We start from the raw sequence: 56,519 nt of genomic DNA, 5'->3' as shown, positions 1-56,519 counted from the left end.
ACCGCAGTCGACGCTGTCGACATCGAAGGAGATGTAGACCGCGTCTGCATCCTTCCATGCGAGCTCGAGGGCGATCTCCGCAGTCTTCTCCAGCCCCATCTGTTCGATATCGGAGATCGTCAGCACATTCGTGCCGCGCTTCCTCGCTTCGGCCACGCCGTAGCGAGGCACCTGCCAGCCGCCAATGCCAAGCTGCACCAGATTGGTGGCGGAGACGTTTGGCAGGTTGGTTGCCCAATACCAGGGCGTCGTGTGCATGCGCTCGTCGAGATCCTTTTCCTGGATGTCGATGTGGCGGTCGAAATGGATGATGCCGATGCGCTTCGAGGTCACGTCGGCGATGCCGCGCACGCAAGGAAATCCGATCGAATGGTCGCCACCGAGCATGATCGGCAACGCACCCGACGAGGCGACATGGCTGACGCCCTTGGTGATCTGGTCGAAGCTCTTTTCGAGATTGGCCGGGATAGTGAAGACGTCGCCGGCATCGCACAGCGTCATCTGCTCGCGCAGGTCGACGCCGAGCTCGTAATTGTATGGCGTGTAGAGCGCCGAGATGCGGCGGATGCCTTGCGGTCCGAAACGGGTTCCCGGCCGGTAGGTGGTGCCGCTGTCGAAGGGAATGCCCATCACGGCCGCATCATATCTGCCGACGTCGCGGACGTTCTCGACATAGGGGGCCTTCAAGAAGGTGTTGATGCCGGCGAAATGCGGCAGCTCGCCGCGCGCGAATGTCGGGATCGATTTGTCGATGATCGAATCCGATCCCGGCAGGCCCATGTCCAGCGCCCATTTCTGTTCCTTGCGCCAGCCGTCCTCGGGCAGCCTTCCTTCCGCCTCGATCGACTTCCAGCCCTGCATGTCGCGGATTTCGAAGTTCGGATGGTGGAAGCACTGGCGCGGCCGGCGGTCGAATAGCCCGGCGCGGCGATGCCGGCGTTCTGGAATGTCCCTATGCATAAAAACCTCCGTTACGACGCCGTCGTCGCGATTGCGCTATCCAGTCGGGTCGTCCCGACCATCGCGGCCACTTTGGCCACGTCTCGTGGGGAAGCCCGATTTTTGCGGTCGAGCTTCAGATCGTAGGTGATGGTCGCGCCATAGGCAGACGGGAACTGCGGGTCGTGGCGCACCTTGTCGAAGACAAGCACGCGAGTGCCGAGCTTGAAGGCCTCGCCGATGTCGTGGGTGACCATGACGACCGTCATGCCGTGTTCGGCCCAGAGCTCGGTGAGCAGCTCGTGCATCTCGAATCGAATGCCGGGATCGAGCGCACCGAACGGCTCGTCGAGAAGCAGGATCTGCGGCCGGCCGAGCAAGGTCTGCGCGATCGCCAGCCGCTGTTGCATGCCGCCCGAAAGCGAGGCTGGATAGAGGTCACGCGCATTGGTGAGCCCGACGCGTTCCAGCATGGCTTCGGCCTCTTGCCTGGCGCTTCTGCGCCTGGCGCCGAAGACGCGGCCAAATGGCCCGCCGGAACGAAAGTCCTCGACCAGCAGCAGGTTCTGGAGGGCGGTCAGATGCGGAAACACTGAATAGCGCTGGAAGACGATGCCGCGCTGCGGCGTCGGCTCCGGTACGATCGGCCGATCGCCGACGACGACCACGCCGCGGCTCTGCTGTTCCTGGCCGAGCAGGATGCGCAGGAACGTCGACTTTCCGCAGCCGCTGGCGCCGACCAGCGACAGGAACTCGCCGGGCTCGGCGGTGAGATTGACCCGCTCCAGCACGCGGGCATCGCCGTAGCTCTTCTCCAGCCCATGGACGACGATGCGGCTCATTTGCCTTGCACCGGATGAGCCCAGGGGGAGATGACGTGTGAAAGCCGCACGAGCAGCCAGTCGGTGGTCACGGCAAGCAGCGTGATCCAGCCGACGTAAGGCAGGATGACGTCCATCGACAGATAGCGGCGGACGAGGAAGATGCGATAACCCAGCCCCTCGGTGGAGGCGATGGCCTCCGCTGCGATCAGGAACAGCCATGCCGGCCCGAGCGCCAGCCGCACGCAGGTGATGAGGCGCGGCATGACCTGCGGCAGTACCAGCCTGAGAACCATGGTCCAGCTGTCGCCGCCGAGCGTCTGCGCCTTGGCGACGAGCTCCGGCGGCAGCTCCATCACCCGGTTGGCGATGTCGCGCACCATGACCGGCGCGACGCCGACGGCGATCAGCGTGATCTTGGCCGTTTCGCCGAGGCCAAGCGCGATGAACAGGATCGGCAGCAGCGCCAATGGCGGGATCACGCAGACGACGGTGACAAAGGGGAGCAAGAAAGCCCTGACGCGCGGGACGAAGCCGATGGCGACGCCGAGCGAAAGTGCCACGAGCGTGGCCACACCCACGCCCGCGAACAGCCTGACCAGGCTGGCATAGGTGTCGGCCCAAAGGATCAGGTCGCCGGAACGCTTGTCCGGAACCGTCGCCAGGTCAAAAAAGGCCGACCACATCTGCGCAGGGGAGGGCAACAGCTTGTCGCTGGGGTTGATGGCCAATCTCTGCGCAGAGGCGATCAGATAGGCGGCCGCCACGGTGGCGAACGGCAGAGCGCCAAGGAGCAGGGCTCCGCCTCGCGAGATCGTCGCGTTGATAAGGCGAAGCCGCACCCTCGGCCTGCGCCGGGACGGGCGAGCGGCTCCAGCGTCCGCCTCGGACACAGCCTGCATGGTGCCGGTTCCTCTGGCCAGCATATCGTGCGCCCGCGTCAGAGCTTGACCCACCCCGACAGCATCGGAATGGAGGCTCTATCTTCTTGTTTGACCATGATCTTTCTCCGAAAACCGGTTTCCACTTTTCCAGATCATGGTTCAGAGCGCTCCGGCCGCCGCCTGTGCCATATAGGCCGGATCGAAGCGCAGCTTGACGTTCTTGGCGTCGCCCAGCGTCGAACCACCAGGGAAGCTCATGCCGATCACATCGACGTTCGGCGCGTTGGTGCCGAGGATGCCGTGGCTGAACAGAAAGTTGCGGACGAGGTCCATCGTCTTTGGCAGTTCGGCGCCGTTGGTGAATTCGACCGCCTTGGCCGACTCGAAGAACATTGCCGTCGATGCAAGCTGCGCGTCAAAGCCGGCAAGATCCGTACCCGATGCCTTGGCCATCTCCTCCTTTGCCGCCTTGCCTTCGGGTGTGCCTGAGGTCATTAGCGCCATCGCTTCGTACCATGCACCGACAAGCGCCTTGCCCAAGGCCGGATTGTCTTTCAGCGTCTCGGTGTTGACGACCATCAGGTCGATGATCTCGCCGGGGACCTGGGCCGAATCGAACACCTTGTGGGCCCCGGGCATGGCGACGATTTCCGAGACCAGCGGATTCCAGGTGACGACGGATGTGACATCGCTGGTGCCGTAAGCGGCGACCATGTCGGCATCGGACGTGTTCACGACCGTGATGTCCTTCTCGGCGAGCCCGACCGTGTCCAGCGCGCGCGCCAGCAAGTAATGCGAGACCGAGAGCTCGACGAGATTGACCTTCTGGCCGGCAATGTCCTTGAGCGCGGCCTTGTCCTTGAGGATGACGGCATCATTGCCGTTGGAGAAATCGCCGACGATCAGCGCCGTCGTATCGACGCCGCCGCCGGCCGGGATCGACAGCGCGTCCATATTTGTCATCGAGCAGCCGTCAAAGCCGCCGGCCGTGTACTGGTTGATGCTCTCGACATAATCGTTGATGCGGGTGATCTCGACACTGATGCCGTATTTGTCGGCCCATTTCTTCATGATGCCGCTGGCGGAGAGATAGCCCCACGGCATCCAGCCGACATAGATCGACCAGCATATCTTGAAGTCTTTCTTGGGCGCCGCTTCCGCGGCCGGGATGTAGGGAAGGCTGAGTGACGCGGCTAGGATGATTGTGGCCAGCTTGCGAAGCATTGCATACCCCTGTTTGCAATCCGGATTGCGTCCGGACTTTTGTTGGGGTTCACGGGGCGCGCATCCGGGAGAGGTTCGCGCCAGCAAACCCGTGCAGGGTTCTCCCGGGATTTTGGCCCGCCGTGTTCCGCCGGATGCCTCAATGCACCCCTGGCGGTTGCGTCTCTCGGACCAGCACCGTGATCGACACGGCCGGAACCCTAGACGCTCTGCACCTCGGTAACAAAGCAAGGGCTATGCCAGTTCAGAGGGGCCGTCCCGAGGCCGTTTTTACTGGATTTGAAGGCAACCGTGGCACGCCGATGATGCAAAAATCATCGCAGCGCCGACAGATTAGGCAGCATTCATGCAGGCAGCTATCCTGATATGCTGGCGGAGAGAGCGGGATTCGAACCCGCGTTACGGTTTCCCGTAAACACACTTTCCAGGCGTGCGCCTTCAACCACTCGGCCACCTCTCCGTCCTTGCATGTCGCGCCGGCCGGTTTCGCCGCGCGGGTTGGGGAGATGCATCTCCCTTGGGAATTACGAGGCGGAATTTCCACACCACGGGCGCCGCCAACCAGCGGAAACCCTTCCCCGCACCTGAGCCGTCAAAGCAACAGGCGCGGGGCTCATCTAGTCGATCCGACGGCGAATGCCAAGTCATAACGGCATTCTATTCGGCCTATTCGGCTTGTCGGGCACGGATGGTTTTGCGATGCTGCCGGCGCGGCGCTTTCCGTGCAGCGGCTGTCGAATGATGTGCACAGGCAAGGCTGCAAACTCGGCGCGCTTGACTTCGGCACTGGCTGCCTGTCGAGTGGCTGCAGGCCCTGCGGGGGCCCAGGCTTTGCGGGGGCAATGTCCGGACATGACATCGAGCAACAATCAGCCGACCGGACAACAGCCGGCAGGACGGCCGGACAGCGGGCTGTCCTATGTGCCGGCGGCATGGCTCGCCTTCGTCATGGCCTTGTCGGTCTACAGCATGAGCTCAGCATGGCGGCTGTTTGGCGATTACGGCCTGCCCGACAGCGTCTACATTCTCGTCTATGGCGGGCTGGCTGCCGGCATCGTCACCATCCTGTGGGGGCTTTACCTGCTTGGCCTCGCTTTCAACCGCTCGGCGCGATTCCCGCGCCATTTCACCATCTGGCAGGTCGCTATCATCCTGTGGCTATCGGCACGGCAGGCCTATATCCTCGCTATGCCCGATTTCGTCTTCTCGGCAAGGGGATTGGCCGTTACCGCCGCGGAGATCGCCATCGGGCTGCTCTGCATCTACCTCCTGCGCCGCGGCTCGGGCGCCGAGATGGTCTACGCCAATCCGGAAACCGAGAGCCCACCGGTGCTGGTGTGCGTGATCGCTGCTTTGCTGGGGATCGTGCTGGGCGCTGCGATCGGCGCCTGCGCCGGGTTTTTCGCCGGCTCGCTAATCGCCGACGTTACCGATATGAGCTGCTTCGAGGGGGCCTGCGGCTATTTTGCGCTGTTCATCGGCCTGGCCGGGTTGGTTGTCGGCGCAATCGCCGGCGGCCTGTTCGCCGTCTGGCGCGTCAACAGGCGAAAAAGGAAGCCGGCAACATAGGCGCACCGATCGCAGGGCTTCAATTTCGCGTGTCACGATTGCGAACAAGGCGGGCACGCACTATTTCCCCGGTTCGAAACGCACCGGAAAAGGTCTAGGGGCAAGAAAAGTCTAGGGAAATTGCCCGTAAAATCCCTGGGGAGGGTCTGGATGTTCCGCTTCATCTTTCGTCTCGCGGCAATGATATCGCTTTCGGTTGCCGTCATCATGGCGGTGCTTGACGCGACACGATCGGTGGCGGCCTCGGCGCTGGTGATGACCCCGCTCAACACGAGCTGGCTCGCCGTATCGCCGGACACACGGGCGGCCTTCGAAAGCTTCGTTCGCGACAAGATCAACCCGCTGCTATGGGACGGCGCCATCGCGTGGGTGCTCGGTCAGCCCGGCTTCGCCGTGTTCCTGTTTCTTGCCTTCATCCTCTATGCGATCGGCTACAGGCGGCAGCGGTCCGTTGGACGGTTCGCACCGACCTTGTGATTATTGTTGATGGCCTTCCCGACCTATCGTTATTGCGGCCTGAAGGGCGCGGCGTTGCGTGCGCCATCCCGGCTGCCGTCTCCGCCTGAGGCCCTTGGCGACAGGAATTAGCTGTGGCGCCGGTGCGCGGCGCCATGCTTTTCCAAAAGGTCAAAATTCCGCGTGAATTTTGTTTCGGGCCGTGCCAGATTGGCTTGGAGCGGGAGGGGAATACACTCCTGCCTGACGTCGTATGCCTGCCGGTGAACCGGGCAAGCACGCGGCGCACAACGGAAAAATAACCGACAGGGTGTGGATCACATGAAACGTATCGTTCTCGGCCTCCTGGCCGCAACTGCAATGGTTCTTCCGGCCTTCGCCGCGGACATTCAGCCCGCCATTCTCTATGATCTCGGCGGCAAGTTCGACAAATCCTTCAATGAGGCGTCCTACAACGGCGCTGAAAAGTTCAAGACCGAAACCGGCATTGCTTATGTGGAGTTCGAAGTCAGCAACGCCACCCAGCGCGAACAGGCGCTGCGCAGGTTTGCCGAGGACGGCCGCAATCCGATCGTCATGGCGGGCTTTTCCTGGGCGGACGCGCTGGACAAGATCGCGGTGGAGTTTCCCGACACCAAATTCGCCATCATCGACATGGTCGTCGACAAGCCCAATGTCCGTTCCGTCGTCTACAAGGAGCAGGAAGGGTCCTACCTCGTCGGCGTGATGGCGGCGATGGCCTCGAAGACCAAGAAGGTTGGCTTCATCGGCGGCATGGACATTCCGCTGATCCGCAAGTTCGGCTGCGGCTATGTCGGTGGCGCCAAGTCGGCCGGCGCGACCGACGTCATCCAGAACATGACGGGCGACACGCCTGCCGCCTGGAACGACCCAGCCAAGGGCGGCGAGATCGCCAAGACGCAGATCGACCAGGGCGCCGACGTGATCTACGCGGCGGCCGGCGGCACCGGCGTCGGCGTGCTGCAGGCGGCCGCCGATTCGGGCAAGCTCGGCATCGGCGTCGATTCCAACCAGAACGGCCTGCAACCCGGCAAGGTGCTGACCTCGATGGTCAAGCGCGTCGACGTTGCCGTCTACAACACTTTCATGGATGCCAAGAACGACAAGTTCACCGGCGGCATCAACGATCTCGGCCTCAAGGAGGGCGGCGTCGACTACGCCATGGACGACAACAACAAGGCGCTTGTCGACGACGCGATGAAGGCAGCGGTGGAAAAGGCCAAGGCCGACATCATTGCGGGCACAGTGAAGGTGCACGACTATATGTCGGACAACGCCTGCCCCTATTGATCGGCAGCGATATCAAATCAAATTCGAACCGCCGGGTGAAAAACCCGGCGGTTTTGCTTTATGCCATGACGGCCGTTCAGGGCAGGAGGACGCCGTCGACCGACCACGTGCCGGCCAGATAGCCGAGCGCGAAGGCTGCCACCAGTGCAACGGCAATGACAGTTCCACGCCGGCCACCGCGGTTGTGCAGGCCGACGCCATATGGCGGGCGCTCCAGCCTGTGAATCACGGCGGGCGACTTCGCCTTGCCGTCGCCAACGTTACCGCCAACACTGGCAAGCCGCATCTGAGGCAGTTCGGCGATGCGCTGCGTGATCAGCTGCCAGCGGCTATCGATCGCGCCATCCGACGATCCGGCGCGATCGAAGACATGCATCCGTTCAGCCAGCCGCACCACCGCATCGCGGAAGACGGGGTCGATCTGCAGGTCGCGCTCGGCGCGCTCGCGTTCCCGGTCGTTCATCAGGCCGAACATGTAGTCGCCGGCCCGGGCGATGCGATCGCTTTCACTGGCCATGGCGTTGCTCCTCCTCCTCGCGCATGCCCGCGAAAATCGGAAATCGATTTTTCGCTGGGGATCATGCGCCATATCAAACACCACAACGTCCCTTGCGCGTTCAAAAGGACGCGCGGCGCTGCAGCCTCACCAGTGCGGCGGCTTGGTCACCGGCACATCCGGTGCTGCGTGTTCCTCCAGTGCCAGGAACCGGTCGGTGAGCGCATCGAGCTTGCGCTGCATGCGCTCGATCACCTTCCACTGATCGGCGATCTGGCCGGACAGTTCCTCGATGGTCTTTTCCTGCTCGGCGGCGCGGATTTCCAGCGTCGTCATCCGGTCGGCAGGCTCGGTCATTCAAAATCCTCAGGTGTTGCGCAGCGACCTGCAAGTGTGAAGCAGTGGCTTGCGAATGTGAAGATCTCGGCCACGTTCGAAATTGACAAGCGCGCGGCGATTTGTCGAGAGTGAACGCCGCTTCGGCCGATTGGCAGGGGCGGGGCTATCATGCTAGGCGTTTTGACCAAGCGATAAAAATAAGAGTGGGACAGGCTGCATGGCGCAAGCCGCAATCGAGCTGATCGGCATCAACAAGAGTTTTGGCGCGGTGCGCGCCAACCGCGACATCAATCTGGAAATCGCGCGCGGCACCATCCACGGCATCGTTGGCGAGAACGGCGCCGGCAAGTCGACGCTGATGTCGATCCTCTACGGCTTCTACCAGGCCGACAGCGGCGAGATCCATGTCGGCGGCCAGCCGGCGTCGATCAAGACGCCCAACGACGCGATCGCGCTCGGCATCGGCATGGTGCACCAGCACTTCATGCTGGTCGACAATTTCTCGGTGCTGGAAAACGTAATCCTTGGCGCCGAAAGCGATGCACTGCTGAAGAAGAGCATCGCCAAGGCGCGTTCCGAACTGGAGCGGCTCGAGCGCGAATACGGGCTCGAAGTCGATCCCGACGCGATCATCGAGGAGTTGCCGGTCGGCCTGCAGCAGCGTGTCGAGATCCTCAAGGCACTCTACCGCGGCGCCGAAATCCTGATCCTCGACGAGCCGACCGGCGTGCTCACCCCGGCCGAGGCCGACCACCTGTTCCGCATCCTCAAGCAGCTGAAGGAACAGGGCAAGACGGTGGTGCTGATCACCCACAAGCTGCGCGAGATCATGGCGATCACCGACACCGTCTCGGTGATGCGCCAAGGCACGATGGTGGCGACGCGCGAGACAAAGAAGACCACGGTTGGCGAGTTGGCCGAGCTGATGGTCGGGCGGCGTGTGCTGCTGAGGGTCGAAAAGGGCGAGGCCGAAGCCGGTGGCATCAAGCTCGCGGTCAAGAACCTGACGGTGAAGGATTCTCGCGGCGTCACCGTGGTCGACGACGTCTCCTTCGATTTGCGCGCCGGCGAGATCGTCGGCATCGCCGGCGTCGCCGGCAACGGGCAATCCGAATTGCTTGAGGCGATTTCCGGCATCAGGCATGCCGTTTCCGGTTCAGTCATGCTCGACGGCAAGCCGATCGACCTCACCGGGGCCGCGGATCCGGGCGAATTGCGTGAAAGAGGCCTCGCCCATGTACCGGAGGACCGTCATCATGTCGGCCTGGTGCTGGCCTTCGAGGAGAACGAGAACTCAATCCTTGGCTATCACGACGACGAACGCTACCTGAAGGGGCCGTTCCTCAACATCGATGCGATCCGCGACGACGCCAAGGACAAGATCACCAAATACGACATCCGCCCGGCCGATTGCCGGCTCAGGACGGCCAATTTTTCCGGCGGCAACCAGCAGAAGATCGTGCTGGCGCGGGAAATGGAACAGGATCCGGGCGTGCTGATCGTCGGCCAGCCGACGCGCGGCGTCGACGTCGGCGCCATAGAATTCATCCACAAACGCCTCATCGCCATGCGCGACCAGGGCAAGGCAGTGCTGGTGGTGTCGGTCGAACTCGACGAGATCCGTTCGCTCTCCGATCGCATCCTGGTGATGTTCGCCGGTCGCATCGTCGGCGAGCGCGGCCCGGAGGCAACCGAAGGCGAACTCGGCCTGCTGATGGCTGGTGTCGAGCATCAGGAGGCTGCGGAATGAGCACGCCTTATGCCAAGCTGCCCGGCTGGGCTGATTACGGGCTGATCCCGGTGATCAACCTTTTCGTTGCCTTCGTCGTTGCTGGCTTCGTCGTCATGCTGGTCGGAGAGAACCCGCTGCGTGCCGCCGCCATCCTTGTGGAGGGCGCTTTCGGCCGCGGCCAAGGCATCGCCTTCACGCTCTACTACGCCACCACCTTCATCTTCAGCGGCCTGTCGGTGGCGGTTGCCGTGCATTGCGGCCTGTTCAATATCGGCGGCGAGGGCCAGGGCTATATCGCCGGGCTCGGCATCGGCGTCGTCTGCCTAGCGTTCGACAGCGTGCTGCCGTGGTGGCTCACCTTTCCGCTGGCAATCATCGCCGCTGCGGCGATGGGCGCACTGTGGGCGCTGATCCCGGCCTATCTGCAGGCCAAGCGCGGCTCGCACATCGTTATCACCACCATCATGTTCAACTTCATTGCCGCCAGCGTCATGGTCTATATGCTGGTCGACGTCCTGAAGCCGGCCGGCTCGATGGCGCCGCAGACGCGCAACTTCCTCGAGGGCGGGCAACTGCCCAAGCTGAACTGGATCATCGAGCTGTTCGGCGCCAAGATACGCTCGGCGCCGCTCAACGTTACCTTCCTGCTGGCGCTGGTCATGGCCTTTTTGGTCTGGCTGCTGATCTGGCGCACCAAGCTCGGCTACGAAATGCGCACCTACGGCCACAGCCCTAAGGCGGCGCGCTATGCCGGCATCTCGGAAACCCGCATCATCATCATCGCCATGCTGATCTCCGGCGCGCTGGCAGGCATGATGGCGCTCAATCCGGTGATGGGCGACCAGCACAATGTCGCGCTCGATTTCGTCTCCGGCGCCGGCTTCGTCGGCATCGCGGTGGCGCTGATGGGGCGCTCGCATCCGGTCGGCATCGTGCTGGCGGCGATCCTGTTCGGCATGCTCTACCAGGGCGGCGCCGAGCTCGCCTTCGAGATGCCGGCGATCAGCCGCGACATGATCGTCATCATCCAGGGCCTGGTCATCCTGTTCGCCGGCGCGCTCGAGCACATGTTCCGGCCTCACATCCAGGCGCTGTTCGCTTCGATCAGCCCGAGAACTGTCGGCATCGAAGCGGTCAAGGGGAAGGGTGCCTGAGATGGATCTCTTCAACGCCATCGCGCAGACGCTGGACTCGACGATACGCCTGTCGGTGCCTTTGCTGCTCGCCTGCCTTGCAGGCCTCTACTCGGAGCGGGCCGGCATCTTCGACATTGGCCTCGAAGGCAAGATGCTGGTCGGCGCTTTCGCGGGTGCTGCCGCAGCATCTGTCTTCCATTCCGCCTATCTCGGCCTCGGCATGGCCATTCTCATTTCGGTTGCCTTCGCGCTGATCCATGGTTTTGCCTCGATCACCCACCGCGGCAACCAGATCGTTTCCGGCGTGGCGATCAATTTCATCGCCGCCGGATCGACCATCATCCTCGGCCAGGCGTGGTTCCAACAAGGAGGTCGCACGCCGGCGCTAGCGCCGGCCGAGCGGTTCGAGGCGATCATCTGGCCCGGCGCCGATGCGGTCAGGGGCGTGCCGATCCTCGGACCGATATATTCGGAACTCATTTCCGGCCATTCGGTTTTGGTCTATCTCGCCTTCCTGATGGTGCCGTTCACCTGGTGGGTGCTATTCCGCACCCGGTTCGGCCTGCGGTTGCGCGCCGTCGGCGAGAACCCGGCAGCCGTCGACACGGCCGGCATCTCGGTCGCCTGGCTGCGCTACCGGGCGCTGATCTGCACCGGTGTGCTCACCGGCGTTGCCGGCGCCTATCTGTCGATGGTGCAGAACGGCGGCTTCGTGAAGGACATGACCGCCGGCAAGGGCTATATCGCGCTTGCGGCGCTGATCTTCGCGAAATGGAAGCCGGTCAACGCGATGTTCGCCTGCCTGCTGTTCGGCTTCCTCGATGCGCTGGCGATCCGCCTGCAAGGCACGCCGTTGCCCTTGATCGGCAGGGTGCCGGTGCAGTTCATGCAGGCGCTGCCCTATGTCCTCACCGTCATCCTGCTTGCCGGCTTCATCGGCAAGGCAATCCCGCCGCGCGCCGGCGGCGTGCCCTACGTCAAGGAACGCTGAGCATGGCCCGAAAAGTGGAAGCCGATCTTCGGACCTGGCCATGCGAAAAGGAAAATATGAGCATGATCCCGAAAAGTGGAAGCCGGTTTTCGGACAAGATCATGCGAGAGAAAAACTAAATGTCGCATGATCTGTTTGAAGCGGCGAAAGCCGCCATGGCCAAGGCCTATGCGCCCTATTCGAAATTTCCGGTCGGTGCGGCGCTGCGCACCGAGGACGGCCGCGTCTTTGCCGGCGCCAACATCGAGGTCGCCTCCTATCCGGAAGGCTGGTGCGCCGAAACCACCGCGCTTGGCCAATACATCATGGGCGGCGGCGGCAAGATCACAGAGATCGCCGTGATCGCCGAGCGCATGGCGAAATGCTCGCCCTGCGGCGGCTGCCGGCAACGGCTGGCGGAATTCTGCCGGCCGGAAACCAAGCTTTATCTCTGCGACAATGGCGGGGTGGTCGAGACCGTGACCATGGGCGAGATGCTGCCATACGGCTTCCGGGGCGACATGTTGAAATGAAGAGCTGGTTGAAATGATGGAAAAGGCTCTGGATCATCTCGTCGAAAGGCTGGACGGGCTGGCGCCTGCCACAGCGCTGGTGCTGGGTTCGGGGCTTGGTGGTCTTGTCGACCAGGTCGAGAATGCGGTGCGCATTTCCTATGCCGAACTGCCGGGCTTTCCCAGAAGCGGCGTCACCGGCCATGCCGGCGAGGTGGTGGCCGGGCTTTTTGCCGGCACGCCGGTGCTGATGCTGTCCGGCCGCGCCCATTATTACGAGCACGGCAACGCGGCGGCGATGCGGCCAGCGCTGGAGGTGCTCGCCGGCATAGGCATAACCAAGCTGATCCTCACCAATGCCGCCGGCTCGGTCGATCCAGACATGGGACCGGGATCGGTGATGCTGATCACCGACCACATTAATTTCTCCGGCTCCAATCCGTTGATCGGCGAGCCGAGCGAGCGCCGCTTCGTCGGCCTGACCGAAGCCTATGATGCCGGCCTGCGTTCGGCGATCGAGAAGGCGGCGAAGGCGACCGGCACCAAGCTGCACAAGGGTGTCTATATGTGGTTCTCCGGACCATGCTTCGAGACGCCCGCCGAAATCCGCATGGCGCGCATCATCGGTGCGAACGCCGTCGGCATGTCGACCGTGCCGGAGGTCATTCTCGCCCGTTTCCTCGGCCTGCGCGTCGCCGCCTGCTCGGTGGTCACAAACCTTGCCGCAGGGATGACCGGGGCGGAGCTTTCGCACCAGGAGACGAAGGACATGGCGCCGATCGGCGGCGCGCGATTGGCGACGATCCTTAAGCGTGTGTTCCAGGACGGGCTACCCGAGAGTAAGGTCTCGGCTTGATACTTCCCCAGGAAATCATCCGCCGCAAGCGCGACGGCCACAGGCTGTCCGCGCAGGAAATAGCAGTCTTCATCGAGGGGCTGACCGCCGGCACCGTCTCGGACGGACAGGTCGGTGCCTTCGCCATGGCGGTGTTCTTCAGCGGCATGAGCCGCGACGAGGCGGTGGCGCTGACGCTTGCCATGCGCGATTCCGGCGACGTGCTCGACTGGTCGGACCTGCCCGGACCGGTCACCGACAAGCATTCGACCGGTGGCGTCGGCGACAATGTCTCGCTGATGCTGGCGCCGATCGTTGCCGCCTGCGGCGCCTATGTGCCGATGATTTCCGGCAGGGGCCTCGGCCATACCGGCGGCACGCTCGACAAGATGGATGCGATCCCCGGCTACATCAGCCAGCCCGATATTGCGCGCTTCCGCAAGACGGTTCTCGAAACCGGTTGCGCCATCATCGGCCAGACCGCCGATCTCGCGCCCGCCGACCGTAGGCTCTACGCTATCCGCGATGTGACGGGGACCGTCGAGTCAGTGTCGCTGATCACAGCTTCGATCCTGTCGAAGAAACTGGCCGCCGGCCTGCAGTCGCTGGTGCTCGACGTCAAGGTCGGCAACGGCGCCTTTATGGAGAAGTCGCGCGATGCAGCCGCGCTGGCGAGCAGCCTGGTCGAGATTGCCAATGGCGCCGGCCTAAAGGCCTCGGCGCTGGTCACCGGTATGAACGAGCCGCTGGCATCGGCGGCGGGCAATGCGGTCGAGGTGCGCAACGCGGTCGATTTCCTCACCGGCCGCTTCCGCGATAGGCGGCTGGAGGATGTGACGCTGGCACTGGCCGCCGAAATGCTACAGTTGGCAGGCCTGGCGGCGTCCAATCAGGACGGCATGCGGCGTGCTGCCGAGACGCTGGCCGGCGGCCGCGCCGCCGCCGTCTTCGCGCGCATGGTGGCGGCACTTGGCGGTCCCGCCGATTTCGTCGAGAAGCCAGAAAAATACCTGCCGAAGGTGGCGACGGAATTCACCGTCAAGGCGCCCGGCAACGGTTTCGTCACCGGCATCGCCACCCGCGACATCGGGCTCGCCGTCGTCGCGCTTGGTGGCGGGCGCACCCGGCCGGACGACAGCATCGATCATGCGGTCGGCATCACCCAGCTGTTGCCGGTCGGCGCGGAAGTACGGGCCGGCGAGGCGCTGGCGCTGGTCCATGCCCGCACGCTATCGGACGCAGAGGCGGCAGCCGCCACTGTGATTTCGGCCTATACGATCGGTGCTTCGAAACCGGCCGCGGAAAAAACCGTCATCCGGCGGATCCTGCCGCGCGGGTAACTGGCAGACGAGCAGCAGCTTATTGCACGAGCAGCAGCGTACCGTTTTCGACCTGGTATTTTTCAAGCCGCTGCAAGAAGCTCATGCCGATCAGGTTGGTCTGCAGCGCCCTGTCGTCGAGCACGACCGCCTGGATGTTGTCGACCGTGATCTTGCCGATCTGCAGGCGATCGATGGTCACCAGCGCGGCCCTGATCGCGCCGTTGGCGGTGTTGACCTCATGGCTGAAGTCCGACTGGTTGAGCGAGATGCCGATCCTGCGCGCCGTCGAACTGTTGATGGCGACCAGGGTGGCGCCGGTGTCGATCAGGCCGTCGACCTGACGGCCGTTGAGCCTGAAGGCCGAGGTGAAATGCCCGCGCTCGTCCGCCGCGACCACGACCTTGCGGCCAAGCGGCTGCGGCATCGCCGGTTTGTCCGGGACCGCAACCAGTTTCAGGTCCGGTCGTGAATCGCCTGCCGGCTTGGTCCCGGTTGTCGATCTCAGCAGGCCGTCGAAGAGCTGCGGATTCGACTGATAGAGGATCGGGATCGATACCGATATTCCAGCAAGAATGAGAAGCGTGCGCAGCATGGGTCAGCCTTCGTGCAGGCCGATCCTGATCCCGACATGGTGTTTGCCGCTTTAACGCGCGCCGAAACCGCAGCTTTGCGTAAACGACCGGTAAACAGCACATGGCCCGGATTGGAAAGTGTTAGAGCGTCCTTTGCGCGTCCGACTGGACGCGCGGCGTTCTAATCATTTGGTGCCGTACATGCGGTCGCCGGCGTCGCCGAGGCCGGGCATGATATAACCCTTGTCATTGAGCTGGCGGTCGATGGAGGCGGTGAAGACGGGGACATCCGGGTGCGCCTTGGTGAAGCGCTCGATGCCTTCGGGCGCTGCCAAGAGACAGAGGAAGCGGATGTTGGTGGCACCGCGCCCTTTCAGCTTGTCGATGGCGGCGATCGCCGAATTGGCGGTGGCCAGCATCGGATCGACGACGATCACCAGCCGGTCGGCAAGATCGCTCGGCGCCTTGAAGAAATATTCGACCGCCTCCAGCGTTTCGTGGTCGCGATAGAGACCGATATGGGCGACGCGTGCCGCCGGCACCAGATCGAGCAGGCCTTCGAGCAAACCGTTGCCGGCGCGCAGCACCGAGGCGAAGACCAGCTTCTTGCCCTCCAGCGTCGGCGCCTCCATCGTCTCGATCGGCGTTTCGATTGTCGTCGTCGTCAGTTCGAGATTACGGGTGACCTCGTAGCCCAAAAGCAACGAAATCTCGCGCAGCAACCGCCGGAAGCCGGCCGTCGAGGTTTCCTTCTTGCGCATGATGGTCAGCTTGTGCTGGACAAGCGGATGGTCGACGACGGTGACGCCCTGCATGATGTTCTCCTGATGCATATCGCCAAAAGAGCGCGCCGCATCCCTTCGGACGCGACGTGCTTCAGGCAGCTCGAAAGACCCTATCGACAATATGCCGGCCAAGAAACCGTTTGCGGTCGCCGACCACACAGTTTTTGCGGGAGAAGGAGGTTCAGCGGGCGGCACCGTTGAGGCGGGCGAGAAGCGCGCTCCTGGTCTTCCTGTCGACGAATGCCGCCTCGATGGCAGTCCTGGTGACGGCGGCCAGCGCCTTGTCGTTCATCGAGAAATGCTCGGCGGCGATGTCGTATTCGCGCTTCAGCGACGTCCAGAAATAGGGCGGGTCGTCGGAGTTGAGCGTCACCTTGCAGCCCGCCGCTTTCAAGGCCGGAAACGGGTGATCGGCGAAGCTGTCGAAGACCTTGAGCGCGACGTTGGAGCCGGGGCAGCATTCGAGCACGACGCCCTCGTCGGCGATGCGCCGGACGAGGTCGGGGTTCTCGATGGCGCGCACGCCGTGGCCGATGCGAGAGGGGCGGATATGGTCGAGTGCTGCCTTGACGCTCTCCCAGCCCATCAGTTCGCCAGCATGGACGGTGATGCCGAGGCCGGCTTCGCGAGCGATTTCGAAGGCCCTGACATAGTCCTCCAGATCGCCGATGCGTTCGTCGCCGGCAACGCCGAACCCGGTGACCAGCGGATGCCCGCACCGGGCCGCGAAGCGTGCCGCCTGCTCGATCGACTCGACGCCGGCATTGCGCACGCCGGTGACAATCATACGGCCCTCAATGCCGGTCTTGGCCTTGGCGCGGGCCATGCCTTCGCCGAGCGCGTCCGTATAGGCCTTGGGTGACAGGCCGGCCTTGCTGGCGTGGTCTGGCGAGGTGAAGATTTCGGAATAGATGGCGCCGTCGCGGGCGAGGCTGGTCAGGTAGTGATCGGCAAGCCGCGCATAATCCTCTTCCGTGCGGAACAGGTCGGAGGAGAAGTCATAGGTGGCGAGGAAGGACGTGAAATCGTGCCAGACGAACGAGCCGTTCTGAATGTAGCGCGAGGTGTCCCTGCCGTATTTCTGCGCCTGGCGGATGACGAGTTCGGGCGCAGCTGCCCCTTCGATGTGGCAGTGCAGTTCTGCTTTCAAAGGCATGCAGTCATCCCGTCAGGTCGGTCCAGAAGCGCGGCCGAACACCGCGCCTTAAACAATAGCGTCCGCACCATCGATCGGCTATGGTCCCGCCGGTTTTATGGCGGATCAAAATAATGTCAGTTGAGAGAACCACAGCCGCTGGCGGCATGGAAACCTCCTACGGTTTCAAGCGTGTAGGGGCAGGCGACAAGCAGTCCCTGGTCAACGATGTTTTCCATAAGGTCGCAAACCGCTACGACCTGATGAACGACCTGATGTCGGCCGGGTTGCACCGGCTGTGGAAGGACGCCATGGTCGCATGGCTCAATCCGTCGAAGCAACCGGGCTGGCGCGTCGTCGACGTTGCCGGCGGTACCGGCGACATCGCCTTCCGCATCATCGAAGCCAGCCATCGCCATGCTCATGCCACGGTCCTCGACATCAACGGCTCGATGCTCGCCGTAGGCCGCGACCGGGCTGAGAAAAAAGGCCTGTCTGATAACACCGAATTCATCGAGGCCAATGCCGAGAAACTGCCCTTCGCCGAGCTGACGTTCGACGCCTACACCATCGCTTTCGGCATTCGCAACGTGCCGCGCATCGATGTAGCGCTTGCCGAAGCTTATCGCGTCCTGAAGCCAGGCGGCCGCTTCCTCTGCCTCGAATTTTCCGAGGTCGACATGCCGCTGCTCGACAAGGTCTACGAGGCGTGGTCGTTCAACGCCATCCCGAGGATCGGCAAGGTGGTCACCGGCGACGGCGAGCCGTATTCCTATCTGGTCGAATCGATCCGCAAATTTCCCAATCAGCAGAATTTCGCCGCGATGATCTCGCGTGCCGGCTTCGATCGCGTCTCTTTCCGCAACTATTCGGGCGGCATCGCCGCACTCCATTCAGGCTGGAAGCTTTGAGGCAAGCGCAGCGATGAGCACCGTCGGCGCTGGTTTCAGGCTCGCACGGGCCGGGTGGGTGCTGGTCCGCGAGGGCGTCGTCGCGGCCTTGCCGGGCGATGAGCTATCCGGCCTGCCGAAACTAGGCTGGCGCCTGGCGCGGCTGTTTACCCGTCGTCGCGCGCTTGCCTATGAACGCGGCGACCGCCTGGCCAAGGCGGTGATCCGGCTCGGCCCGTCCTACGTCAAGCTCGGCCAGTTCCTGGCGACACGGCCTGATGTCGTCGGCAACGACATGGCGCTCGATCTCGCCATGCTGCAGGACAAGATGCATACGTTTCCGAAGGCCGAAGCCGCCATGGCCATAGAGGCCTCGCTCGGGCGCAAGGTCGGCGAGCTCTACGCCAGTTTCGGCGATGCTGTCGCCGCAGCCTCTATCGCCCAGGTCCACTCCGCCGAAACCTTCAATGACGGCGCAGTCACCAGGGTGGCGGTGAAAGTCATCCGGCCGGGCGTGCGGCACCGCTTCTTCCAGGATCTTGAAAGCTATTTCCTCGCCGCTCGCCTGCAGGAGAAATATATCCCGTCGTCGCGCCGCCTGAAGCCGGTCGAGGTGACCGAGACGCTGGCGCAGACCACCAAGATCGAAATGGATCTGAGGCTCGAGGCGGCAGCGCTTTCCGAACTCGGCGAAAATACCAAGGACGATCCCGGTTTTCGCGTGCCTTCCGTCGACTGGGAGCGTACCGGCCGCGACGTGCTGACCATGGAGTGGGTCGACGGCGTCAAGCTGAGCGACATTGCCGGCCTCGCCGAGGCAGGTCACGATCTCAAGACGATCTCCGCCAATCTCGTTCAGTCGTTCCTGCGTCACACGCTGCGTGACGGTTTTTTCCACGCCGACATGCATCCGGGAAACCTGTTCGTCGAGGCTGACGGCACCATCGTCGCCGTCGATCTCGGCATTGCCGGCCGGCTCGACAGGAAGGAACGCCGGTTCCTTGCCGAAATCCTCTACGGCTTCATCGTCCGCGATTATCTGCGCGTCGCCGAAGTGCATTTCGAGGCCGGCTATGTGCCGCGCCAGCACAATGTCGCGGCCTTCGCGCAGGCGATCCGGGCGATCGGCGAGCCGATCCATGGCCAGCCGGCCGAGACCATCTCGATGGCCAAGCTGCTGACGCTGCTTTTCGAGGTGACCGAACTGTTCGACATGGCGACGCGGCCCGAACTGGTGCTGCTGCAGAAGACCATGGTGGTCGTCGAAGGCGTTGCCCGCACGCTCGACCCGGCCTTCAACATGTGGAAGACGGCCGAGCCTGTGGTCGGCGACTGGATTGCCGGCAATCTCGGCCCGCGAGGCCTGCTGGTCGATGCGCGTGACGGCGTCAAGGCGATGCTGGCGCTGGCTCGCCAGGCGCCGGACCTTGCCGCCCGCACCGAGCGGCTGTCGCGCGAGATCGACCTGATGGCCGAGCACGGGCTGCGTTTCGACGAGACAACCGCACACGCGATCGGCAAGGCAGAGGCACGCCACACCCGTTCCGGTCGGCTGGCGTTGTGGGTGATCGCGCTGACGCTGGTCTTTATCGCGTGGCGCGTCTTCTAGCGGCTTGTCCAGCATTGATTGCATTGCTATCATTGCATTCGTCGATCTGAGGCAAGTGCAATCGCATGGCCAGCATCACCATTCGCAACCTTGACGACGAGGTCAAGGAGCTGCTGCGCCAGCTGGCCGCAGAGAACGATCGCTCCATGGAAGAACAGGCCAGGGTGATGATCCGGGCCGCGGTCGAAGGTCAACTCGGGCCGGTTGGCCGTATCGAGCAGATCGAGAAGACCCTCCGCGAACTGGCAAGCTCACGCAGTCCGGTGGCGCCAATTACCGCCGCTTCGAGCAATATCTTCCCGCGAGGCAGCCTTTCCGGCAAGCGCATCCTGCTCATCATCGGCGGTGGTATCGCCGCCTACAAGGCGCTCGACCTGATCCGCCGGCTGCGCGAGCGCGGCGCTGCGGTGCGGGTGGTGATGACGGCTGCGGCGCAGGAATTCGTCACCACGCTGTCGGTCGGGGCGCTTTCGGCCGACCGCGTCTTCACCGAATTGTTCGACCGCAATGACGAGCACGATGTCGGCCACATCCGCCTGTCGCGCGAGGCTGACCTTGTGGTCGTGGCGCCCGCCACCGCCGACCTGATGGCAAAACTTGCCAATGGTCATGCCAACGATCTTGCCTCCACCGTGCTCATTGCCACCGACAAGTCGGTGCTGATGGCGCCGGCCATGAACCCAAAAATGTGGACGCATCCGGCGACGCGCCGCAACCGCGCGACGCTGCAGAAGGACGGCATCGCATTCGTTGGCCCGGCGAAGGGCGAGATGGCCGAGAGCAACGAGGCGGGCGAAGGCCGCATGACCGAGCCGCTGGAGGTCGTCGCCGCGATCGAGGCGCTGCTCGATAACAGGCCGAAGCCGCTGTCGGGGAGGAGGATCATCGTCACCTCTGGACCGACGCATGAGCCGATTGACCCGGTGCGCTACATCGCCAACCGCTCCTCCGGTAAGCAGGGCCACGCCATCGCAGCGGCGCTGGCGAAGCTCGGCGCCGATGTCCGCCTCGTCTCCGGCCCGGTTGCCATTGCCGATCCGGTCGGCGTCACCACGCTGCATGTCGAAACCGCAGCCGAAATGAAGGACGCCGTCGAACAACTCCTGCCGGCCGATGCCGGGGTATTCGTCGCGGCGGTCGCCGACTGGCGCACCGCGAAATCCGCCGGTGAAAAGATCAAGAAGCAGGCCGGCGAGAGGCCGCCGGCGCTGCAAATGGTCGAGAATCCCGACATTCTCGCCGGCGTCGGTCATCATAAGCGGCGGCCGGGCCTGGTCGTCGGCTTCGCCGCCGAGACGCAGGATCTGGTCAAGAACGCCCAGGCCAAACTTGCCGGGAAAGGCGCCGATCTCATCGTCGCCAACGACGTGTCGCACGAAAGCGGTGTCGGTCCGTCCGGAGTGATGGGCGGCGACCGCAACCGGGTGCGGATCGTGTCGAAGGCCGGCGTCGAGGAATGGCCGGAGATGAGCAAGGACGAAGTGGCTATGCGGCTCGCGACATTAATTGCGGAGCGGTTGAAGACGATCGTGGTCTAGCTGATCGCTTCCTGCGGCCGGTCAGTGGCCGCCGAAATCCGCAACGCTGCAAGGCATCCCAGGATCCCGAGCGGCACGAAGGCAAGGAACAGCCAGGCGGCGACGTTCGCTGCCGCCTCGCGGTTGAGGCCTTCGGAAAAGCCGCTGGCGTTAGCGACGATGCCGGTCAGCGCCGCACCCACCGCGTAGCCGATGCGCTGCATGGTCGGCACGGCGGCGGAAGCGATGGTCTGCTCACCATAACGCGCCGATGCCACGATGATGCGGGTGAGGAAGGGCCAGGCGACGCCGAAGCCGCCGCCCTGCAGCAAGGCGCAGAGCAGGATCAGCGGGATCGAGCCGGCCGGCACCGTAAGGGCGAAACCGGCGATACCGGTCGCGATCATCAGCGCGCCGCCGACGATGATCAGCCGTTCGCGCTCCGGCGGCGCATTGGCAACGAGGATCGATAGGATCGACCAGGCGATCGATTCGGCGGCGATGATGTAGCCGGTGGTCAGGATCGGAATGCCGTGCAGGCTGGTCAGAAGCAGCGGCCCGTAGACGGCGAAGGAGCAGGTCGCTACGGAAAACGCGGCAACCATGGTCATCCCGCTGCCAACCGGCGTGCGCCATGAGAACAGCCGTGACGGGAACAGGCGCGAGTGCGGCTTCAGTGCGTCGACGCGGACGAACAGTGCAAGGCCGATCAGGCCGAGAGCCAGCAGCAGCGACGAACGCAGCAGGGCGATGTCGACGCCGGCCATCGCGATCAGCACGACGCTGACGGCAAGGCAACCGAGCGCGGCAAAGGGGAAGGGCGGCGCCGCGCCGGTGGTTGCCTGCGGCCTGGTCGCCTCGGGCGTGTCGAGCATGATGAAGCTCGCCAGCGCCATGGCCGTACCGCCAAGCGTGAAGATGCCAAATGCCCAGCGCCACGACAGCAATTCGGTCATGACGGCGCCGAGCACCGGCCCGCTGAAGGCGGCGACGCCCCAGATCGCCGACATGACGCCGAAAAGCTGCGGCCAGATGGTACGCGGAAACAGCCGTTCGACCGAGACGAAGGCCAGCGACACCAGCGCGCCGCCGCCGAACCCTTCGATCAGCCGTCCGGCGAGGAAGAGCGGCATGGAAGGCGCTGTCGCACAGACCAGCGCACCGGCCGCGTAGAGCAAGGCAGCAACCACCATGGTGGTGCGCAGGGCGACGTAACTCACCAGCCGTCCGGCGGCGGCGCCTGCGACAATGGCACCGAGCTCGTAGATCGCCAGCGACCAGCCAACCAGTTGCAGGCCGGAGAGCTCGCCGACCATCGCCGGCATCACCGTTGCAACCATGGTCTCGTTGGTAGCGTGCAGCAGGATGCCGAGGCTGATGAAACAGAAGCGTGCCAGGTCGCCGCTCGCCCACAATGCGCGCCAATCGACCCTGTTCCTGCTGGTTGCGATCACGTCATTCTCCCGAATTTTCTGCGAGGCCGTTCAAGATGTCGGAGGCCTTTGCGCATCCGAAACGACGCGCGCCGCCCTCGTCCGGGAGAGCTTGTAGAACCTCAACTACGGTTGAGCTCAAGCGGTTTTTTGGAGGTGCCCACGAAGCCGATGCGACGCAGATCGCCGATATTCGGGCCATGCCCGACTTGCGATCAATTTGCCGTGCTGCGCAACTGGAACTGGCTGACGCCGATGGCGATGTTGACGCCGGTCTGCGTCTGCAGGCTGAGCGGCTGCAGAGTGAAGGCCTGCGAGGAGCCGCCGACCAGGAGATTGGCACCGGCGCCGACCGCCGCTGTTACCTCGGCGCTGGCGCCGACATAGTCACCGGCGAGCGCGCCGGGTGCGTAGATATTCCTGAGCGGCGTCAGCACCAGCCACTGCATCACCGTCTGCCTGGTGGTGCCGATGTCGAGACCGTATTTGTTGACGGCGCCAAAATAGGCTTCCGGCGCAAAGGTCTTGTCGGCGGGCGTGAAGGTGCAGCTCAGATCCTTGCTCGAGCCGAAGATGAAGCCGGTGCCGCCGCCGATGGCACAATCAAGCACGCCAAGCTCGATACCCCGGTCCCATGCCTCAGCCTGTCCCGCAAGCGCGGCGACGATCATGGCAGCGGCGACGGTCGTCTTCGGCATGGCGCCCCCCCAAGGTCGTGCAGCGCAGAAAGTTTATCGTATCCCGTTCTGCGCTGCACGTAGAGAGGCCAAATGCGTTTATCTGCCAATGCGGTTATTTGAGCGAGTGGATCAGATCCAGCGAGGTGACGGCGACAGCCAGGTTGACACCGGTCTGAGCCTGCACGCTGAGAGGCTGCAGCGAAAAGGCGCTGTCCAATCCACCGACGAGAAGGTTAGCGCCGCCGCCGGTCACCACGCTGGCCTCGGCGTTGACGCCGTAATAGCTGCCGGCGAGGTCGCCGGAATCGTGGTTGCGGGTGGCAGCGAGAACAGCCCATGCCAACTGACCCTGGTGCGTCTTGCCGACATCGAGGCCGAGCTTGGAAATGACCCCGGTATAGATCTCGGAGGGGCCGCCGTGATGGGGGCGATAGACACAAGACACACCCTTGTTGGAGGTGACGACATAGCCGGTGCCGCCGTCGATGGTGCAGTCGAGCACGCCGAGTTCAAGCCTGCCCGCGCTGGCGGGAGCGGCAAGCACCGTAGTGGCAAGCGCGGCGGCACAGGCAAATTTCTTGATCATGGGAGAGGTCCTTTCGCAAATTGCGTCGATCAACGGTTTGAGTGGCTCGAGCGTTCCGCCGAAAACTAGGCGCGATCAAGGCAGCCGTCAGGGTCAGGACCTCCGTGTAGCGTTATCGGATATTTTCCAAGGCATGCCGAACCGCCTCAAGCCTTGGCAGGCCCGAGGTCGGGTCGATGCTGTCTTTTGATCAGCTGGCGCTGGTGCGCGCCAGGCCATCCTTTGCCGGCTGGTAGGCCGGGTTGAGGTGGACGGCTTCGCGGTAGGATTTCGCAGCCCTGGCCTTGTCGCCGCGCCGCTCGTAGATCAGCGCCTGGTTGGCCCAGGCCTCGGCATTCTTGCCGTCGAGCTTGATCGCCATGTTGAAGTCGGCGAAGGCGTTGTCCTCGTCGTTCATGGCGAGGTAGGAGAGGCCGCGGCCATTGTAGGGTTCGGCGGCGTCAGGCGCCAGCGAGATGGCGGTGGAAAAATCCTCGATGGCGAAAGCGTGCTGGCCCTGGCTCTGATAGATCAGGCCGCGATTGTGGTAGGCGCGTGCGTCGGTCGTGTCGAGCTGGATCGCCTTCTGGAAATCGTTGAAGGCTTCCTGGGTCCGGCCTGCCTTGCGATAGAGATTGCCGCGGCCGATATAGGCGGCGTCATAGTTCGAATTGATCTGGATCGAACGGTTGTAGTCGGCAAGCGCCGCCTCCTGGTTGCCGAGGAAGCGCTGGATCAGAGCGCGGTTCGAATAGGCCTGGTAGAAATTCGGGTTGAGCTGGATGGCGGTGTTGAAGTCCTTCAGTGCTGCCTGGTACTGGCCGCCGCGGCCATAGGCCGAGCCACGCACATTGTAGGCTTCCGGATCCTGGGGATTGCGCTGGATCACCGCCGACAGCGAGGAGATGTTCTCGGTCGATCCTTGTGCCTTGTCGATGTTGTTGAATTCGCCGGTCGGGGCTGTCTGGCAGCAGGCGAGCGCCAACCCGGAAAACAGGGTTGCCGTCAGGGCGAAGCCGCGCAAGGCGGTTCTGCGCTCCACGGGAATAACGTTCATGTCTGCTCTGTCCTCACTGCCGCAGCGCCGTCAGGTCCGTTCCCTCCGAACCGAGTCGAATTCAAAACAAAAAGGTGGCGGCGATTCCGCATCGCGCCACCTCGGATATCCTTTGAAAAGGACGAAAAATTGGCGGTATCAGCGCGGCGGACGCGCTGCGCCGGCAGCACCAGCCGCAACCGGGCGCGGCGTCATCGGCAACAGGCCTTCGCGCTGGGCACGCTTGCGGGCCAGCTTGCGGGCGCGGCGAACGGCCTCGGCCTTTTCACGGGCGCGCTTCTCGGAAGGCTTCTCGTAATGTCCGCGCATCTTCATTTCGCGGAAGATGCCTTCGCGCTGCATCTTTTTCTTCAGCGCGCGAAGCGCCTGATCAACATTGTTGTCGCGGACGAGTACCTGCACGTGCAATCCTGTCTTTCGGGTTTGATATCAACAGGCAAGCGGCCATGTCACTTGCCTCCGCGGCGAATTACACCACGAATTGTGGCGGCTGATAGCAGAATCACGCCGCTCTGTCCACTACCGAATGAAACGCAGCGGCCAAACGACCGCCGGCGTTATGCTGTCGCCAGGTGGAGCCGCCCGAAATCCTCGAAGAACTCGCCGTAGTCGCAGGTTATTTCCTCGCCCGCCGCAATGTCGCGGATCGCGATTGCCCCGCCATGCCGCGAAAAATCCGTGTTCGGCCTTTCGGAGTGGTTCATGAAACGGCCGTTGTCGACTTCATAGACCATGAAGCCGGGCCGGTCTGGGCTTGGATAGGCGTACCTGTCGAGCAATTCCCTGAGGTGCGGCGGTGCGGCTTCATATTTTTCCATCGGGATCAGCCGGTCGAAATCCGGATCGAGCCGCCAGATCGAGGTGCCTTTCCGGATCGGCTCGGCGGCGAACACACCGACGCCTTCGATTGCGCTCGCGGCGATGTAGGATCTGATCAGCAGCATGTTTCGAGCCCGTCTTCGAAGAGAAAACGGAATCGCCAAATCGTGCCGAAAAGCAAGGCCGGTTTGCGACATTGTGATCGACCAAGCATGCCTGGGCGCCCGCAAAACAGCTCACGTCCGGTTGATCGAGACGCCGCCGTCGGCGAACAGCGCCGTTCCGGTGGTAAAGCTCGACGCATCCGAAGCCAGATAGAGCACAGAGCGGGCAATCTCTTGCGGCCGCGCAATGCGCTTCAGGGCATGAAGGCCTTTGACGAAGGCCAGCACTTCCGGGCCGGCATCCGGCGCGTTGGTGATGCTTGAAGGCGTGTCGGTGCCGCCAGGCAGGAGCGCGTTGACCCGCACGCCTTTGGCGCCGTATTCGGCGGCAAGCACCTGCGTCAATCCGATCAGCCCGGCCTTGCTTGCGGCATAGCTGGTCATGCCGGGCATGCCGACGGTATGGCCGATGAAGGTGCAGGTGAAGATCAGTGAACCGCCGCCGCGTTCGACCATCGCCGGCACCTGGCACTTCGCGCCGAGAAAGGCGCTTGTAAGGTTGGTGTCGAGCGTCTCCCGCCAGCCCTCCAGCGACAGCTCCGAAACCGGTCCCGTCTGGCCGACTGAGCCGACATTGTTGAAGGCGATGTCGAGCCCGCCGAACCTGCCGACGGCGAGGTCGACGAGGGCTTTCGCGTAAGCTTCGTCCCTGACGTCGCCGGCAAGGGCGACGGCCGTGCCGCCGGCGTCCTCGATTTCGGCAGCGAGCTGGTCAAGCTCTGCCTGGCGGCGGGCAGCGATGACGAGCTTGGCGCCTTCCTCGGCAAAGAGTTTTGCGGTGGCGCGACCGATACCGGAACTGGCGCCGGTGACGATGGCGGCCTTGTTGGCGAGAGCGAACATTCTTTTACATCCTTTTTCTTCGCGCCGGGCTTTGCCGGCGACCGGATGCTTGGTCGCAAATCGGGGCGGTGTGAGCCACCCGATACCTGCAAAGGCACAGGGTCGATCGGCTCATCGTTCCAGATGCGTCGCTCCGTCACGGCGCAAAACGGCAAGCGCCGTCGCAAACAGCGCAAGGGTGGCAGCTGCGTTTCGCTAGTGATACACCTCGCGCGCCGGGGCTCTTTGTGAGCGCCGGCCGCAATCCGCGAGATCTTTGGCGCGAGGCCTGGAACGTGAAGAAATATTCGGTATTCGCCATCGCCCGCGAGGCCATGCGCGGTCATAAGGGCTGGGAGGCGCAATGGTCCTCGCCTGAGCCGAAGAAGGAATACGACGTCATCATCGTCGGTGCCGGCGGCCATGGCCTGGCCACCGCATACTATCTCGCCACTGTGCACGGCATCACCAATGTCGCGGTGCTTGAAAAGAGCTGGCTCGGCGGCGGCAACACCGGCCGCAACACCACCATCATCCGCTCCAACTATCTCTATGACGAGAGCGCCGGCATCTACGATCACGCGTTGAAGCTGTGGGATGGGCTCAGCCAGGAGCTCAACTACAACGTCATGTATTCGCCGCGCGGCGTGATGATGCTGGCCCACAACGTGCACGACATCCAGGTGCTGAAGCGCCATGTCCATGCCAATAGGCTGAACGGCATCGACAATGAATGGCTGACGCCGGAAGCGGCGAAGGAATTCTGTCCGCCGCTCAACATCTCAAGGGATGCGCGCTATCCGGTGGTGGGCGCGGCCTTGCAGCGCCGCGGCGGCACCGCCCGTCACGATGCCGTTGCCTGGGGCTATGCGCGCGGCGCCTCGGCACGCGGCGTCCACATCATCCAGAATTGCGAGGTCACCGGGGTCAAGCGGGCGCCGAACGGCGCGGTCACCGGTGTCGAGACGACGCGCGGCTTCATCGGCGCCAAGAAGGTCGGCGTCGTTGCCGCCGGCCATTCCTCGGTGATCATGAACATGGCCGGCGTGCGCATGCCGCTGGAAAGCTATCCGCTGCAGGCGCTGGTGTCGGAGCCGGTCAAACCGGTGGTTCCCTGCGTGGTAATGTCGAACACGGTGCACGCCTATATCTCGCAGTCCGACAAGGGCGAGTTGGTCATCGGCGCCGGCACCGACCAGTATGTCTCCTATTCGCAGACCGGCGGCCTGCACATCCTCCAGCACACGCTCGACGCCATCTGCGAGATGTTCCCGATATTCACGCGCATGAAGATGCTGCGCAGCTGGGGCGGCATCGTCGACGTGACGCCGGACCGCTCGCCGATCCTGGCCAAGACGCCGGTGCCGGGTCTCTATGTCAATTGCGGCTGGGGCACGGGCGGCTTCAAGGCGACGCCAGGCTCAGGGCATGTCTTTGCCCACACCATCGCCAGAGACGATCCGCATCCGATCAACGCGCCCTTCACCATCGATCGCTTCCGCACCGGCCGCCTGATCGACGAAGCGGCAGCGGCGGCGGTGGCGCACTGATGATGGCCGAGATGGCTGTCGCGATGCCGCTGATGCTTGTCGAATCGTAGGAACCAACACGATGCTTCTGATCCGTTGCCCCTATTGCGAGGAAGAGCGTCCGGAACTCGAGTTCCGCAACGCCGGCGAGGCGCATATTGCGCGTTCGGCAAACATCGCGGGCGAGAGCGACGACGACTTCGAGAAGTTCTTTTTCATCCGCTCGAATCCCAAAGGCATCATCTATGAGCGCTGGCGGCACATGCATGGCTGCGCGCGGTTCTTCAACGCCGTGCGCGACACCGTCACCGACAAGTTCATCATGACCTACAAGGCCGGCGAACCGAAGCCCGCGAAGCTGCCGGGAGCCTCCAAATGATCGAAGCGTTCCGCATTCCCGGCGCCGGGCGCCTCAAGCAGGCAAAGACCGCCCGCTTCAGCTTCGACGGCCAGGCTTACGCCGGCGTCGAAGGCGACACGCTGGCCTCGGCGCTGCTCGCCAACGGCGTCCATCTGGTCGGCCGTTCGTTCAAGTACCACCGGCCGCGCGGCTTCCTCTCGGCCGGCGCGGAAGAGCCCAATGCGCTGGTCCAGATCGAACGCGACGCGGCGCGCAAGACGCCGAACGTCCGCGCCACGGTGCAGGAGCTCTATGACGGGCTTACGGCGCAGTCGCAGAATCGCTGGCCGTCGCTGTCCTTCGACGTGGGTGCCGTCAACGACATTGCCTCGCCGCTGTTTTCAGCCGGTTTCTACTACAAGACCTTCATGTGGCCGAAGTCCGCCTGGAAAAACCTTTATGAACCGAAGATCCGCGCCGCGGCCGGCCTTGGTGTAGCGCCGGACCAACCAGACCCCGACCACTATTCCGCGCGCTTTGCCCATTGCGACGTGCTGGTGCTCGGCGGCGGTGCCGCAGGTATTGCCGCTGCGCTGGCCGCGGCTGAAACCGGTGTGCGCGTCATGCTTGCCGACGAGCAGGCGGATTTCGGCGGCAGCCTGCGGTTCGAGAGCGGCGCCAGGATCGAAGGCCAGGACGGTTTTGCCTGGGCGCAGGCCGCTGTCGCCAAGCTCCGGGCCATGGACAATGTGCGCGTGCTGTCTCGCACCACGGCGTTCGGCTATTATGCGCAGAATTTCGTCGGCCTGGTCGAGCGGATAGGCGACCATTTGCAGAAACCCGGCCGCGACCTGCCGCGCGAGCGGCTGTGGCAGGTGAGGGCCAAGCGCGTGGTGCTTGCGACAGGCGCCATCGAGCGGCACATGGTGTTTGCCGACAACGACCGGCCGGGTGTCATGCTGGCGTCCGCCGCGCGCACCTATCTCAACCACTATGGCGTCGCCGTCGGAAAGAATGTCGGCGTCTATACGGCTAATGATTCGGCCTATGCGGCGGCTATCGATTTGAAGAAGGCCGGCGTCAATGTGGCGGCCATCGTCGACCTGCGCGATAACCCGACCGGGCCAGTGATCAACGAGGCGAGGGCGCTCGGCATGGAGGTCAATTTTGGCCGCGCGGTGATACGCGCCGGCGGCAAATTGCGCGTGTCATCGATGACCGTGCAGCCGAAGAACGGCGGCGGCGAGCGCACCATCCCAGTCGACGCGATCCTGATGTCGGCCGGCTGGACGCCGTCGGTGCACCTGTTCTCGCAATCGCGCGGCAAGGTCGCCTTCAACGACGAGACCAAGCGCTTTGTGCCCGGCACCTATGCGCAGGATTGCATCTCGGTCGGCGCCTGCAACGGCACCGACGGACTGATGGCGACGATCGACGAGGCCTATGCGGCGGGCACCAAGGCGGCGAAGGATGTCGGCGCCAAAGCCGCCAAGAGTACAAAGCCGAAGATCGATGCCAGCGAGAGCTGGTCGCGCGGCATGCTGGGAGCGGCGCCCGGCGCCGGGCCGGGTACGACGGTAAAAGCCTTTGTCGATTTCCAGAACGACGTAACCGCCAAGGACATCCGCCAGGCGGTGCATGAGGGCATGCACTCGATCGAGCACGTCAAGCGCTTTACCACCAACGGCATGGCGACCGACCAGGGCAAGACCTCAAACATGCACGGACTGGCCATTGCCGCCGAGACGCTGGGCAAGCCGATCCCGCAGGTCGGCCTCACCACGTTTCGGGCGCCCTACACGCCGGTGACGTTCGGCTCGATTGTCGGCCATGCGCGCGGAGAATTGTTCGACCCGACCCGCAAGACGGCGATCCAACCCTGGGCAGAGGCGCACGGCGCGGTGTTCGAGGATGTCGGCCAGTGGAAGCGCGCCTGGTATTTCCCAAAGCCGGGCGAAGACATGCACGCCGCCGTCGATCGCGAATGCGTCACCGTGCGCACAACAGCCGGCCTGTTCGACGCCTCGACGCTGGGCAAGATCGAGGTGGTAGGGCCGGATGCGGCCAAGTTCATGGAACTGCTCTACACCAATCCGTGGGAGAAGCTGGAGCCCGGCCGCTGCCGCTATGGCATCATGCTGCGCGAGGACGGTTTCATCTATGACGACGGCGTCGTCGGCAGGCTGGCGCCCGACCGTTTCCATGTGACGACGACGACCGGCGGCGCGCCGCGTGTCATGAACCACATGGAGGACTATTTCCAGACCGAGTTCCCGCATCTCAACGTCTGGCTGACCTCGATCACTGAACAGTGGGCGGTGATTGCGGTGCAGGGGCCGAAGTCACGTGAGATCATCGCGCCGTTGGTCGAAGGCATCGACATGTCGGATGAGGCGCTGCCGCATATGTCGGTGCGCGAAGGCAAGATCTGCGGCGTGCCGACAAGGCTGTTCCGCATGTCGTTCACCGGCGAGCGAGGCTTCGAGGTCAATGTGCCGGCCGATTATGGCCAGGCCGTCTGGGAAGCGCTGTGGGCCGAGGGCCAGAAGCACGGCGCCGGTGCCTACGGCACCGAGGCGATGCACGTGCTGCGTGCCGAAAAGGGCTACATCATCGTCGGCCAGGACACCGATGGCACCGTGACGCCGAACGATGCCGGGCTCGACTGGGCGGTCGGCAAGAAGAAGGCCGACTTCGTCGGCATTCGCGGCATGGCCCGGCCGGACCTGGTCGCCAAGGGCCGCAAGCAGCTTGTCGGCCTGAAAACCAAGGACCCGAAGGTGGTGCTGGAAGAGGGTGCCCAGATCGTCGGCGATCCAAAGCAGGCGATCCCGATGAAGATGATCGGTCATGTCACCTCAAGCTATTGGTCGCAAAATTGCGGCCGCTCGATCGCACTGGCGCTGGTTGCCGGCGGCCGCGACCGGATGGGCGAGACGCTTTATGTGCCGATGCCGGACAAGGTGATCGAGGTGGAGGTCACCGGCATGGTGTTCTTCGACGAGAAGGGGGAGCGCCTCAATGGCTAAGGCTGCCGCGAAGAAAACTGCTGCCGTTACGCCGTCGGCCGAACGCCGTCCGGCTCTCGCCGGTCAGGAGCTGTCGGCCACCGGCGTCAAGCTCGCAGTGCTGCCGCCAGCGGAGCGCATTTCGCTGCGTGCGCCGGAAGCATCTGTCGCGGCGCTTTCGAAAGCGCTTGGCGTCACCCTGCCGCGAAAGCCAAAGACCTCGGTGGCAAAGGCCGGGCGCACGGCCCTGTGGCTCGGACCTGACGAATGGCTTGTCCTCGACCAGGCGGCAAAGGACCCGCTCGCCGATTGCGCAAAAGTCACTGCGCTGCATTCGGCAGTCGGCATCTCGAATCGCAACGTCGCCATTGCCGTGACTGGCCCGGCGGCTGCCGCAACGATCAACGCAGGCTGCCCGCAGGACCTGTCGCTCGACGCCTTTCCGGTGGGGGCGGCGTCACGCACCATTCTGGGCAAGGTCGAGATCGTGCTGTTGCGCACCGCCGCCGACGCCTTCCGGGTCGAATGCTGGCGTTCCTTCTCCGATTATGTCTTTACTTTCCTGTCGGAGGCGGCCCGCGACGCGGCGGCTTGACCCCGAAAAGCGGAAACCGGTTTCGGTAAAAGCCGGTCGGGAACGTTCGCCGCGCAAGGCCGTTTGCCACAGCGAGCCGAGGGAGAGTGCCGATGCCGTCGAAACCCGCGCCGAAGTCAGCCAGGAAATCACCGGCTGTTCGCTCCTTCGAACATGAGCAGCGCAGAGAGGCGAGCGCAGAAGAGGAGCTCGAGGAAGGGCTCGAGGATACGTTTCCGGCCAGCGATCCAGTGTCGATCACCGGAACCTCCATTTCCGGCGCCCCCGCAAAGCCCGAGTCGGTGGCAGGAAGAAAGAAACGCGGAAAATAATCTGCCTGGCTGGTTCGGCTGAGCTCAGCCTCCTACAAGAACCGGCCCTACGAAAACGGGCACCTGCAAAAAGGGCGGTCAGGATATCCTGCCGCCCTTAATTGGTATCGTTGTGCCATTAGGGACTGATCCGTCGATTGGCTCAGAACGTGCTGGGCACGATCCACGGATTGATGCCGATGCCCAGCCTTGGACCCTTGGCCGAGCCGGTCTTGGCTGCAGTATCCGTCTTTGCGACTGAACCGGTTGCGCCGCAATCGAGCTTTACGTTGGTCCTGGTGTCTGCGCAGGCCGCAGCCGGGGCCTGCTTACTTGGATCACTGGTACCGGCAACGGCCGTGCCCGAGAGTGCCAGCACTGCGGCGAGGGTGAGGATTGTCTTCTTCATCATCATCATCTCCGGTTCAATCTTTTTCCGTACATGTACGATATAGTGTACATATACGTGGGGCAGCCGGAGAATTCAAGCCAGAAATCGTACATGTACGATAGAATTTTATTGAACGCTGGAAATTGCATCGTACCGTTGCAAGATCTAGCCCGCATCCCGGCGCTCTAAGGGGGAAGAAACCGAGGAGGAGCCGCTCAGCAGTTGACCGGCGTCTCGGTCAGCGGCGGCACGTCCTGGGTGGTCAGCCCGGCAAGCGCGAAATCGCACATCCGCCTCACGAAAGCTTGCGGGTCGCCGAATGGATAGAAGGGGAAGGTGATCAACAGCGAGATCGTGCCATGTCCGACCGCCCACAGCATGGTGGCGATGGCGCGCGGATCGCCCTTGAGCTTGCCAGCGGCCACGCAGGCCTCGACCCGTTTGATCAGCACCTTCATCGCCGGGTTGCCTTCCTCCATCTCGGCGAAGGTCTTGCCTTCGGGCGGCTTGACCTTCTCGGTCATGAACACGGTGCGATATTCGTTGGGATTGCCGAAGCCGAAGGCGGCATATTCGGTCATGACCGCCTGCAGTGCCTCGATCGGATCGTCGGCCGGATGATCCTCGATGCGCCTGGCCAAAGTCTCGAAGGCATCCTCGGCCAATGCGAACAGGATGTCCTGCTTATCGGCAAAGTAGGAATAGACCGACATCGGCGCATAGCCGACGCGCTTGGCCAGCTTGCGGATGGTAAGGCCTTCATAGCCTTCCTCCTGCACAAGTCTGTGTGCTGCATCGACCAGTTCGGAGCGCAGTTCGGCTTTCTGTTTCTCGCGGCGTTTCTGGACGCTCAGCGGCAATTGTGCCTACCTTTGTTTGTTTGTTGCCGACCCAAATCATATACGCTGTACGGAAACGAACAAGGGCGGGGTCCTGGACCGCGTCGACACGACCGCCAACGCTTCAAGTCTCCTTGCCGAGCAATTTCACCGCAAGCCCGGCAAGGAGCTTCACCGCCTCGCCATAGGTCTTTGCCCTTTCCGGATTGGAGGCGTTGCCGTCTAGGGCGCGCCTGTAGACGCCCTGGCAGATCGCGGCGAACCGGAAGAAGGAGAAGGCGAGGAAGAAGATCCAGTTGCGGATGCCGGCAAGTCCGCGCCGCCGGCAATAGGCGGCGACATAAGCTTCCTCGGATGGCAGGCCGAGGGCCGCGCGGTCGATGCCGCCAAGGCCACGAAACCCTGACGAATGCGGCAGGCGCCATTGCATGCACTGATAGGCGATGTCGGCGAAGGGGTGGCCGAGCGTCGACAGTTCCCAATCGAGCACCGCCAGAACCTGCGGCCGCTCCGGCGCGAAGATCATGTTGTCCAGCCGGTAGTCGCCATGCACCAGCGAAACCCGGCCGTCATCGGCGGGCAGGTGCGTCTCCAGCCAGGCAATCAGCCGGTCCATGTCGGCCACCGTGCCGGTTTCGGAGGCACGGTACTGGCCGGTCCAGCGGGCAAACTGGCGCTCGAAATAACTACCCGGCTTGCCGAAATCGCCAAGCCCTGCAGCTTCGACATCGACGTCGTGCAGCGCGGCGAGCGTTGCATTCATGGCATCGTAGATCGCGGCACGCTCGTCATTGCCCGACACCTCCGGCAATGCCGGGTCCCAAAAGATGCGGCCGTCGACGAAGTCCATCACGTAGAACATGCGGCCGATCGGCGAGGTTTCGCCGGAAAGATGCAGCATCACGGGCACCGGTACCGCCGTGGCGGAAAGCGCCTTCATCACCCTGAACTCGCGATCGACCTGATGCGCGGATCTCAGTAACCGGCCCGGCGGCTTGGCGCGCAGCACATAGCGGCCGCTTGCCGCCGTAAGCAGATAGGTCGGGTTCGATTGTCCGGATTTGAATTTTTCAATTGAACGAAGCCCACCAAAACCGGGGATTTCGGCCTCGAGGTAGGACGCAAGGGCTGCCTGGTCGAGCGTGTTCGCGTCGATCATGCCGCCTCTGGTTGGCGTTCGATCAGCGTCAGCGTCAGCCAGCGCGCGGTCAGCGCCGGCTTTTTCGAGCCATCGATCTCGATGGTCACGTCATGCGCCGTCTGCACCCAGCCAGACGGCCGGACCTTGACGTCGGCCAGCACGAAACGGGTGCGGATGCGCGAGCCGGTCTTGACCGGCGCCAGGAAGCGCAGCGAATCGAAACCGTGATTGACGCCCATCTTGCTGTTTTCGAGCGGCGGCATGGTCTCGAAGGTCATCGCCGACAACAGCGAAAGCGACAGGAAGCCATGCGCGATGGTGCCGCCGAACGGCGTCTCGCGCCTGGCGCGTTCCGGGTCGCAATGGATGAACTGGTGATCGTCGGTGGCATCGGCGAACTGGTCGATCATGCGCTGCGACACCACCCGCCATGGTGACACGCCGACTTCCTTGCCGACGCTGGCCAGAAGCACATCGAGACTGATCGGTTCCACGCTGATGTCCTCCACTTCGCCCTGGGATCGAGCGGTTTCATTCCTTGAACAATTTCAGCCCATGCTGCACCGATTGCCCGCCGTCGATTGGCAGGATGGCACCGGTGACATAGCTGCCAGCACGGCCGCACAAATAGAGCGTTGCGCCGGCAATGTCATCCGGCGCGCCGATGCGGCCGATCGGAACATGGCTGCCGACATGTTTCGCCTGCTCCTCGCTGCCGGTGGCGAAAGCGGTCATGCGGCTCTGGAAGGGACCGGGGGCAAAGGCGTTGACGGTGATGTGGCGGGCGGCAAACTCGATCGCCAACGTGCGCGTCAGATGGTGAACCGCAGCCTTGGAGGCAGTGTAGGAATAGGCGTCGTCGGCGAGCGGCTGGGTGCCCATCACCGAACCGAGATTGATCACTCGGGCCGGATCGGCGTCGCTGGCGGCGGCGTCGAGCAGCGGCAGCAATTCGCGCGTCAGGTGGAAGACGGCGGTGACGTTGACGCCGAACACCTTGGCCCAGGCATGGTAGGGGAAGCTTTCCAACGGAGCTCCCCAGGAAGTGCCGGCATTGTTGACCAGGATGTGCAGCCGTTCCGACCGCATCTTCACTTCGGCAACCAGCGCCGCGATGCCGGCTTCGCTGGAGACATCACCGGCGAAGCCCTCCGCCCGGCCGGAGGCGCCGAGGCCGTTCAATTCGCCGGCCACCCTGATGCAATCCTCGCCCTTGCGCGAGGCGATCATCACGGTGGCGCCGGCCCTGATCAGCGCGGTCGCCGCCATGCGGCCGATGCCGGTCGCACCGCCGGTGACCAGCGCGGTCTTGCCGGCGACCGAAAACAGTTCGTCCAGATAGCTCATCGCAAATTTCTCCGCGCCTTTGCTCTCACGATCCGGGTGAAAGGGCTCGCGTTGACAAGGCTATCCGAAGTACGGTCATCCTTGCCACGGGTAAAGGGCCTGGATACGCGTTGAGAGGGCCGGAGATCGATGGCGGACATGAATCTGGGCATGACCGAGCGGCTGAAGCCGATCCACGCGCGCGTCGCGGCGATGGTGCGGGACGAGATCACGCCGCTCAGCGAGGAATTCCTGGCCGAGATCGGCAAGGGCGGCGACCGCTGGGTCCATAGCGCACGGCAGACCGAAATTCTCGAAGGGCTGAAGACGACCGCGAAAGAGCGCGGCCTGTGGAATTTCTGGCTGACCGGCTCGGAGCGCGGCTATGGGCTCTCCACTGTCGAATATGCCTATCTCGCCGAAGAGATGGGCAAGGCGCATCTCGGCGCCGAGACCTTCAACTGCTCGGCGCCTGACACCGGCAATATGGAAGTGCTGGAACGCTACGGTTCGATGGAACACAAGAAAGAGTGGCTGGAGCCGCTGCTCGACGGAAAGATCCGCTCGGCCTACCTGATGACCGAGCCGAATGTCGCCTCTTCCGACGCCACGAATATCGCCATGCGCTGCGAACGGCAAGGCGGCGACTATGTGCTGAACGGCGAGAAATGGTGGGCATCAGGCGCCGGCGATCCGCGCTGTGCCATCTACATCGTCATGGTGAGGACCGGCGGCGATGAGGAACCGCGGCACCGCCGGCATTCGATGATCCTGGTGCCCTCCGACACAAGAGGCGTGACCAAGCTGCGGGCGATGCAGGTCTATGGCGACGACGATGCGCCGCACGGCCATATGCATCTCAGATTCGAGAATGTGCGGGTGCCGGCGTCGAACCTGATCCTTGGCGAGGGCAGGGGCTTCGAGATCGCGCAAGGCCGCCTCGGGCCCGGCCGCATCCATCACTGCATGCGCGCCATCGGCCAGGCCGAAATGGCGCTGGAGATGCTATGCCAGCGCTCCGTCCGCCGCGAGGCCTTCGGCCAGCCTTTGGCCAGACTCGGCGCCAACTTCGACATCATCGCCGAATGCAGGATGGAGATCGAAATGGCCAGGCTGCTCTGCCTCAAGGCGGCGTGGATGATCGATCAGGGCGACGCGCGCGCCGCCGCGCCCTGGATCAGCCAGATCAAGGTGGTCGCGCCGCGTGTCGCGCTCAAGGTCACCGACGAGGCGGTGCAGATGTTCGGCGCACAAGGCATCAGCCAGGACACGCCGCTGGCGCGCTCATGGACGCATTTGCGCACGCTGCGCCTCGCCGATGGACCGGATGCGGTGCATCGCCGGCAGGTGGCGCGGACGGAGCTGAAGAAATACACGCAGGAAAAAGTCTGAGCGACTAATGGGTGCCTGCAATCAGGGAGTTTCCCGATGGCTGTTCCGTCCGAAATGAAGGCGCTGCTGCTTGTCGATGACGGCTACACCAAGACGCCCACCGGCAGCGCGCTCGAAGCGATGGAACCTTATCTCCGGCTAGGCAGCATCGCGGTGCCGACGCCCGGCCCGACGCAAGTGCTGATCAAGGTCAGCCTCGCTTCGATCAATCCGTCCGATGTCGCCTTCATCAAGGGGCAATATGGCCAGCCGCGCGCCAAGGGGCAACCGCCCGGTTTCGAAGGCGTCGGCATTGTCGCCGCGACTGGTGACGACTCCTACGCCGCGAGCCTCGCCGGCAAGCGCGTTGCCTTCGCCACCGGCCTGTCGAACTGGGGTTCTTGGGCCGAATATGCAGTCGCGGAAGCTGTCGCCTGCATCCCGCTCCTCGACACCGTGCGCGACGAGGACGGCGCGGCGATGATCGTCAACCCGATCACCGCGCTAGCCATGTTCGACATCGTCAGGCAGGAAGGCGAGAAAGCCTTCATCATGACCGCCGGCGGCAGCCAGCTTTGCAAGCTGGTCATTGGCCTGGCCAGGGAGCAAGGTTTCCGACCGATCGTCACTGTGCGCCGCGACGAGCAGATCGAGCATTTGAAGGAGATCGGTGCGGCCCGTGTCCTCAACGAGAAGGCGCCCGATTTCAAAGCGACGCTGCGCGAAGTGATCAAGGCCGAGCAGCCGCGCATCTTCCTCGATGCGGTGACCGGGCCACTGGCCTCGGCCATCTTCGACGCCATGCCGAAGCGCTCACGCTGGATCATCTACGGGCGGCTCGATCCGGAGACGACAATCATCCGCGAGCCTGGGCAGCTGATCTTCCAGCGCAAGCGTATCGAGGGTTTCTGGCTGAGCGAATGGATGCGCCAGTTCCGCGACCGGCGTGGATCAGCCGTCATGGAAGCGCAGCAGCGCTTTTCCGACGGGCGCTGGTCGACCGACGTGACGGCGATCGTGCCTCTGACTGAAGCCATGGCGAGGGTTCCCGCGGAACTCGGCAAGCCGAATGGCAAGGTGTTCATTCGGCCGTAGGCGCTACTCCGCCGGCTCGACATTGGCGTAGGCGGCTTCCTCAAGCTCGCGCTTCAGCCGCGTTTCCTCTTCCACCTTCGGCGTGACGAAACGGCCGAGCAAGAGATAGGCGACCGGGGTCAGGAACAGGGTCGAGATGGTGGCAAGCCCCAGCCCGCCGACGATCACCCAGCCGAGCGCGATGCGCGCCTCGGCGCCGGCGCCGCTCGCCAAAACCAGCGGCACGCCGCCGAGCACGGTGCAGATCATCGTCATCATCACCGGCCTGAGGCGAATGATGGAGGCCTGCTCGATCGCCTGGCGCACGCCGAGCCCGCGATCGCGCAACTGATTGGCGAATTCGACGATCAGGATGCCGTTCTTGGCCATGACGCCGACCAGCAACACCAGGCCGATCTGGGAGTAGGCGTTGAGGCTGGTGCCGGAGAACAGAAGCGCGAAGATCGCGCAGGCAAGCCCGAGCGGCACCGTCGCCATGATGATGACGGCGCTGACGAAACTCTCGAACTGGGCGGCGAGCACCAGAAGGATAATGACCAGCGCGAAACCGAAGATGGTCACCATGGCGCTGTTGGTCTCGCCCAGCGTCGCGGCCTCGGCCAGCGGCAGGATGCGGCTGCCCGGCGGCAGAAGCGGCGTGGCGATCTCCTCGGCCCGGGTAAGCGCTCCGCCGAGCGCGAAATCGCCGCTGAGATTGGAGGTGATGGCCACCGAAGGCTGCTGCTGCTCGCGGGTCAAAGATGGCGGCACGGCCCGCTCGGTCAAGGTGGCAATGGTCGACATCGGCACGAAACGGCCGTCTGCCGTCTTCAGGAAGATGTTCTCCAGATCGGTCGGATCGTTGATCGGGTTGGTGGTCGAGACCAGCTTCACCCCGTAGCTGCGGTCGGCGATATAGACGTCGACGACGTCGTTGCCGTCGAGCATGGCCTGCAAGGTGTCGGCAAGTCCGGTGATGTCGATGCCGAGGTCGGAGGCGCGCTCGCGGTCGATGGCGACGGCAAGCTGCGGCTGCGTCGGATCGACGGAGAGCCGCGGCGACTGGAAACGACGGTCGTTGCGCATCTCGGCGATGATCTTCACCGCGGCATCGCCGAGCGCCTTGCGATCATTGCCGACCAGCGCGAACTGCAGGCCGTTGCCGGCGCCGCGGATGCCGAGGCTGTTGGGCTGCACTGGAAAGACGCGCACGCTCGGCACCTGCCGGGTGAACTGGCTGATCTCAGCCATGATCTGCTGCTGGCTGCGGCTGCGCTCGTTCCACGGCGCCAGCGTCATCACCATGAAGCCGCTGCTGTAGGCGCCGTTTTGGCCGGCGCTTTCGAAGGTGCTGCGTATCTCGCCGGAATCGCGCAGCGGCTGGATCAGTCTTTCGATCTTCTGCATCTGCCCGGTCGTGTAGTCGAGACTGACGCCTTGCGGCGCGCTGATGCGCAGCAGCACGACGCCGCGATCCTCGATCGGCGTCAATTCCTGGCGGATCGTGCCGAACAGGGTGAAGGCGGTGGCGGCAAACAGCACCGCGACCAGCAGTACGATCCACGGCGCGTCGAGGCAGATGTGCAGGCAGCGCCGGTAGAGCGCGTTCAGCGCGCCGCCGATGCGGGCGCCGGCACCGCTGACTCCCTCATGGTGAAGCGGCGCGCCGGACAGTATGCGTGAGGCGAGCATCGGACAAAGGGTCAGCGCCACCACGCAGGACAGAAGCACCGACATGGCCAGCACGAAGCCGAATTCACGGAACAGACCGCCCGCCTGGCCGGGCAGGAAGGAGATCGGCACGAAGACGGCAACCAGCGTCAGCGTCGTGGCGATGACGGCGAAGAACACTTCCCTGGCGCCGAGCACCGCGGCGGCACGTGGCCCCATGCCTTCGTTGCGCCGGCGCACGATGTTTTCGAGCACGACGATGGCATCGTCGACGACCAGGCCCGTGGCCAGCACCAAGGCGAGCAGTGTCAATATGTTGACCGAGAAGCCGGCGAGGTAGATGGCGGCGATCGTCCCGATCATGGCGACCGGCATCGAGAGTCCCGGAATGAGCGTCGCGCGCCAGTCGAGGAGGAAGACGTAGATGACAATCAGCACGATGGACACAGACAGGGCGAGCGCGATCTCGACTTCATGCACGGCGCCGTTGACGAAGACTGCGTCGTCGCTGGTAACCTTGATCGACATGCCCTGAGGCAGGTTCGCCTGCAGCTTGGCGACGGCAGCCTTCACGCCGGTTGAAATATCCAGCGTGTTCGATTCCGCCTGCCGGATGATGCCGAGGCCGATGCCGGTCTTGCCATCCGAACGCAGCGTGGTCTGGCCGATGTCGGGACCGAGCGTGACGGTGGCAACATCGCGGATGCGCGTAGTGCCGCCGATGATGATGTTCTCGAATTCCTCCGGCGTGGTCACGTCCGCAGTCGTGCGCACAATGAGGTTCTGGTTGGTCGTGGTAATCGAGCCGGCCGGCGAATCGAAGGCGACCGAAGCAAGCGCTGCCCTGAGATCGGCGACTGTGAAGCTCTGGCTGGCAAGCTTGTCCTGGTCGACGTCGATGCGGAAGATCTTGTCGCGGTCGCCATAGACCTGGACGTCGGCAACGCCAGGAACAGCGGCAAGCTCGTCCTCGATCTGGTCCTGGACCAACACCGTCATGTCCTGCACCGACATGGTGTCGGAGGTGACCGCCAGCCGCATCACCGGATCTGAATTGGCGTCGGCCTTGACGATGCGCGGCGGATCCGCCGTGTCCGGCATCTGGTTGGCGACGCGGCCGACGGCGTCGCGCACATCCGACGCTGCGACGTCGAGGTCGACGCCGTCATTGAATTCGATGGTGACGCGGCTCGAGCCGAAGGAGGAGGTGGACGAGATCGACTTGACACCGGAGACGCGGGCGACCGCGCCCTCGATCGTGTCGGTCAGTTCGCGGTCGACGGTTTCGGCCGCGGCTCCCTCGAAGGTCGTCGAAACTGTGACGACAGCGCGGTCGACATCCGGCAGTTCGCGGATCTCGACGCCGTAGAAAGCGGCAAGGCCGGCAACCGCGATCAATGTGTTCAGCACGAAGGCCATCACCGGCCTGCGGATGAACAGTGCGGTAAAGCCGGTGTCGCTGGCGGCGTTGTTGGTCTCGGTCATGGGCCGTCGGCGTCGGCGGCGCGCTGTTCCTGGCCGGCAATACGGACCTCACCGCCGTCGCTGACGCTCTGGGTGCCTTCGGTTACCACCATGTCGCCACTGACGATCGGGGCGTCGATCAGCACGGTCTCGGTGTTGCGCTGGATGATGCGCACGGCAACCCGTTTGGCCTTGCCGTCCGCGACCGCCCAGACATAGGCGCCATTCGAGCCCCACTGGATCGCCAGCGGGCTTACGGCCGGATAGCTGTCGCCGGAGAATTTCATGGTGATCTGAAAGGACATGCCGGCGCGCAGCGAATCGGCCGGATTGGCGATCTTTGCCTTGACCAGAAGGGTGCGGCTCTTCTCGTCGATGTGGTTGTCGATGGCGGAAACCGTGCCGGTGTAGGTCTTGTCGGGATTGGCGATCGGCGTCGCCGACAATTGCGCCCCGACCTTGACGGCGGCGGCGAAGCGCTCGGGCACCCAGAAGTCGACCAGGATGCTGGAACGGTCGTCGAGGGTGGCGACCGCCGACTGGCTGGTCACGTAGTTGCCAGCGGCAATCGGCAGGATGCCGACAGTGCCGGCGATCGGCGCGACGATCGAGCGACGCTGCAAGGCCAGGTCCGCATCGCGAAGCGCCAGCTTGGCGTTCGCCAGCGCAACCTCGGCATCGGCGACGGCGACCGGTGTCGCGGCGTTGGAAGCGCGCAGTGATTTGACCCGGTCGAGCTTGGCCTGCGCGTCCTGCAGGCCGACCTTGGCGCGATCCTGGGCGATCACCTCGGTGTCGGAATCGAGGGTGGCGATGATCTGCCCCTTCTCGACATGGACGCCGGACTCGACCAGCAGTTCGGTGAGGCGGCCGGAGCTGTATGGATTGACCGTTACCGCGGCGTTGGCGCGGCCGGTGCCGATCGCCCGCAAGCGGTCGTTGATGGTGGCCGCGCTCGCCGGCAATGCAACGATGGTCACCCGTTGGCCGGCACCGTTGTGGACGCCCGCCTGGCTTGCGTTGGCGACGGCGCTCGTCTCGGCCGGAGGCGTTGCGGCATAAGCCCAGTCTACCCCCCAGCGCGCCAGCACTTCAGGCGCGCCGGGAAAAAAGCGCACCCAGGCGGCAGCCACCGCCACCAGGATTACAAGCGCAAAAACGATCTGTTTCCAGGCGGCCATCGGCACTCCGGTTGGCAAAAAATCCCGTCTACCGTTTGTCAGGATGAAGCAGACGCAACTACACACCCGACATGCGCAGTGCGACATCGATACCACGGCTTTATGGCAATTCTCCTGCGGCCTTGCACATTAAAATCTGTGTAGGGTTGGGCTTGGCGCCCTCGGGTCTAGCGCAGGCTCTCCAGTTCGCGGATGCGTTTGGCGCCTTCGGCCTCGAGCTGCCGGGTGACTGCGCCGATCAGCGTCTCGGCGACGACGAAAAGGGCTGCGGAAGAGTCCCAGGCCGAGGGCACCGCGGTGCGCCCGGCGATGACATGGCGGGCGAAGCGGGCGATCGGCGACAACCACTGGTCGGTGAACAGAACGATCTGCACGCCGCGCTGGTGCGCCGTCTCGGCGAAGCGGACAAGGCTGTCCTGGTAGCGCCTGATATCGAAGATCACCAGCACGTCGTGCTTACCCATATCGATCAGCCGGTCGCGCCAGACGCTCTCCTGTCCGGCGAGGTGGAAGACATTGGGCTGGACGATGGCGAGATGGGCGGCCATGTAGCGCGCCAGCGGATCGGTGAAGCGGCCGCCGATCAGGAATGTCTTGCCGCGCCGGTCGGCCAGTCTCGCGGCGATGTCGGCAAGCTGCTTGTCGGACAGGTGCCTGAACGTTTCGCGCATATTGTCGAGCGTTGCTTCCAGCATCGGCGACACGGTGCCGCCCGGCGACGACGGATTGAGCGTTCGCGATGCCGGCGACTGCAATTGCGCCGCCAGTTCGTCCTGCAGCGCCGACTGGAATTCAGGATAGTTCTGGAAGCCGAGCCGGGCCACGAAACGCAGGATCGTTGGCGAGGATACGCCGGCCGACTGAGAGAATTCGGCAACCGTCTTCAGGCCGATCAGCGGATAATTGGCGATCAGCGTCTGCGCGGCGCGCCGCTCGCCGGCCGGCATCGTGCCGATGCGGTCCGAGATCAGTTCGGCAATGCTGGAAATCATCTTTTCCCCACCCTGGCCATTTTGCCGAAATCGCATTTGACAAAACCTGACAAACTGTATGAAATCATCCACAGGGACGCAATGAGGCAAAATACGTAACATACGATACAGCGCTCCCCGGGGACGGCAGACAATGGAGACAGCACGGCCCGCCAGCCTTGCATCGTCTGATACCGTAAGGGTGACAAACCCCGGCGGATCGAGCCCATTCGTGCTGACCTGCGACCACGCTTCCAATTTCCTGCCGGCGGAATTCGGAACGCTCGGCCTTCCTGCCGAGGACCTTTCCCGCCACATCGCCTGGGATCCCGGTGCGCTGCCGGTCGCCCGCCGCATGGCCGAGGCGCTCGACGCGACGCTGGTCGAAACCTGCATCTCGCGGCTTGTCATCGACTGCAATCGCCCCCTCGACGCGCCGGATCTGGTGCCGCCGGTCAGCGAAACCACAATCATTCCCGGCAATGCCGGCCTGTCGGAAAAGCAGCGCGCCGCGCGGATTGCCCTGTCGTGGCAGCCCTTCCATGACGCGGTCGAGCGCATTGTCGACAAGAGGCTGGCGCGCGGGCAGGAGACGCGACTGGTGTCCGTCCATTCCTTCACGCCGGTCTACAAAGCCAAGAGCCGGCCCTGGCACATCGGAATCATCCATGACGAAGATCGCCGGCTGGCGTCACCACTGATCGCCGCGTTGAAGCGACTCTCTGGCGTCGCTGTCGGCGTCAACGAGCCCTATTCGCCGGCCGACCGCGTCTATTTCACGCTGGAACGCCATGCGCGTCCGCGCGGCCTGGCCTGCGCTATGATCGAAATCCGCAACGACGAAATCTCCGGCGAAGCCGGGCAGCGGAAATGGGCGGATCTGCTCACAGGCATTTTTTCGAATCTGGAGCCCGAGGAGGCCAAGGGCTCTCGAAAGAGCGCAGTCGGAAAGTCAGTTCAATCGGCCAGCTAAGAACCAGAAGGGGACTTCAAAATGGTAGCACCGGGTTATACTGAAGTTGACAAGAAGGAGGACCTGAAGGTTCTTCACGGAATGGGCTACGCCCAGGAACTGTCGAGAAGCATGAGCCGCTTCTCGAATTTCGCGATCTCGTTCTCGATCATCTGCATCCTGTCGGGCGGTATCAACTCCTTCGCGCAAGCCACGTCGTCGATCGGCGGCGCGGGCGCAGGCATCGGCTGGATCGTCGGTTGCATGGTTTCGGGACTCTTCGCCCTAGCCATGGCGCAGATCGCTTCGGCATTTCCGACGGCGGGCGGCCTCTATCACTGGGCGTCCATTCTGGGCAACCGCTTCACTGGCTGGCTAACCGCGTGGCTCAACCTGCTTGGCCTGATCACCGTCCTGGGCGCCATCAATATCGGCACCTCCTTCTTCTTCGTTGGGACGTTCGGGAGTTCCTTCGGCATCTCCGGTACGCCGGGCGAGATCGTCGGAATTGTCGCCTTCATCACCGTGCTGCAGGCGCTGCTCAACCATTTCGGAATCAAGCTGACGGCCATGCTGACGGACGCCTCCGGCTTCATCATTCTCGGCACGACGGCAGTGCTGATCGTCGCCTGCCTGGTGTTTGCTCCAGCCATCGACATTACCCGGCTGTGGACGTTCACCAACTATTCCGGCGATGTGGGCGGCGGCGTTTTCCCGCAGTCCGATTCCATCGGCTACCTTTTCCTGCTCTGCCTACTTCTGCCGGTCTACACCATCACCGGCTATGACGCGTCTGCGCACACATCGGAAGAAACCCTGAAGGCTGCCCACTCCGTCCCGCGGGCGATCGTCTCGTCAGTGGTCTGGTCCTCGCTGATCGGCTGGGTGATGCTTTGCGCAATGGTTCTGGCAATTCCGGACCTGGCGGCGGGTGCCAAGCAGGGCTGGAACGTGTTCTTCGCAACCATGGACGCGATCTTGCCGATATGGCTGAAGTCGCTGCTCTATCTGGCCATCCTGATCGCGCAGTTTCTGTGCGGGCTTGCAACGGTTACCTCCGCTTCGCGCATGCTTTTTGCCTTCTCGCGTGACGGCGGCATGCCGGTTGGTTCGGCATCGCTGGCCAAGGTCAGCCCGACCTATCGCACGCCAGTCAATGCAATCTGGACGGCCGCGATCCTCGAGATCCTGTATGTGTTCCTTGCCCAGTTCGTCTCGATCGGCGGGACCAACCTCTACACCATCGTCGTCAACTCCACGCTGGTGTTCCTGTTCCTGTCATTCATCATACCGATCGTGCTCGGCATGATGGCGCTCGGTACATCCAAGTGGCCCAAGGCCGGCCCGTGGGATCTCGGGACAGGCCTGTTCAAGCTGGTCTGCTTGCTGTCGGTCGTCGGTATGGTGATCATTTTCTACATCGCCATTCAGCCGCCAAACGACAAGGTTTTTGGCATCACCGTTGCGTTCATCGTCCTGGCCGCCGTTTTGTGGTTTGCGGTGGAGAAACGCCGCTTCCAGGGGCCACCCATCGGCGACCAGATTGCAAAGCGCCAGGCGGCAATCGCGGCTGCCGAGGTAGCCATAGGCGAAGCCGCCGCCTGATACCTACTGTCATGACCATGGCCGGCGTTCTGCCGGCCATGGCTTTCGTGCCCTTCAACGACAAGCCTGGAGTGCCACAAGAATGGCCGGAAATTTCTCGTTCGATCAGTTGAAGAAAGCGGTCTCCGAGGGAGAGATAGACACTGTGCTGGCCTGCATCGTCGACTTGCAGGGCCGGCTCGCGGGAAAGCGTTTCCTGGCCCGATATTTCGTCGATTCCGCCCATGACGAGACGCATGGCTGCAACTACCTGCTGGCCGCCGACATCGATATGGAGCCGGTGCCCGGCTACAAGGCGGCGAGCTGGTCGAAGGGTTATGGCGACTTCGTCATGAAGCCGGATCTGTCGACGCTGCGGCGCGTCCCGTGGCTGGAAAAGACCGCACTTGTGATCTGCGACGTACTCGACCATCACACCCATGACGACCTGCCGCATTCGCCGCGCGCCATCCTGAAGAAGCAGGTCAAGCGGCTCACGGAACGCGGCTATATCGGCTATTTCGCCTCCGAGCTCGAATTCTACCTGTTCAGCGAGACCTATGATTCCGCCCGCAGGAAACACTGGCAAGGCCTCGACACGGCCTCGCCCTATATCGGCGACTACCAGATCGGCATCACCACCAAGGAAGAAGGCGTCATGCGCCGACTGCGCAACGAGATGGAGGCGGCCGGCATTCCGATCGAGAACTCCAAGGGCGAGTGGGGCCCAGGCCAGGAGGAGATCAATGTACGCTATGCCGAAGCGCTCGACATGGCAGACCGCCACGTCATCCTCAAGAACGGCGCCAAGGAAATCGCCGAATCGGAAGGCAAGGCGATTTCCTTCATGGCCAAGTACAATTACGGCTACGCCGGCAATTCCAGCCACATCCACAATTCCCTATGGAGCGCCGACGGCAAGATGCCGCTGTTCTTCGATAAAAATGCGGAGTGGACGCTGTCGACGCTCGGCCAGCAATGGGCGGCGGGCCAGCTCAAATACGCCAAGGAATTCACCTGGTTCCTGGCGCCCTACGTCAACTCCTACAAGCGCTTCCAGGCCGGCACCTTCGCGCCGACCAAGATCATGTGGAGCGAGGACAACCGCACCGCCGGCTTTAGGCTGTGTGGCGAGGGCACCAAAGGCATCCGCATGGAATGCCGCATCGGCGGCGCCGACCTCAACCCGTATCTCGCCTTCGCCGCGCTGATCGCGGCCGGCCTTGCCGGTATCGACGAGAAGCTCGAGTTGCAGAAGCCCTTCGTCGGTGACGCTTATCAAGCGGCGCAGCTGCCGGAGATCCCGAAGACGCTGCGCGATGCCACCGAGACGCTGGTGAACTCTACAATGCTGAAGCAGGCTTTCGGCGAGGACGTGATCGAACATTATGTGCATACGGCACGCTGGGAGCAGTTCGAATACGACCGTCGGATCACGGACTGGGAACTGCACAGGGGGTTCGAGCGGTACTAGAGTGGACGGGACCGTCGGCGCTGACGGGGCGGCATCAACCAACAAGGTTATCGTAGAATGCGAGGACTCAAGGAATGACCGAAACGGTCAAGATAAAATCCCCCGTCGATGGTTCGATCTATGCCGAGCGGCCGATCGCCACGGACCATGCGATCAATGCCGCGGTCGAGCGCGCCAAAGCGGCACAGGAGAAATGGGCCGAGACGCCGGTCGTCGAGCGCGGCCAATACATGCTCGCCATGCTGGAAGCGCTGGTCGTCATGACCGACGAGATCGTGCCGGAGATCGCTTGGCAGATGGGGCGCCCGGTGCGCTACGGCGGCGAGTTCGGCGGTGTCAGGGAACGCACCAGCTACATGGTCGAGATCGCCGAAGCCGCACTCAAGCCGGTGATGGCCTCCAATCCGAAGGAAGGCTTCCGCCGCTACGTGAAGAAGGTTCCGCTCGGCGTCGTCATGGTGGTTGCGCCGTGGAACTATCCTTACCTCACCGCCGTCAACACCATCGTGCCGGCGCTGATGGCCGGCAGCGCTGTCATCCTCAAGCATGCGGCGCAGACGCTGTTGGTCGGCGAACGCTTCCAGCAGGCGTTCGACAAGGCCGGCCTGCCAAAGGGCCTGTTCCAGAACCTCGTCATGAACCACAGCCAGACTGAAAAGCTGCTTGGCTCGGGCAAGATCGACCATGTCAACTTCACCGGATCGGTTGCCGGCGGGCGCGCGATCGAAAAGGCTGCTGCAGGCACCTTCATGACGCTCGGCCTCGAGCTCGGCGGCAAGGACCCGGCCTATGTCCTGCCAGACGCCAAGATGGACCATGCGGTCGCCAATCTCGTCGACGGCGCCTTCTACAATTCAGGCCAGTGCTGCTGCGGCATCGAGCGCGTCTATGTGCACGAGAAGGTCTACGATGAATTCGTCGAAGGCTTCATCGCCGAGACCAGGAACTATGTCGTCGGCAACCCGCTCGACCAGGCGACAACGATGGGGCCGATGGCGCAGGCGCGCTTCGCCGACCTGATCCGCGAGCAGAGGGCCGAGGCGCTTCGCAAGGGCGCCAAGGCGCACATCAACATGAAGGTGGCCGATGACAGGCAAGGCTCGCCCTATCTGGCGCCAGAAGTGCTGACCGGCGTCGACCACCAGATGAGCGTCATGCGCGAGGAAAGTTTTGGCCCTATCGTCGGCATCATGAAAGTGCGCAACGACGAGGAAGCGATCGCGCTGATGAACGACAGTCCCTATGGGCTGACGGCCTCGATCTGGACGCGCGACACCGATCATGCGGCGGCGATCGGCGACCGCGTCGAGACCGGCACCGTGTTCATGAACCGCTGCGACTATCTCGATCCGGCGCTGGTCTGGACCGGCGTCAAGGACACCGGCAAGGGCGCCGCACTGTCGGCCATCGGCTACGACAATCTGACCAGGCCGAAGTCATATCATCTGCGTGAAGCCATCTGATTTTTCGAAAGACAAAAATGACAAAGCTCGTCTCCAAATGGAACTACCCGACGACCGTCCGCTTCGGCGCTGGGCGCATCAAGGAATTGCCTGAAGTGCTGGCGGCGACCGGCATCAAGCGGCCACTCTTCGTTACTGATCCCGGTTTGGCTAAGCTGCCGGTCGTTGCCTCGACGCTGAAGATCCTCGACGACGCCAAGGTGCCCTATGGCGTGTTTTCCGAAGTGAAGCCGAACCCGGTGGATTCCAACCTGACCGCCGGCATTGTCGTGTTCAAGAAGGGCAGCCATGACGGTGTCATCGCCTTCGGTGGCGGCTCGGCGCTCGACCTCGGCAAGCTGATCGCTTTCCAGGCCGGCCAGACACGGCCGGTCTGGGATTTCGAGGATGTCGATGACTGGTGGACGCGCGCCAACTCCGATGCAATCGCGCCGATCATTGCCGTGCCGACCACCGCCGGCACCGGATCGGAGGTCGGCCGCGCCGGTGTCATCACCAACGAGGCGACCCACACCAAGAAGGTTATCTTCCATCCAAAGCTGCTGCCGGCCATCGTCATCGCCGATCCCGAACTGTCAGTCGGCATGCCGGCCTTCATCACGGCGGGTACCGGCATGGACGCACTTGCCCACTGTCTCGAAGCCTATTGCGCGCCGGGCTATCATCCGATGGCCGACGGCATCGCGGTGGAAGGCATCCGGCTCGTGTTCGAAAACCTGCCGAAAGCCTATGCCAACGGCAAGGGCCTCGTCGCCCGTGCTCACATGATGAGTGCCGCCGCCATGGGTGCTGCCGCCTTCCAGAAAGGGCTTGGCGCCATCCACTCGCTGTCGCATCCGATCGGCGCGCTCTACGACACCCATCACGGCATGACCAACGCCGTGTTCATGCCCTATGTGCTGGCCTTCAACCGCGACGCGATCGAGGAGCGTATCGGCCGGCTCGCGGCCTATTGCGGCATCAAGGGTGGCTTCGACGGTTTCGCCCGGGCTGTCATAAAGCTGCGCAAGGAGTTGAAGGTACCGCATGCGCTGCCGGGGCTAATCAAAGGGCTCGACATGGACAAGAAGCGCAAGGGCCTTATCGCCGACATGGCGGTGGTCGATCCGACCGCCGGCGGCAACCCGGTCAAGCTGACCAGGAAGGCGGCGCTGACGCTGCTCGAAAACGCTATCGCCGGCACGGTGTGAGGCGGTTTTTCGCGACGGAAATTGATCCTGAAAAGAGGGGAAAAGAAAAGGGAAAGGATGAAGGGCAAGGCAGAAAGTAATTAGCCGGAAAAAGAATCGCGGAGCGATTGCTACCATCGGTTAAAAAGAGTTTACTTTTTCGCACTGCGGGGCGCCGGTTTCACAAAGCTTTCATCTGGCTGTCACACGAAAACGATACCGCATCGCAGGCGTCCAACGGCGTCAGTTCAACGGAGAGAACACATGTTCAAATTCACGGGGAAAGTGCTTTCCCTTTCGGCCGCGACGCTCTTTGCGTCGACGGTGATTTCGTCCGCGGATTCGATGGACGATCTCGTCAAGGCCGCGAAGGCGGAGGGCCAGCTCACGACCATCGCGCTGCCGCATGACTGGTGCGGCTACGGCGCCGTCATCGAAGGCTTCAAGGCGAAGTATCCGGAAATCACCATCAATGAACTCAATCCCGACGCCGGCTCCGGCGACGAGGTCGAGGCGATCAAGGCCAACAAGGACAACAAGGGCCCGCAGGCGCCGGACGTGATCGACGTCGGCCTGTCGTTCGGCCCCTCGGCCAAGGCGGATAGTCTGATCCAGCCCTACAAGGTATCGACCTGGGACTCGATCCCGGATAGCGCCAAGGATGCTGAAGGCTACTGGACCGGCGACTATTACGGCGTGCTTGCCTTCGAGGTGAACAAGGATCTGGTTAAGGAAGCGCCGGCCGACTGGGCGGATCTGCAGAAGCCGGAATTCGCCAATTCGGTCGCGCTCGCCGGTGATCCACGCGCCTCGAACCAGGCCATCCAGGCGGTGTATGCCGCTGGCCTTTCTGGCGGCGCGGCCGCCGGTGAAGCCGCCGGCACTGCGGGTCTCGACTTTTTCAAGAAGCTCAACGCCGCCGGCAACTTCGTCCCGGTTATCGGCAAGGCCGCGACGCTCGCTCAGGGCCAGACGCCGATCCTGGTCACCTGGGACTACAACGCGCTCTCCGGTCGCGACACGCTGAAGGGCAACCCGCCGGTCGACGTCGTCGTGCCGAAGACCGGTGTCGTCGCTGGTGTCTACGTGCAGGCGATCAGCGCCTACGCGCCGCACCCGAATGCCGCCAAGCTGTGGCTGGAATATCTCTACTCCGACGAAGGCCAGATCGGCTGGCTGAAGGGCTATTGCCATCCGATCCGCTTCAACGACCTTGCCAAGAACGGCAAGCTCCCGGCCGAGATGATGGCGAAGATGCCGCCGGCCGAGTCCTATGCTGCCGCGGTGTTCCCGACGCTCGACGAGCAGGGCAAGGCCAAGGAAACCATCACCAAGAACTGGGACGCCGTTGTCGGCGCCAACGTCAAGTAAGCTGCGAAATCATCCGGGCGGCTGTGAGGCCGCCCGGTGACTCTCAAAGACGGTAGCCGGCGCATGACCGACCTCTCGCTTTCCGATCAGGCAATTGCGGGAAAAACCGCGCCCCCGAGCGAGGCACGCGCATTGCGGCTGCCGACGCAGTGGCTCGGCGTTGCGCCGTTCTTCATCTTTGCCATCATGTTCCTGATCCTGCCCACGCTTTATCTCATGCTGGGCGCATTCCAGAATGATGCCGGCGAATTCACCTTCGAAAACATTGCAGCATTGGCGCAGCCGTCGATCGTGGCGGCCTATTGGATCTCGATCAAGGTCAGCCTTGCCTCGGCACTGATCGGTGCATTCGCGGGGCTGGCGATTGCCATCGCCATCGTGCGCGGCGGCCTGCCGGAGTGGATACGGTCGGCGACGCTGACCTTTTCCGGCGTGGCTTCGAATTTTGCCGGCGTGCCGCTGGCCTTCGCTTTTCTCGCCACACTCGGCCGGCTCGGGCTTGCCACCGTGCTGCTCAATACGCTGTTCGGCCTCAACATCTATGCTCACGGTTTCAACATCCTGTCGTTCTGGGGCCTGACGCTGACCTATGTCTATTTCCAGATTCCGTTGATGGTGGTCATTATCGTGCCGGCGATCGACGGGCTGAAGAAGGAATGGGGCGAGGCCGCCGCAACGCTCGGCGCCACCACCGCACAATACTGGCGCATGGTGGTCATCCCGGTGATCTGGCCGAGCTTCCTCGGCACCGTCATCCTGCTGTTTGCCAACGCATTCGGCGCCATCGCCACCGCCTACGCGCTGACCGGGTCGTCGCTCAACATCGTGCCAATCCTGCTCTACGCGCAGATCCGCGGCGACGTGCTGCACAATGCCCATCTCGGCTATGCGATCGCCTTCGGCATGATCGTCATCACCGGGCTTGCCAACATCTTCTACATCTGGTTCCGGACACGCTCGGAGAGGTGGCTGAAATGAAATCCGGCAGATTCTGGGCCTGGGTCGTCTTCATTCTCGGTGCGGCTTATCTCTTTATTCCGCTGATTGCGACGGTGGAATTCTCCATGCGCATGCGGCGCGGCGCCTATTCCTTCGATGCCTACCAGATCGTGCTGGGCGACAGTCAGTTTCAGGCGACCTTCATGTACTCGGTGATCGCGGCGATCTTCACCATCATCCTCGGCGTGCTGGTGGTGGTGCCAACGGCGTATTGGATCAGACTAAGGCTGCCGCAGCTTCGTCCGATCGTCGAGTTCATCACCCTGCTGCCGCTGGTCATCCCGGCCATCGTCATCGTCTTCGGCTACATCAGAATGTATGGGTCGAACTCGCCGCTGCCATTTCTGTCGAACAACACGGCCACCAACGCGCTGCTGGTCATCGGTTATGCGACGCTGGCGCTGCCCTATATGTACAGGGCGGTCGACACCGGCCTGCGCACCATCGATGTGCGCACGCTGACGGAAGCAGCGCAGATCCTTGGCGCCGGCTGGTCGACGATCATCACCCGTGTCATCCTGCCCAATGTGCTGATTGCGGTGCTGTCAGGCGCGTTCCTCACCTTTGCAATCGTCATTGGCGAATTCACCATGGCCAGCCTGCTCAATCGGCCTGCCTTCGGCCCGTATCTTCAGAACATCGGCGCCAACCGCGCCTATGAGCCGGCAGCACTTGCCATCATTGCCTTCGCGATTACCTGGGGCTGCATGTCGCTGATCCAGATACTGTCCCGCTTTGCGCCGAGATCGGCGAACCGCCCGAACTGATCGAAAGAAAAACCATGGCCGAGCCATTCCTCTCAATCCAGCATGTGCGAAAATCTTTCGGCGCCACCACCGTGGTCCAGGACTTCAACCTCGACGTCGAACCGGGCGAGTTCGTCTCCTTCCTCGGACCGTCGGGCTGCGGCAAGACAACGGTGCTGCGCATGGTCGCCGGCTTCGAGGAGCCGAGCGCCGGCAAGATCATCGTGGCCGGCAAGGACATCACCCGGCTCAAGCCCAACCAGCGCAATGTCGGCATGGTGTTCCAGGCCTATGCGCTGTTTCCAAACCTGACCGTGGCACAGAACATTGCCTTCGGGCTGAAGGTGGCGGGCATGCCGAAGGCCGATACCGACAGGCGCGTCGCCGAGATGCTCGACATCATCAAGCTGCCGCAGATGGGCGACCGCTATCCCTACCAGCTGTCGGGCGGCCAGCAGCAGCGTATCGCGCTGGCGCGTGCGATTGCGCCCAAGCCCAAGCTGCTGCTGCTCGATGAACCGCTGTCGGCGCTCGATGCCAAGGTGCGCGTGTCGCTGCGCGAGGAAATCCGCTCGATCCAGAAGAAGCTCGGCATCACCACCATCTTCGTCACCCACGACCAGGAAGAGGCGCTGTCGATCTCCGACCGCATCGCCGTCATGTATGGCGGCAAGGCCGAGCAGGTCGGCACGCCGTTCGAGATTTACAATCGGCCGGCGACGAAGTTCGTCGCCAATTTCGTCGGCACGCTGAACGTGCTCGAAGGCACGGTTACCGATGCCGCATCGGGCAAGGTGCGCGTCAATTCGCAAGAGGTGGCGCTCAAGGGCAAGCTCAACGGCTCGAAGACCGGCGACATGCTGTCGCTGGCGCTGCGGCCCGAGGCGATCTCGCTTGGCCGCCAGCCAGGCCGTGATTCCAGCCTTTCGGGCGAGATTGCCGAGGTGCATTTCCTCGGGTCGGTCATCCGGGTTCGCGTCGGCATCGGCGGCAGCACGGTCTCGCTCGACACGTTCAACAGCCCGGCAACGCCGCCACCGGCGGTCGGCGAAAAGGCCGAGATCTCGTTTTCGTCGGGCGACATGCTGGTGCTGCACTAAGCGAGCCTGCTCCACAAGCCGGTGAAACAGTTGCTGAAAGTCGTGACTATCCCCGTCTTTTGCAGTGCCAATCGCCTTGTTCCGCAGCTACGATAGGGCATGGCCCTTTTCGAGCTGACCCTGGTTCTCCTGCTGATTGCCGTCGCCCTGACGGCGCTGTCACGGCGTTTCCAGGTTCCCTATCCTTCCTTGCTGGCGCTGGCCGGCGCCGGTCTTGCCTTCCTGCCGTTCGCGCCGACCATCGAGATCGACCCGGAACTGACGCTTGCGCTGTTCATCGCTCCGGTACTTCTCGACGCGGCCTACGACACGTCGCTGCGCGACCTCAATCGCTACAGGCTGCCGCTTGCCTTGCTGGCATTCGGCGCCGTCATTTTCACCACCGCTGCGGTGGCGCTGGTCGGGTGGAAAATGGCAGACCTGCCGATCGCAGCGGCCATTGCCCTTGGCGCCATTGTCGCCCCGCCCGATGCGGTCGCGGCGGCGGCGGTGCTCGGACAGTTCAAGGTGCCGCACCGGGTCACCGCGATCCTGCAAGGCGAGAGCCTGCTCAACGATGCAACCGCGCTTTTGATCTACCGGATATCGGTTTCCGCAGCCATCGGCTCCGTCCTGCTGAGCAGCGCCGTTCCAACGATCCTGCTGTCGACGGTCGGCAGCCTGGCAGCCGGCTATGTGCTGGGTCGATTGTCTCTCCTCACGCTCGCTCGGATCGAAGATGCCGCGAGCGGCACGGTGGTGCAATTCGCGGGAACTTTCGGTGTCTGGATCCTGGCCGACAAGACCGGGCTTTCCGCCATCATCACCATCGTCGTCTATGCCATGACCATTGCGCGCACCGCGCCGCGCCGCATGTCAGCCAGAAAGCGCGTCAGCTCCTACTCGGTCTGGGAGACGGCGGTCTTCGGGCTCAATGTGCTGGCCTTCGTGCTGATGGGCCTTCAGGCACGATCGATTGTCGGCCGGCTCGCCGAGCAGGGACAGGTCGACGCATTTGTCTTTGCCGCAGCTGTCCTGGCTGTCGTCATCGTTTCGCGTCTCGTCTGGGTGCTGGGCTGCGGCGCGGTTCTCAGATGGCTGGCACGCTTCGGCGATGCGCAGCAGCAGGCCGAGGCCCCGACGTTTCGCGGCGGCGTGCTCATCGGCTGGTGCGGCATGCGCGGCCTGGTGTCGCTTGCAGCGGCGTTCGCCTTGCCAGCCGATTTTCCCGGCCGCGATCCGATCGTGCTCACGGCGTTCTCAGTCGTTCTCGGCACATTGGTGCTGCAAGGCATCAGCCTGAGGCCGCTGCTTCACCTGCTCCGTCTCGATCCGGATGAAACGGTCGACCGAGAGGTTGCGCAGGCACGCGTCGCCATCATGCAGGCTGCACTGGACGTGTTGAGCGGCAAGACGTCGGATGTCGCGGCTGCGGTGCGCGAGCAATATGCCGCGCAGCGCACGATCGCCGAAAATCCTGAGGATGCCCAGGCAGCGACCGAGTACGACAGGTTGCGCCTCTATGCCATCAAGAGCCAGCGTGATGCGCTGGAGCGGCTGCGCAAGGACGGAACGATCGGTGATGACGCGTATCATCGGCTGGAGGAAGAGATCGACTGGTCGGAACTGGCGGCGTCTCCGCCGGGCCGGTTCCAGCCGCTAACGACGTAGCTACGCACCTGGCTCAGCCCCGCCGTCGTTCCAGGGCTCCGAATCCAGGTTAACGGCGGAGCTCGCCGAGGATTGCGGCGAGGTAGTCGGTGCTCCACGCGGCCTTTTTGCGTCTGAGTTTGATGGAGTGCTTATCGCTGACGGTACGGACCAGGTTGATGGCGAAATGGCGCACGATGGCCATGTTGAGGGCGCCGTGGCCTTTTCTGAGCCGCGATTGGTCGTC

General features: G+C 63.4%; 53 protein-coding genes, 1 tRNA gene, 1 pseudogene and 1 riboswitch (1 of these 56 running past the window's edge). Of the genes and pseudogenes, 29 read left to right on the top strand and 26 right to left on the bottom strand.

Annotated features, from left to right (window positions below):
• The 5 genes from EN859_RS26015 to EN859_RS25995 form a co-directional block, all read right to left on the bottom strand.
• On the bottom strand, positions 1–960 hold the 5' portion of the coding sequence (locus tag EN859_RS26015; protein ID WP_127855576.1) for an agmatinase family protein. It extends 249 nt beyond the left edge of the window; 960 of the gene's 1,209 nt are visible here — the first part of the coding sequence; the start codon lies at positions 958–960; its stop codon lies beyond the left edge, outside the window.
• A gap of 11 nt (positions 961–971) precedes the next feature.
• Positions 972–1,781 carry an ABC transporter ATP-binding protein gene (locus EN859_RS26010; RefSeq protein ID WP_127855577.1) on the bottom strand — a complete coding sequence of 270 codons (810 nt, stop codon included), beginning with the start codon at positions 1,779–1,781 and terminating at the stop codon, positions 972–974.
• Positions 1,778–2,662: an ABC transporter permease gene (locus EN859_RS26005; protein WP_245525706.1), complete on the bottom strand. Its 885-nt coding sequence runs from the start codon at positions 2,660–2,662 to the stop codon at positions 1,778–1,780. The genes EN859_RS26010 and EN859_RS26005 overlap by 4 nt, the downstream gene beginning before the upstream one ends.
• 141 nt (positions 2,663–2,803) lie before the next feature.
• On the bottom strand, positions 2,804–3,868 hold the full coding sequence (locus EN859_RS26000) for a putative urea ABC transporter substrate-binding protein (RefSeq protein WP_127855578.1): 1,065 nt from the start codon (positions 3,866–3,868) through the stop codon (positions 2,804–2,806).
• A 99-nt stretch (positions 3,869–3,967) separates the two neighbouring features.
• Positions 3,968–4,083: riboswitch (guanidine-I (ykkC/yxkD leader) on the bottom strand.
• 155 nt (positions 4,084–4,238) lie between these two features.
• Positions 4,239–4,328: transfer RNA gene (locus tag EN859_RS25995), tRNA-Ser, on the bottom strand.
• Between the two features lie 392 nt (positions 4,329–4,720).
• Between EN859_RS25995 and EN859_RS25990 the strand changes: the two genes are divergently transcribed.
• From EN859_RS25990 to EN859_RS25980, 3 genes are all read left to right on the top strand, one after another.
• Entirely contained in the window at positions 4,721–5,437 is a 717-nt protein-coding gene (locus EN859_RS25990) for a hypothetical protein (protein ID WP_127855579.1), read from the top strand.
• Positions 5,438–5,587: 150 nt separating this feature from the next.
• Positions 5,588–5,914: a hypothetical protein gene (locus tag EN859_RS25985; RefSeq protein WP_127855580.1), complete on the top strand. Its 327-nt coding sequence runs from the start codon at positions 5,588–5,590 to the stop codon at positions 5,912–5,914.
• Positions 5,915–6,214: 300 nt separating this feature from the next.
• Positions 6,215–7,204: a BMP family ABC transporter substrate-binding protein gene (locus tag EN859_RS25980; RefSeq protein WP_127855581.1), complete on the top strand. Its 990-nt coding sequence runs from the start codon at positions 6,215–6,217 to the stop codon at positions 7,202–7,204.
• A 76-nt stretch (positions 7,205–7,280) separates the two neighbouring features.
• Here the strand turns inward: EN859_RS25980 and EN859_RS25975 are convergent, their stop codons facing one another.
• On the bottom strand, positions 7,281–7,721 hold the full coding sequence (locus tag EN859_RS25975; protein WP_127855582.1) for a hypothetical protein: 441 nt from the start codon (positions 7,719–7,721) through the stop codon (positions 7,281–7,283).
• Between the two features lie 126 nt (positions 7,722–7,847).
• Positions 7,848–8,057 (bottom strand): SlyX family protein, encoded by a 210-nt coding sequence (locus tag EN859_RS25970; RefSeq protein ID WP_127855583.1) that lies wholly within the window; start codon positions 8,055–8,057, stop codon positions 7,848–7,850.
• A gap of 199 nt (positions 8,058–8,256) precedes the next feature.
• Between EN859_RS25970 and EN859_RS25965 the strand changes: the two genes are divergently transcribed.
• The 6 genes from EN859_RS25965 to deoA all read left to right on the top strand — a co-directional run bounded on the left by EN859_RS25965 (position 8,257) and on the right by deoA (position 14,564).
• A complete protein-coding gene (locus EN859_RS25965) occupies positions 8,257–9,789 on the top strand; it encodes an ABC transporter ATP-binding protein (RefSeq protein ID WP_127855584.1) in 1,533 nt (510 codons plus the stop codon).
• Positions 9,786–10,925, top strand: a complete 1,140-nt coding sequence (locus tag EN859_RS25960) for an ABC transporter permease (protein ID WP_127855585.1) — start codon at positions 9,786–9,788, stop codon at positions 10,923–10,925. The genes EN859_RS25965 and EN859_RS25960 overlap by 4 nt, the downstream gene beginning before the upstream one ends.
• A 1-nt stretch (position 10,926) precedes the next feature.
• Positions 10,927–11,898: an ABC transporter permease gene (locus tag EN859_RS25955; protein ID WP_127855586.1), complete on the top strand. Its 972-nt coding sequence runs from the start codon at positions 10,927–10,929 to the stop codon at positions 11,896–11,898.
• Between the two features lie 119 nt (positions 11,899–12,017).
• A complete protein-coding gene (gene cdd, locus EN859_RS25950) occupies positions 12,018–12,410 on the top strand; it encodes a cytidine deaminase (protein ID WP_127855587.1) in 393 nt (130 codons plus the stop codon).
• Between the two features lie 13 nt (positions 12,411–12,423).
• A complete protein-coding gene (locus EN859_RS25945) occupies positions 12,424–13,245 on the top strand; it encodes a purine-nucleoside phosphorylase (RefSeq protein ID WP_127855588.1) in 822 nt (273 codons plus the stop codon).
• Positions 13,245–14,564, top strand: coding sequence for a thymidine phosphorylase (gene deoA, locus EN859_RS25940; protein WP_127855627.1), 1,320 nt, complete (start codon positions 13,245–13,247; stop codon positions 14,562–14,564). Before EN859_RS25945 ends, deoA begins: the two co-directional genes overlap by 1 nt.
• A gap of 19 nt (positions 14,565–14,583) precedes the next feature.
• Here deoA and EN859_RS25935 read toward each other — a convergent pair whose 3' ends face one another.
• The 3 genes from EN859_RS25935 to EN859_RS25925 all read right to left on the bottom strand — a co-directional run bounded on the left by EN859_RS25935 (position 14,584) and on the right by EN859_RS25925 (position 17,059).
• Positions 14,584–15,138, bottom strand: coding sequence for a TIGR02281 family clan AA aspartic protease (locus EN859_RS25935; protein ID WP_127855589.1), 555 nt, complete (start codon positions 15,136–15,138; stop codon positions 14,584–14,586).
• A gap of 165 nt (positions 15,139–15,303) precedes the next feature.
• The gene (gene upp / locus EN859_RS25930) at positions 15,304–15,933 is read right to left on the bottom strand and encodes a uracil phosphoribosyltransferase (RefSeq protein ID WP_127855590.1); all 630 of its coding nucleotides are present in this window, start codon (positions 15,931–15,933) and stop codon (positions 15,304–15,306) included.
• A 151-nt stretch (positions 15,934–16,084) separates the two neighbouring features.
• Entirely contained in the window at positions 16,085–17,059 is a 975-nt protein-coding gene (locus EN859_RS25925) for an adenosine deaminase (RefSeq protein WP_127855591.1), read from the bottom strand.
• Positions 17,060–17,172: 113 nt separating this feature from the next.
• Here EN859_RS25925 and ubiE point away from each other — a divergent pair, with 113 nt between their 5' ends.
• The 3 genes from ubiE (at position 17,173) to coaBC (ending at position 21,075) form a co-directional block, all read left to right on the top strand.
• Positions 17,173–17,949 carry a bifunctional demethylmenaquinone methyltransferase/2-methoxy-6-polyprenyl-1,4-benzoquinol methylase UbiE gene (gene ubiE, locus EN859_RS25920; RefSeq protein WP_127855592.1) on the top strand — a complete coding sequence of 259 codons (777 nt, stop codon included), beginning with the start codon at positions 17,173–17,175 and terminating at the stop codon, positions 17,947–17,949.
• Between the two features lie 13 nt (positions 17,950–17,962).
• On the top strand, positions 17,963–19,537 hold the full coding sequence (ubiB, locus tag EN859_RS25915; protein WP_127855593.1) for a 2-polyprenylphenol 6-hydroxylase: 1,575 nt from the start codon (positions 17,963–17,965) through the stop codon (positions 19,535–19,537).
• A 65-nt stretch (positions 19,538–19,602) separates the two neighbouring features.
• On the top strand, positions 19,603–21,075 hold the full coding sequence (gene coaBC, locus EN859_RS25910; RefSeq protein ID WP_210237723.1) for a bifunctional phosphopantothenoylcysteine decarboxylase/phosphopantothenate--cysteine ligase CoaBC: 1,473 nt from the start codon (positions 19,603–19,605) through the stop codon (positions 21,073–21,075).
• Here the strand turns inward: coaBC and EN859_RS25905 are convergent.
• From EN859_RS25905 to EN859_RS25875, 7 genes are all read right to left on the bottom strand, one after another.
• The gene (locus EN859_RS25905) at positions 21,072–22,508 is read right to left on the bottom strand and encodes an MFS transporter (protein ID WP_127855594.1); all 1,437 of its coding nucleotides are present in this window, start codon (positions 22,506–22,508) and stop codon (positions 21,072–21,074) included. The genes coaBC and EN859_RS25905 overlap by 4 nt on opposite strands.
• Positions 22,509–22,702: 194 nt before the next feature.
• On the bottom strand, positions 22,703–23,185 hold the full coding sequence (locus tag EN859_RS25900) for a DUF992 domain-containing protein (RefSeq protein WP_127855595.1): 483 nt from the start codon (positions 23,183–23,185) through the stop codon (positions 22,703–22,705).
• Between the two features lie 94 nt (positions 23,186–23,279).
• Positions 23,280–23,753, bottom strand: coding sequence for a DUF992 domain-containing protein (locus tag EN859_RS25895; RefSeq protein ID WP_127855596.1), 474 nt, complete (start codon positions 23,751–23,753; stop codon positions 23,280–23,282).
• 190 nt (positions 23,754–23,943) lie between these two features.
• A complete protein-coding gene (locus EN859_RS25890) occupies positions 23,944–24,789 on the bottom strand; it encodes a tetratricopeptide repeat protein (protein WP_127855597.1) in 846 nt (281 codons plus the stop codon).
• Between the two features lie 138 nt (positions 24,790–24,927).
• A complete protein-coding gene (rpsU, locus tag EN859_RS25885; protein ID WP_008874389.1) occupies positions 24,928–25,191 on the bottom strand; it encodes a 30S ribosomal protein S21 in 264 nt (87 codons plus the stop codon).
• Positions 25,192–25,346: 155 nt separating this feature from the next.
• Entirely contained in the window at positions 25,347–25,733 is a 387-nt protein-coding gene (locus tag EN859_RS25880) for an SET domain-containing protein-lysine N-methyltransferase (RefSeq protein ID WP_127855598.1), read from the bottom strand.
• Positions 25,734–25,844: 111 nt separating this feature from the next.
• Positions 25,845–26,615 carry an SDR family oxidoreductase gene (locus tag EN859_RS25875; RefSeq protein ID WP_127855599.1) on the bottom strand — a complete coding sequence of 257 codons (771 nt, stop codon included), beginning with the start codon at positions 26,613–26,615 and terminating at the stop codon, positions 25,845–25,847.
• Positions 26,616–26,890: 275 nt separating this feature from the next.
• Between EN859_RS25875 and EN859_RS25870 the strand changes: the two genes are divergently transcribed.
• The 5 genes from EN859_RS25870 (at position 26,891) to EN859_RS39605 (ending at position 32,377) form a co-directional block, all read left to right on the top strand.
• The gene (locus EN859_RS25870) at positions 26,891–28,144 is read left to right on the top strand and encodes a sarcosine oxidase subunit beta (protein ID WP_127855629.1); all 1,254 of its coding nucleotides are present in this window, start codon (positions 26,891–26,893) and stop codon (positions 28,142–28,144) included.
• A 61-nt stretch (positions 28,145–28,205) separates the two neighbouring features.
• Positions 28,206–28,502 (top strand): sarcosine oxidase subunit delta, encoded by a 297-nt coding sequence (locus EN859_RS25865; RefSeq protein WP_127855600.1) that lies wholly within the window; start codon positions 28,206–28,208, stop codon positions 28,500–28,502.
• Positions 28,499–31,492, top strand: a complete 2,994-nt coding sequence (locus tag EN859_RS25860; RefSeq protein ID WP_127855601.1) for a sarcosine oxidase subunit alpha — start codon at positions 28,499–28,501, stop codon at positions 31,490–31,492. The genes EN859_RS25865 and EN859_RS25860 overlap by 4 nt, the downstream gene beginning before the upstream one ends.
• Positions 31,485–32,066, top strand: a complete 582-nt coding sequence (locus EN859_RS25855; protein WP_127855602.1) for a sarcosine oxidase subunit gamma — start codon at positions 31,485–31,487, stop codon at positions 32,064–32,066. The genes EN859_RS25860 and EN859_RS25855 overlap by 8 nt, the downstream gene beginning before the upstream one ends.
• A 92-nt stretch (positions 32,067–32,158) precedes the next feature.
• A complete protein-coding gene (locus EN859_RS39605) occupies positions 32,159–32,377 on the top strand; it encodes a hypothetical protein (RefSeq protein ID WP_127855603.1) in 219 nt (72 codons plus the stop codon).
• Positions 32,378–32,519: 142 nt separating this feature from the next.
• Here the strand turns inward: EN859_RS39605 and EN859_RS25845 are convergent, their stop codons facing one another.
• The 5 genes from EN859_RS25845 to EN859_RS25825 all read right to left on the bottom strand — a co-directional run bounded on the left by EN859_RS25845 (position 32,520) and on the right by EN859_RS25825 (position 36,074).
• Positions 32,520–32,765, bottom strand: a complete 246-nt coding sequence (locus EN859_RS25845; RefSeq protein ID WP_127855630.1) for a DUF680 domain-containing protein — start codon at positions 32,763–32,765, stop codon at positions 32,520–32,522.
• A 197-nt stretch (positions 32,766–32,962) separates the two neighbouring features.
• Positions 32,963–33,607 (bottom strand): TetR/AcrR family transcriptional regulator, encoded by a 645-nt coding sequence (locus EN859_RS25840; RefSeq protein ID WP_127855604.1) that lies wholly within the window; start codon positions 33,605–33,607, stop codon positions 32,963–32,965.
• Between the two features lie 103 nt (positions 33,608–33,710).
• Positions 33,711–34,745: a phosphotransferase family protein gene (locus EN859_RS25835; protein WP_127855605.1), complete on the bottom strand. Its 1,035-nt coding sequence runs from the start codon at positions 34,743–34,745 to the stop codon at positions 33,711–33,713.
• The gene (locus tag EN859_RS25830) at positions 34,742–35,227 is read right to left on the bottom strand and encodes a MaoC family dehydratase (RefSeq protein WP_281015634.1); all 486 of its coding nucleotides are present in this window, start codon (positions 35,225–35,227) and stop codon (positions 34,742–34,744) included. Before EN859_RS25830 ends, EN859_RS25835 begins: the two co-directional genes overlap by 4 nt.
• A 31-nt stretch (positions 35,228–35,258) precedes the next feature.
• Complete coding sequence (locus EN859_RS25825; protein WP_127855607.1) at positions 35,259–36,074, bottom strand: SDR family oxidoreductase; 816 nt, start codon at positions 36,072–36,074, stop codon at positions 35,259–35,261.
• 129 nt (positions 36,075–36,203) lie between these two features.
• On the opposite strand from EN859_RS25825, the gene EN859_RS25820 reads away from it, so the two are divergent.
• On the top strand, positions 36,204–37,445 hold the full coding sequence (locus tag EN859_RS25820) for an acyl-CoA dehydrogenase family protein (RefSeq protein WP_127855608.1): 1,242 nt from the start codon (positions 36,204–36,206) through the stop codon (positions 37,443–37,445).
• Between the two features lie 36 nt (positions 37,446–37,481).
• Positions 37,482–38,519, top strand: a complete 1,038-nt coding sequence (locus EN859_RS25815) for a zinc-binding dehydrogenase (protein WP_127855609.1) — start codon at positions 37,482–37,484, stop codon at positions 38,517–38,519.
• 3 nt (positions 38,520–38,522) lie between these two features.
• On the opposite strand, the gene EN859_RS25810 is transcribed toward EN859_RS25815, so the two are convergent.
• From EN859_RS25810 to EN859_RS25800, 3 genes are all read right to left on the bottom strand, one after another.
• Positions 38,523–41,654, bottom strand: a complete 3,132-nt coding sequence (locus EN859_RS25810; RefSeq protein ID WP_127855610.1) for an efflux RND transporter permease subunit — start codon at positions 41,652–41,654, stop codon at positions 38,523–38,525.
• Complete coding sequence (locus EN859_RS25805) at positions 41,651–42,814, bottom strand: efflux RND transporter periplasmic adaptor subunit (RefSeq protein WP_127855611.1); 1,164 nt, start codon at positions 42,812–42,814, stop codon at positions 41,651–41,653. Before EN859_RS25805 ends, EN859_RS25810 begins: the two co-directional genes overlap by 4 nt.
• A gap of 167 nt (positions 42,815–42,981) precedes the next feature.
• Complete coding sequence (locus EN859_RS25800) at positions 42,982–43,806, bottom strand: MurR/RpiR family transcriptional regulator (protein ID WP_127855612.1); 825 nt, start codon at positions 43,804–43,806, stop codon at positions 42,982–42,984.
• A gap of 133 nt (positions 43,807–43,939) precedes the next feature.
• On the opposite strand from EN859_RS25800, the gene EN859_RS25795 reads away from it, so the two are divergent.
• The 10 genes from EN859_RS25795 (at position 43,940) to EN859_RS25750 (ending at position 56,293) form a co-directional block, all read left to right on the top strand.
• Positions 43,940–44,758, top strand: coding sequence for an N-formylglutamate amidohydrolase (locus tag EN859_RS25795; RefSeq protein WP_127855613.1), 819 nt, complete (start codon positions 43,940–43,942; stop codon positions 44,756–44,758).
• Between the two features lie 21 nt (positions 44,759–44,779).
• Positions 44,780–46,342 (top strand): amino acid permease, encoded by a 1,563-nt coding sequence (locus tag EN859_RS25790; protein ID WP_127855614.1) that lies wholly within the window; start codon positions 44,780–44,782, stop codon positions 46,340–46,342.
• 82 nt (positions 46,343–46,424) lie between these two features.
• On the top strand, positions 46,425–47,795 hold the full coding sequence (locus tag EN859_RS25785) for a glutamine synthetase family protein (protein WP_127855615.1): 1,371 nt from the start codon (positions 46,425–46,427) through the stop codon (positions 47,793–47,795).
• Positions 47,796–47,869: 74 nt separating this feature from the next.
• On the top strand, positions 47,870–49,258 hold the full coding sequence (locus EN859_RS25780; RefSeq protein WP_127855616.1) for an aldehyde dehydrogenase family protein: 1,389 nt from the start codon (positions 47,870–47,872) through the stop codon (positions 49,256–49,258).
• Between the two features lie 17 nt (positions 49,259–49,275).
• On the top strand, positions 49,276–50,448 hold the full coding sequence (locus tag EN859_RS25775) for an iron-containing alcohol dehydrogenase (protein WP_127855617.1): 1,173 nt from the start codon (positions 49,276–49,278) through the stop codon (positions 50,446–50,448).
• 243 nt (positions 50,449–50,691) lie between these two features.
• Positions 50,692–51,798, top strand: coding sequence for an ABC transporter substrate-binding protein (locus tag EN859_RS25770; protein WP_127855618.1), 1,107 nt, complete (start codon positions 50,692–50,694; stop codon positions 51,796–51,798).
• 63 nt (positions 51,799–51,861) lie between these two features.
• Entirely contained in the window at positions 51,862–52,776 is a 915-nt protein-coding gene (locus tag EN859_RS25765; protein WP_127855619.1) for an ABC transporter permease subunit, read from the top strand.
• Positions 52,773–53,564, top strand: a complete 792-nt coding sequence (locus tag EN859_RS25760) for an ABC transporter permease (RefSeq protein WP_127855620.1) — start codon at positions 52,773–52,775, stop codon at positions 53,562–53,564. The genes EN859_RS25765 and EN859_RS25760 overlap by 4 nt, the downstream gene beginning before the upstream one ends.
• Positions 53,565–53,578: 14 nt before the next feature.
• A complete protein-coding gene (locus EN859_RS25755; RefSeq protein ID WP_127855621.1) occupies positions 53,579–54,643 on the top strand; it encodes an ABC transporter ATP-binding protein in 1,065 nt (354 codons plus the stop codon).
• Positions 54,644–54,742: 99 nt separating this feature from the next.
• The gene (locus EN859_RS25750; RefSeq protein WP_127855622.1) at positions 54,743–56,293 is read left to right on the top strand and encodes a cation:proton antiporter; all 1,551 of its coding nucleotides are present in this window, start codon (positions 54,743–54,745) and stop codon (positions 56,291–56,293) included.
• Positions 56,294–56,342: 49 nt separating this feature from the next.
• Here the strand turns inward: EN859_RS25750 and EN859_RS25745 are convergent.
• A pseudogene (locus tag EN859_RS25745) lies at positions 56,343–56,519 on the bottom strand (ISAs1 family transposase); the annotation flags it as partial.

The organism is Mesorhizobium sp. M00.F.Ca.ET.216.01.1.1 (assembly GCF_004010325.2).
Taxonomy (GTDB): Bacteria; Pseudomonadota; Alphaproteobacteria; order Rhizobiales; family Rhizobiaceae; genus Mesorhizobium.
This window is presented reverse-complemented; position numbering and strand designations above follow the sequence as displayed.

Bases quoted from the DNA above. Each gene is read 5' to 3' on its own strand.
- EN859_RS26010 (WP_127855577.1), bottom strand. From the start codon at position 1,781: ATGAGCCGCATCGTCGTCCATGGGCTGGAGAAGAGCTACGGCGATGCC.
- EN859_RS26005 (WP_245525706.1), bottom strand. From the start codon at position 2,662: ATGCAGGCTGTGTCCGAGGCGGACGCTGGAGCCGCTCGCCCGTCCCGG.
- EN859_RS26000 (WP_127855578.1), bottom strand. From the start codon at position 3,868: ATGCTTCGCAAGCTGGCCACAATCATCCTAGCCGCGTCACTCAGCCTT.
- EN859_RS25990 (WP_127855579.1), top strand. From the start codon at position 4,721: ATGACATCGAGCAACAATCAGCCGACCGGACAACAGCCGGCAGGACGG.
- EN859_RS25985 (WP_127855580.1), top strand. From the start codon at position 5,588: ATGTTCCGCTTCATCTTTCGTCTCGCGGCAATGATATCGCTTTCGGTT.
- EN859_RS25980 (WP_127855581.1), top strand. From the start codon at position 6,215: ATGAAACGTATCGTTCTCGGCCTCCTGGCCGCAACTGCAATGGTTCTT.
- EN859_RS25975 (WP_127855582.1), bottom strand. From the start codon at position 7,721: ATGGCCAGTGAAAGCGATCGCATCGCCCGGGCCGGCGACTACATGTTC.
- EN859_RS25970 (WP_127855583.1), bottom strand. From the start codon at position 8,057: ATGACCGAGCCTGCCGACCGGATGACGACGCTGGAAATCCGCGCCGCC.
- EN859_RS25965 (WP_127855584.1), top strand. From the start codon at position 8,257: ATGGCGCAAGCCGCAATCGAGCTGATCGGCATCAACAAGAGTTTTGGC.
- EN859_RS25960 (WP_127855585.1), top strand. From the start codon at position 9,786: ATGAGCACGCCTTATGCCAAGCTGCCCGGCTGGGCTGATTACGGGCTG.
- EN859_RS25955 (WP_127855586.1), top strand. From the start codon at position 10,927: ATGGATCTCTTCAACGCCATCGCGCAGACGCTGGACTCGACGATACGC.
- cdd (WP_127855587.1), top strand. From the start codon at position 12,018: ATGTCGCATGATCTGTTTGAAGCGGCGAAAGCCGCCATGGCCAAGGCC.
- EN859_RS25945 (WP_127855588.1), top strand. From the start codon at position 12,424: ATGATGGAAAAGGCTCTGGATCATCTCGTCGAAAGGCTGGACGGGCTG.
- EN859_RS25935 (WP_127855589.1), bottom strand. From the start codon at position 15,138: ATGCTGCGCACGCTTCTCATTCTTGCTGGAATATCGGTATCGATCCCG.
- upp (WP_127855590.1), bottom strand. From the start codon at position 15,933: ATGCAGGGCGTCACCGTCGTCGACCATCCGCTTGTCCAGCACAAGCTG.
- EN859_RS25925 (WP_127855591.1), bottom strand. From the start codon at position 17,059: ATGCCTTTGAAAGCAGAACTGCACTGCCACATCGAAGGGGCAGCTGCG.
- ubiE (WP_127855592.1), top strand. From the start codon at position 17,173: ATGTCAGTTGAGAGAACCACAGCCGCTGGCGGCATGGAAACCTCCTAC.
- ubiB (WP_127855593.1), top strand. From the start codon at position 17,963: ATGAGCACCGTCGGCGCTGGTTTCAGGCTCGCACGGGCCGGGTGGGTG.
- coaBC (WP_210237723.1), top strand. From the start codon at position 19,603: ATGGCCAGCATCACCATTCGCAACCTTGACGACGAGGTCAAGGAGCTG.
- EN859_RS25900 (WP_127855595.1), bottom strand. From the start codon at position 23,185: ATGCCGAAGACGACCGTCGCCGCTGCCATGATCGTCGCCGCGCTTGCG.
- EN859_RS25895 (WP_127855596.1), bottom strand. From the start codon at position 23,753: ATGATCAAGAAATTTGCCTGTGCCGCCGCGCTTGCCACTACGGTGCTT.
- EN859_RS25890 (WP_127855597.1), bottom strand. From the start codon at position 24,789: ATGAACGTTATTCCCGTGGAGCGCAGAACCGCCTTGCGCGGCTTCGCC.
- EN859_RS25880 (WP_127855598.1), bottom strand. From the start codon at position 25,733: ATGCTGCTGATCAGATCCTACATCGCCGCGAGCGCAATCGAAGGCGTC.
- EN859_RS25875 (WP_127855599.1), bottom strand. From the start codon at position 26,615: ATGTTCGCTCTCGCCAACAAGGCCGCCATCGTCACCGGCGCCAGTTCC.
- EN859_RS25865 (WP_127855600.1), top strand. From the start codon at position 28,206: ATGCTTCTGATCCGTTGCCCCTATTGCGAGGAAGAGCGTCCGGAACTC.
- EN859_RS25860 (WP_127855601.1), top strand. From the start codon at position 28,499: ATGATCGAAGCGTTCCGCATTCCCGGCGCCGGGCGCCTCAAGCAGGCA.
- EN859_RS25855 (WP_127855602.1), top strand. From the start codon at position 31,485: ATGGCTAAGGCTGCCGCGAAGAAAACTGCTGCCGTTACGCCGTCGGCC.
- EN859_RS39605 (WP_127855603.1), top strand. From the start codon at position 32,159: ATGCCGTCGAAACCCGCGCCGAAGTCAGCCAGGAAATCACCGGCTGTT.
- EN859_RS25845 (WP_127855630.1), bottom strand. From the start codon at position 32,765: ATGAAGAAGACAATCCTCACCCTCGCCGCAGTGCTGGCACTCTCGGGC.
- EN859_RS25835 (WP_127855605.1), bottom strand. From the start codon at position 34,745: ATGATCGACGCGAACACGCTCGACCAGGCAGCCCTTGCGTCCTACCTC.
- EN859_RS25825 (WP_127855607.1), bottom strand. From the start codon at position 36,074: ATGAGCTATCTGGACGAACTGTTTTCGGTCGCCGGCAAGACCGCGCTG.
- EN859_RS25820 (WP_127855608.1), top strand. From the start codon at position 36,204: ATGGCGGACATGAATCTGGGCATGACCGAGCGGCTGAAGCCGATCCAC.
- EN859_RS25815 (WP_127855609.1), top strand. From the start codon at position 37,482: ATGGCTGTTCCGTCCGAAATGAAGGCGCTGCTGCTTGTCGATGACGGC.
- EN859_RS25810 (WP_127855610.1), bottom strand. From the start codon at position 41,654: ATGACCGAGACCAACAACGCCGCCAGCGACACCGGCTTTACCGCACTG.
- EN859_RS25805 (WP_127855611.1), bottom strand. From the start codon at position 42,814: ATGGCCGCCTGGAAACAGATCGTTTTTGCGCTTGTAATCCTGGTGGCG.
- EN859_RS25800 (WP_127855612.1), bottom strand. From the start codon at position 43,806: ATGATTTCCAGCATTGCCGAACTGATCTCGGACCGCATCGGCACGATG.
- EN859_RS25795 (WP_127855613.1), top strand. From the start codon at position 43,940: ATGGAGACAGCACGGCCCGCCAGCCTTGCATCGTCTGATACCGTAAGG.
- EN859_RS25790 (WP_127855614.1), top strand. From the start codon at position 44,780: ATGGTAGCACCGGGTTATACTGAAGTTGACAAGAAGGAGGACCTGAAG.
- EN859_RS25785 (WP_127855615.1), top strand. From the start codon at position 46,425: ATGGCCGGAAATTTCTCGTTCGATCAGTTGAAGAAAGCGGTCTCCGAG.
- EN859_RS25780 (WP_127855616.1), top strand. From the start codon at position 47,870: ATGACCGAAACGGTCAAGATAAAATCCCCCGTCGATGGTTCGATCTAT.
- EN859_RS25775 (WP_127855617.1), top strand. From the start codon at position 49,276: ATGACAAAGCTCGTCTCCAAATGGAACTACCCGACGACCGTCCGCTTC.
- EN859_RS25770 (WP_127855618.1), top strand. From the start codon at position 50,692: ATGTTCAAATTCACGGGGAAAGTGCTTTCCCTTTCGGCCGCGACGCTC.
- EN859_RS25765 (WP_127855619.1), top strand. From the start codon at position 51,862: ATGACCGACCTCTCGCTTTCCGATCAGGCAATTGCGGGAAAAACCGCG.
- EN859_RS25760 (WP_127855620.1), top strand. From the start codon at position 52,773: ATGAAATCCGGCAGATTCTGGGCCTGGGTCGTCTTCATTCTCGGTGCG.
- EN859_RS25755 (WP_127855621.1), top strand. From the start codon at position 53,579: ATGGCCGAGCCATTCCTCTCAATCCAGCATGTGCGAAAATCTTTCGGC.
- EN859_RS25750 (WP_127855622.1), top strand. From the start codon at position 54,743: ATGGCCCTTTTCGAGCTGACCCTGGTTCTCCTGCTGATTGCCGTCGCC.